Source organism: Microbacterium sp. lyk4-40-TSB-66 (assembly GCF_030209475.1).
GTDB lineage: Bacteria > Actinomycetota > Actinomycetes > Actinomycetales > Microbacteriaceae > Microbacterium.
The window spans coordinates 1-57,671 of sequence record NZ_JARVRW010000015.1; the positions used below are offsets into that span (position 1 = coordinate 1).

The 57,671-nt window shown below is 71.6% G+C and carries 52 protein-coding genes and 1 riboswitch (1 of these 53 running past the window's edge); of the genes, 32 read left to right on the forward strand and 20 right to left on the reverse strand.

Annotated elements, in window-relative coordinates:
- The first annotated feature begins 289 nt into the window (after positions 1–289).
- From QRO03_RS15650 to QRO03_RS15665, 4 genes are all read left to right on the forward strand, one after another.
- Positions 290–955 carry an SDR family oxidoreductase gene (locus QRO03_RS15650; RefSeq protein ID WP_285138422.1) on the forward strand — a complete coding sequence of 222 codons (666 nt, stop codon included), beginning with the start codon at positions 290–292 and terminating at the stop codon, positions 953–955.
- Between the two features lie 246 nt (positions 956–1,201).
- Positions 1,202–1,294: riboswitch (TPP riboswitch) on the forward strand.
- Positions 1,286–2,107 carry a hydroxyethylthiazole kinase gene (thiM, locus tag QRO03_RS15655; RefSeq protein ID WP_285138423.1) on the forward strand — a complete coding sequence of 274 codons (822 nt, stop codon included), beginning with the start codon at positions 1,286–1,288 and terminating at the stop codon, positions 2,105–2,107. It overlaps the preceding riboswitch by 9 nt.
- A complete protein-coding gene (gene thiE, locus QRO03_RS15660; protein ID WP_285138424.1) occupies positions 2,104–2,748 on the forward strand; it encodes a thiamine phosphate synthase in 645 nt (214 codons plus the stop codon). The genes thiM and thiE overlap by 4 nt, the downstream gene beginning before the upstream one ends.
- A complete protein-coding gene (locus QRO03_RS15665) occupies positions 2,745–4,238 on the forward strand; it encodes a bifunctional hydroxymethylpyrimidine kinase/phosphomethylpyrimidine kinase (protein ID WP_285138425.1) in 1,494 nt (497 codons plus the stop codon). The genes thiE and QRO03_RS15665 overlap by 4 nt, the downstream gene beginning before the upstream one ends.
- 73 nt (positions 4,239–4,311) lie before the next feature.
- Here QRO03_RS15665 and QRO03_RS15670 read toward each other — a convergent pair whose 3' ends face one another.
- The 5 genes from QRO03_RS15670 to QRO03_RS15690 form a co-directional block, all read right to left on the reverse strand.
- Positions 4,312–4,494, reverse strand: a complete 183-nt coding sequence (locus QRO03_RS15670) for a DUF5302 domain-containing protein (protein ID WP_285138426.1) — start codon at positions 4,492–4,494, stop codon at positions 4,312–4,314.
- Positions 4,495–4,557: 63 nt separating this feature from the next.
- The gene (locus tag QRO03_RS15675; protein ID WP_285138427.1) at positions 4,558–5,484 is read right to left on the reverse strand and encodes a DnaJ domain-containing protein; all 927 of its coding nucleotides are present in this window, start codon (positions 5,482–5,484) and stop codon (positions 4,558–4,560) included.
- Positions 5,485–5,569: 85 nt separating this feature from the next.
- Positions 5,570–6,142 carry a hypothetical protein gene (locus tag QRO03_RS15680; protein WP_285138428.1) on the reverse strand — a complete coding sequence of 191 codons (573 nt, stop codon included), beginning with the start codon at positions 6,140–6,142 and terminating at the stop codon, positions 5,570–5,572.
- A complete protein-coding gene (locus QRO03_RS15685; protein ID WP_285138429.1) occupies positions 6,139–6,975 on the reverse strand; it encodes an LssY C-terminal domain-containing protein in 837 nt (278 codons plus the stop codon). Before QRO03_RS15685 ends, QRO03_RS15680 begins: the two co-directional genes overlap by 4 nt.
- 7 nt (positions 6,976–6,982) lie before the next feature.
- Entirely contained in the window at positions 6,983–8,047 is a 1,065-nt protein-coding gene (locus tag QRO03_RS15690) for an enoyl-CoA hydratase/isomerase family protein (RefSeq protein WP_285138430.1), read from the reverse strand.
- Between the two features lie 109 nt (positions 8,048–8,156).
- On the opposite strand from QRO03_RS15690, the gene QRO03_RS15695 reads away from it, so the two are divergent.
- From QRO03_RS15695 to QRO03_RS15705, 3 genes are all read left to right on the forward strand, one after another.
- On the forward strand, positions 8,157–9,401 hold the full coding sequence (locus tag QRO03_RS15695; RefSeq protein WP_285138431.1) for an ABC transporter ATP-binding protein: 1,245 nt from the start codon (positions 8,157–8,159) through the stop codon (positions 9,399–9,401).
- On the forward strand, positions 9,398–10,216 hold the full coding sequence (locus QRO03_RS15700; protein ID WP_285138432.1) for an ABC-2 transporter permease: 819 nt from the start codon (positions 9,398–9,400) through the stop codon (positions 10,214–10,216). Before QRO03_RS15695 ends, QRO03_RS15700 begins: the two co-directional genes overlap by 4 nt.
- A 162-nt stretch (positions 10,217–10,378) precedes the next feature.
- Complete coding sequence (locus tag QRO03_RS15705; RefSeq protein WP_285138433.1) at positions 10,379–11,197, forward strand: sulfite exporter TauE/SafE family protein; 819 nt, start codon at positions 10,379–10,381, stop codon at positions 11,195–11,197.
- A gap of 59 nt (positions 11,198–11,256) precedes the next feature.
- Here the strand turns inward: QRO03_RS15705 and QRO03_RS15710 are convergent, their stop codons facing one another.
- Both QRO03_RS15710 and QRO03_RS15715 read right to left on the reverse strand, forming a co-directional pair.
- Positions 11,257–11,646 carry a hypothetical protein gene (locus QRO03_RS15710; protein WP_285138434.1) on the reverse strand — a complete coding sequence of 130 codons (390 nt, stop codon included), beginning with the start codon at positions 11,644–11,646 and terminating at the stop codon, positions 11,257–11,259.
- A 134-nt stretch (positions 11,647–11,780) separates the two neighbouring features.
- Positions 11,781–15,266, reverse strand: a complete 3,486-nt coding sequence (locus tag QRO03_RS15715; RefSeq protein WP_285138435.1) for a family 43 glycosylhydrolase — start codon at positions 15,264–15,266, stop codon at positions 11,781–11,783.
- Positions 15,267–15,513: 247 nt separating this feature from the next.
- On the opposite strand from QRO03_RS15715, the gene cofG reads away from it, so the two are divergent.
- From cofG to cofC, 4 genes are all read left to right on the forward strand, one after another.
- Entirely contained in the window at positions 15,514–18,075 is a 2,562-nt protein-coding gene (gene cofG / locus QRO03_RS15720) for a 7,8-didemethyl-8-hydroxy-5-deazariboflavin synthase CofG (RefSeq protein ID WP_285138436.1), read from the forward strand.
- Positions 18,072–19,649 (forward strand): flavin-containing monooxygenase, encoded by a 1,578-nt coding sequence (locus tag QRO03_RS15725; protein ID WP_285138437.1) that lies wholly within the window; start codon positions 18,072–18,074, stop codon positions 19,647–19,649. Before cofG ends, QRO03_RS15725 begins: the two co-directional genes overlap by 4 nt.
- A 12-nt stretch (positions 19,650–19,661) precedes the next feature.
- Entirely contained in the window at positions 19,662–20,672 is a 1,011-nt protein-coding gene (gene fgd / locus QRO03_RS15730; protein WP_285138438.1) for a glucose-6-phosphate dehydrogenase (coenzyme-F420), read from the forward strand.
- Between the two features lie 281 nt (positions 20,673–20,953).
- A complete protein-coding gene (gene cofC, locus QRO03_RS15735; RefSeq protein WP_285138439.1) occupies positions 20,954–21,589 on the forward strand; it encodes a 2-phospho-L-lactate guanylyltransferase in 636 nt (211 codons plus the stop codon).
- Positions 21,590–21,611: 22 nt separating this feature from the next.
- On the opposite strand, the gene cofD is transcribed toward cofC, so the two are convergent.
- The 6 genes from cofD to hemQ all read right to left on the reverse strand — a co-directional run bounded on the left by cofD (position 21,612) and on the right by hemQ (position 27,685).
- Positions 21,612–22,577: a 2-phospho-L-lactate transferase gene (cofD, locus tag QRO03_RS15740; RefSeq protein ID WP_285138440.1), complete on the reverse strand. Its 966-nt coding sequence runs from the start codon at positions 22,575–22,577 to the stop codon at positions 21,612–21,614.
- A 213-nt stretch (positions 22,578–22,790) separates the two neighbouring features.
- Positions 22,791–24,131 carry a glutamate-1-semialdehyde 2,1-aminomutase gene (hemL, locus tag QRO03_RS15745; protein WP_285138441.1) on the reverse strand — a complete coding sequence of 447 codons (1,341 nt, stop codon included), beginning with the start codon at positions 24,129–24,131 and terminating at the stop codon, positions 22,791–22,793.
- A 98-nt stretch (positions 24,132–24,229) separates the two neighbouring features.
- The gene (gene hemB / locus QRO03_RS15750) at positions 24,230–25,213 is read right to left on the reverse strand and encodes a porphobilinogen synthase (RefSeq protein ID WP_285138442.1); all 984 of its coding nucleotides are present in this window, start codon (positions 25,211–25,213) and stop codon (positions 24,230–24,232) included.
- Complete coding sequence (locus QRO03_RS15755) at positions 25,210–26,022, reverse strand: uroporphyrinogen-III synthase (protein ID WP_285138443.1); 813 nt, start codon at positions 26,020–26,022, stop codon at positions 25,210–25,212. Before QRO03_RS15755 ends, hemB begins: the two co-directional genes overlap by 4 nt.
- The gene (gene hemC, locus QRO03_RS15760; protein ID WP_285138444.1) at positions 26,019–27,017 is read right to left on the reverse strand and encodes a hydroxymethylbilane synthase; all 999 of its coding nucleotides are present in this window, start codon (positions 27,015–27,017) and stop codon (positions 26,019–26,021) included. Before hemC ends, QRO03_RS15755 begins: the two co-directional genes overlap by 4 nt.
- Positions 27,014–27,685: a hydrogen peroxide-dependent heme synthase gene (hemQ, locus tag QRO03_RS15765; protein ID WP_285138445.1), complete on the reverse strand. Its 672-nt coding sequence runs from the start codon at positions 27,683–27,685 to the stop codon at positions 27,014–27,016. The genes hemC and hemQ overlap by 4 nt, the downstream gene beginning before the upstream one ends.
- A gap of 139 nt (positions 27,686–27,824) precedes the next feature.
- Here hemQ and QRO03_RS15770 point away from each other — a divergent pair, with 139 nt between their 5' ends.
- The gene (locus QRO03_RS15770; RefSeq protein WP_285138446.1) at positions 27,825–28,613 is read left to right on the forward strand and encodes a bestrophin-like domain; all 789 of its coding nucleotides are present in this window, start codon (positions 27,825–27,827) and stop codon (positions 28,611–28,613) included.
- 148 nt (positions 28,614–28,761) lie between these two features.
- Positions 28,762–31,539, forward strand: coding sequence for a hypothetical protein (locus QRO03_RS15775; protein ID WP_285138447.1), 2,778 nt, complete (start codon positions 28,762–28,764; stop codon positions 31,537–31,539).
- Positions 31,540–31,764: 225 nt separating this feature from the next.
- Here QRO03_RS15775 and QRO03_RS15780 read toward each other — a convergent pair whose 3' ends face one another.
- The 5 genes from QRO03_RS15780 to hemE all read right to left on the reverse strand — a co-directional run bounded on the left by QRO03_RS15780 (position 31,765) and on the right by hemE (position 35,570).
- Positions 31,765–32,043 (reverse strand): hypothetical protein, encoded by a 279-nt coding sequence (locus QRO03_RS15780; protein ID WP_285138448.1) that lies wholly within the window; start codon positions 32,041–32,043, stop codon positions 31,765–31,767.
- Complete coding sequence (locus tag QRO03_RS15785) at positions 32,033–32,443, reverse strand: phage holin family protein (protein WP_285138449.1); 411 nt, start codon at positions 32,441–32,443, stop codon at positions 32,033–32,035. The genes QRO03_RS15780 and QRO03_RS15785 overlap by 11 nt, the downstream gene beginning before the upstream one ends.
- A gap of 5 nt (positions 32,444–32,448) precedes the next feature.
- Positions 32,449–32,850, reverse strand: a complete 402-nt coding sequence (locus QRO03_RS15790) for a hypothetical protein (RefSeq protein WP_285138450.1) — start codon at positions 32,848–32,850, stop codon at positions 32,449–32,451.
- A gap of 111 nt (positions 32,851–32,961) precedes the next feature.
- Positions 32,962–34,470 carry a protoporphyrinogen oxidase gene (gene hemG, locus QRO03_RS15795; protein ID WP_285138451.1) on the reverse strand — a complete coding sequence of 503 codons (1,509 nt, stop codon included), beginning with the start codon at positions 34,468–34,470 and terminating at the stop codon, positions 32,962–32,964.
- Entirely contained in the window at positions 34,467–35,570 is a 1,104-nt protein-coding gene (hemE, locus tag QRO03_RS15800) for a uroporphyrinogen decarboxylase (RefSeq protein ID WP_285138452.1), read from the reverse strand. The genes hemG and hemE overlap by 4 nt, the downstream gene beginning before the upstream one ends.
- 100 nt (positions 35,571–35,670) lie before the next feature.
- Between hemE and QRO03_RS15805 the strand changes: the two genes are divergently transcribed.
- The 19 genes from QRO03_RS15805 (at position 35,671) to QRO03_RS15895 (ending at position 55,044) form a co-directional block, all read left to right on the forward strand.
- Positions 35,671–37,026, forward strand: a complete 1,356-nt coding sequence (locus tag QRO03_RS15805) for a glutamyl-tRNA reductase (protein ID WP_285138453.1) — start codon at positions 35,671–35,673, stop codon at positions 37,024–37,026.
- Positions 37,027–37,309: 283 nt separating this feature from the next.
- Complete coding sequence (locus tag QRO03_RS15810) at positions 37,310–37,591, forward strand: hypothetical protein (protein WP_285138454.1); 282 nt, start codon at positions 37,310–37,312, stop codon at positions 37,589–37,591.
- A 41-nt stretch (positions 37,592–37,632) separates the two neighbouring features.
- Entirely contained in the window at positions 37,633–38,205 is a 573-nt protein-coding gene (locus QRO03_RS15815) for an HhH-GPD-type base excision DNA repair protein (RefSeq protein WP_285138455.1), read from the forward strand.
- 117 nt (positions 38,206–38,322) lie between these two features.
- Positions 38,323–38,655, forward strand: a complete 333-nt coding sequence (locus QRO03_RS15820; protein WP_055951834.1) for a hypothetical protein — start codon at positions 38,323–38,325, stop codon at positions 38,653–38,655.
- A 20-nt stretch (positions 38,656–38,675) separates the two neighbouring features.
- The gene (locus QRO03_RS15825) at positions 38,676–38,987 is read left to right on the forward strand and encodes a pore-forming ESAT-6 family protein (RefSeq protein ID WP_055951837.1); all 312 of its coding nucleotides are present in this window, start codon (positions 38,676–38,678) and stop codon (positions 38,985–38,987) included.
- Positions 38,988–39,092: 105 nt separating this feature from the next.
- Positions 39,093–39,437: a DUF6507 family protein gene (locus QRO03_RS15830; RefSeq protein ID WP_285138456.1), complete on the forward strand. Its 345-nt coding sequence runs from the start codon at positions 39,093–39,095 to the stop codon at positions 39,435–39,437.
- A complete protein-coding gene (locus QRO03_RS15835) occupies positions 39,437–42,190 on the forward strand; it encodes a hypothetical protein (protein WP_285138457.1) in 2,754 nt (917 codons plus the stop codon). Before QRO03_RS15830 ends, QRO03_RS15835 begins: the two co-directional genes overlap by 1 nt.
- Positions 42,191–42,204: 14 nt before the next feature.
- Positions 42,205–42,672, forward strand: a complete 468-nt coding sequence (locus QRO03_RS15840) for a hypothetical protein (RefSeq protein ID WP_285138458.1) — start codon at positions 42,205–42,207, stop codon at positions 42,670–42,672.
- Between the two features lie 5 nt (positions 42,673–42,677).
- Positions 42,678–43,526: a hypothetical protein gene (locus QRO03_RS15845; RefSeq protein WP_285138459.1), complete on the forward strand. Its 849-nt coding sequence runs from the start codon at positions 42,678–42,680 to the stop codon at positions 43,524–43,526.
- 371 nt (positions 43,527–43,897) lie between these two features.
- Positions 43,898–44,269, forward strand: a complete 372-nt coding sequence (locus QRO03_RS15850) for an Imm61 family immunity protein (protein ID WP_285138460.1) — start codon at positions 43,898–43,900, stop codon at positions 44,267–44,269.
- Entirely contained in the window at positions 44,266–44,757 is a 492-nt protein-coding gene (locus tag QRO03_RS15855; RefSeq protein WP_285138461.1) for a hypothetical protein, read from the forward strand. The genes QRO03_RS15850 and QRO03_RS15855 overlap by 4 nt, the downstream gene beginning before the upstream one ends.
- Before the next feature lie 120 nt (positions 44,758–44,877).
- Positions 44,878–45,648: an FHA domain-containing protein gene (locus QRO03_RS15860; RefSeq protein WP_285138462.1), complete on the forward strand. Its 771-nt coding sequence runs from the start codon at positions 44,878–44,880 to the stop codon at positions 45,646–45,648.
- Positions 45,645–46,718, forward strand: coding sequence for a DUF6177 family protein (locus QRO03_RS15865; RefSeq protein ID WP_285138463.1), 1,074 nt, complete (start codon positions 45,645–45,647; stop codon positions 46,716–46,718). Before QRO03_RS15860 ends, QRO03_RS15865 begins: the two co-directional genes overlap by 4 nt.
- Positions 46,718–46,975 (forward strand): hypothetical protein, encoded by a 258-nt coding sequence (locus QRO03_RS15870; protein ID WP_055951860.1) that lies wholly within the window; start codon positions 46,718–46,720, stop codon positions 46,973–46,975. The genes QRO03_RS15865 and QRO03_RS15870 overlap by 1 nt, the downstream gene beginning before the upstream one ends.
- A complete protein-coding gene (locus QRO03_RS15875; RefSeq protein ID WP_285138464.1) occupies positions 46,972–48,321 on the forward strand; it encodes a ubiquitin family protein in 1,350 nt (449 codons plus the stop codon). Before QRO03_RS15870 ends, QRO03_RS15875 begins: the two co-directional genes overlap by 4 nt.
- Positions 48,318–49,112: a P-loop NTPase family protein gene (locus tag QRO03_RS15880; protein ID WP_285138465.1), complete on the forward strand. Its 795-nt coding sequence runs from the start codon at positions 48,318–48,320 to the stop codon at positions 49,110–49,112. Before QRO03_RS15875 ends, QRO03_RS15880 begins: the two co-directional genes overlap by 4 nt.
- Complete coding sequence (eccCa, locus tag QRO03_RS15885; protein WP_285138466.1) at positions 49,109–53,362, forward strand: type VII secretion protein EccCa; 4,254 nt, start codon at positions 49,109–49,111, stop codon at positions 53,360–53,362. The genes QRO03_RS15880 and eccCa overlap by 4 nt, the downstream gene beginning before the upstream one ends.
- Entirely contained in the window at positions 53,349–53,711 is a 363-nt protein-coding gene (locus QRO03_RS15890; protein ID WP_285138467.1) for a hypothetical protein, read from the forward strand. Before eccCa ends, QRO03_RS15890 begins: the two co-directional genes overlap by 14 nt.
- A 160-nt stretch (positions 53,712–53,871) precedes the next feature.
- Complete coding sequence (locus tag QRO03_RS15895; protein WP_285138468.1) at positions 53,872–55,044, forward strand: Fic family protein; 1,173 nt, start codon at positions 53,872–53,874, stop codon at positions 55,042–55,044.
- 61 nt (positions 55,045–55,105) lie between these two features.
- On the opposite strand, the gene QRO03_RS15900 is transcribed toward QRO03_RS15895, so the two are convergent.
- On the reverse strand, positions 55,106–56,110 hold the full coding sequence (locus tag QRO03_RS15900) for an alpha/beta hydrolase (RefSeq protein WP_285138469.1): 1,005 nt from the start codon (positions 56,108–56,110) through the stop codon (positions 55,106–55,108).
- 254 nt (positions 56,111–56,364) lie between these two features.
- Positions 56,365–57,671, reverse strand: the 3' portion of a protein-coding gene (locus QRO03_RS15905) for a glycine--tRNA ligase (protein WP_055951875.1). It continues 82 nt past the right edge of the window; the window shows 1,307 of its 1,389 coding nt (coding positions 83–1,389); the start codon falls outside the window, past its right edge; its stop codon occupies positions 56,365–56,367.

Consider the following 57,671-nt stretch of genomic DNA (forward strand, 5'->3'; position numbering starts at 1 on the left):
ATCGCGGCATCGCGGCATCGCGGCATCGCGGCATCGCGGCATCGCGGCATCGCGGGATCGAGGAATCCAGGGATCCAGGGACCGCGGGACCGCGGGATCGAGGGATCCAGGGACCGCGGGACCGCGGGATCCAGGGATCCAGGGATCCAGGGATCCAGGGATCCAGGGATCGAGGGATCGCGGGATCGAGGGATCGCGGGCAGAAAAAGGGCTCGCGGCGCGCCTTCCGGGACGAGCACCGTGCTGTCCCAGCGACATGAGACGAGACGCACCCGCGTACCCTCGTCCCATGCCCCTCGCACTCGTCACCGGAGCCGGACGCGCGAACAGCATCGCCGCGGGCATCGTCCCCCGCCTCGAGACGGACGGCTGGGACGTCGTGACCAGCGAGCTCGACTCCGGCGACTACCCGTGCGACCTCGCCGACGCCGCGGCACCGACGGAGCTCATCGAACGCGTCTCGCGCGAGCGCGGGCCCATCCACGCCCTCGTGCTGAGCCACGCGCACGGCGTCGAATCCGGCATCCTCGACACCACCGCCGACAGCTTCGACCGCCACGTCGCGGTCAACGCCCGCGCCACGCTGCTGATGATCGCCGCCTTCGCCCGACAGGTCGACGAGACGGGCGGTGCGATCGTCGCCTTCACGAGCGACCACACCACCGGCAACCTCCCCTACGGCGCGTCGAAGGGCGCGCTCGACCGCATCGTTATCTCGGCCGCGCGCGAGCTCGGTCCCCGGGGCATCTCGGCCAACGTCGTGAACCCCGGCCCGATCGACACCGGGTGGATGGATGCCGAGACCCGCGACGCCCTCGCCGGCTACCACCCCCTCGGCCGATTCGGCACGCCCCGCGACATCGCCGGCATCACCGCCTTCCTGCTCTCGGACGCCGGCCGCTGGGTCAGCGGACAGCTCCTGCACACCGACGGCGGCTTCTCCGCGCGGTTCTGAGCGCCCGCTCCCCTCCTCGCACTCCGGGTCTCCCGCACATCGGCCTTCCGCGCACCGCGGGCGACGTCACACTCTGCGCCCGCCCGCGCGCCTCCCTCCCCGCACTCCGACGTCCCCAGACGACTCCGTCCCTGCACGCCCCCCGCACGCGTCCACTCCACCCGCGCGCGACGGCACCACCCGCGCATGACGGCGCGGGCGAAACGGTCCGCCGGGCGCCACGGCATCCGTCGTGCTAGCGTCGCCGGCAGTGACACGGGGTGCCCGCAAGGGGCTGAGAACACACCCGTTGAACCTGATCTAGCTCGTACTAGCGAAGGGATGTCGCGAATGGTCGTTCGCACGTCGTCGTCTCCGTCCACCTCCACCCCCGCGCGAGAAGCCGACCCCGCCGGGGCGCTCGAACGCCTGCGCGAGGCGTCACCGCTCACGCAGTGCATCACCAACGCGGTGGTGACGAACTTCACCGCGAACGCCTTGCTCGCCCTCGGCGCCGCCCCCGCCATGTGCGACATCCCGGGCGAAGCGGGCATGTTCGCGGGCATCGCCGGCGGCGTGCTCGTCAATCTCGGCACCCCCACCACCGAACAGCGCGACGCGGCCCGCGAAGCCGTCGGCGCGCCGACCCCCTGGGTGCTCGACCCGGTCGCCGTGGGTGCCCTTCCGGTCCGCACCGCCCTCGCCCAGGAGCTGCTGGCCGCGCGCCCGGCGATCATCCGCGGTAACGCCTCGGAGATCCTCGCCCTGGCGGGAGTCGGCGCGGGCGGACGCGGCGTCGACGCGACCGACACGGCCGACGACGCCCTCGACGCCGCCCTCGCGCTCGCCAAGCGCACCGGGGGCACGGTCGCCGTCTCGGGCGCGGTGGACCTGATCGTGGATGCCGAGCGCACGGCCCGCGTGCCCGGCGGGAGCGCGTTGCTGACCAAGGTCACCGGCGGCGGCTGCGCCCTCGGCGCCGCGATGGCGGCGTTCGCCGCGGTCGCCACGCCCTTCGAGGCGGCGATCGCCGCGTCGGCGGTGTGGGCCGTGGCGTCGGAGCGAGCGGCATCCGGATCCCGAGGACCGGGTTCGTTCGCCGTCGCCTTCCTCGACGAACTCGCCGCGGTGCAACCGGAAGACCTCGCGGGACGCGTGGAGATCACGCGATGACCGATCTCTCGCTCCACCTCGTCACCGATCACCGCGTCCCCTTCGACCGCCTGCGCGACATCGTCGATCAGGCCGTGGCCGCGGGCGTCACCGTCGTGCAACTGCGCGACAAGATCGCCACCGGCGCCGAACTCTTCGCCCGCACCCTCGACCTCGCCGACGTCGTCGCCGGGCGCTGCGCGTTCGTCGTCGACGACCGCCTCGACGTCGTCCTCGCCGCACGCGACCGCGGTGCGCGCGTCGACGGCATCCACCTCGGCCAGAGCGACCTCCCGGTCGACGCCGCGCGCGCCCTGCTCGGCGCCGACGCCCTCGTGGGCTGGACGGCGAACACGCCGTCACACCTCGCCGCGGCCGCGGCCCTGCCGAAAGGCACCGTCGACTACCTCGGCGTCGGGGTGATCCGTGCGACGGCGACGAAACCCGATCACCCGCAGCCCCTGGGCGTCGCGGGATTCGCCGAGCTCGCGGCATCCACCGACCTGCCGTGCGTCGCGATCGGAGGGATCGACGTCGACGACGTCACCGCCCTCCGCGCGGCGGGAGCGGCGGGCGTCGCCGTCGTCTCGGCGGTGTGCGCTGCCGACGACCCGGGCGCGGCGGTGGGCGCGCTCACCGCGGCGTGGGGGGCAGGCGCGTGATCCCCCGCGTGCTCAGCATCGCCGGCACCGACCCCACCGGTGGCGCGGGCATCCAGGCCGACCTCAAGTCGATCGCGGCCTTCGGCGGTTACGGCATGGCCGCGGTGACGGCGCTCGTCGCGCAGAACACCCTCGGCGTCCGCGAGGTGCACGTGCCGCCGACGTCGTTCCTCGACGCGCAATTGCGCGCCGTCAGCGACGACGTCGACATCGATGCGGTGAAGATCGGCATGCTCGGCTCGGCCGAGGTCGTCGCCACCGTCGACGCGTGGCTGGCCGCGCTCGGTGACACGCGCCCGCCGATCGTCGTGCTCGATCCGGTGATGATCGCGACGAGCGGCGACCGCCTGCTCGACGCCGATGCCGAGGAGGCCGTCCGCGCCCTCTGTCGCCGCGCCGACCTCGTCACGCCGAACCTGCCCGAGCTCGCCGTCCTGGTCGGCGCCTCCGTCGCCACGCGGTGGGATGACGCCGTCGACCAGGCGCAGACCCTCGCCGCGCGCGCCGACACCGCGGTCCTGCTGAAGGGCGGACACCTCGACGGAGAGCAGAGTCCGGATGCCATCGTCGTCGGCACCGAGGTCCACCCGGTGCCCGGGCGCCGCGTCGCCACGCGCCACACCCACGGCACCGGCTGCTCGCTGTCGTCGGCCATGGCGACCCTGGCGGCGCACGGCGTGCCGTGGCCGGAGGCCCTGACGCGCGCGAAGCAGTGGCTCACCGGCGCCCTCGAGCACGCCGACGCCCTGCGGGTCGGGCACGGCAACGGTCCCATCGACCACCTGCACGAGCTGCGCCCGCACATCACGCTCCGCCCCGGCGCGTCGAACGCCCCGCTCGACGCGGCGGCATCGTGGAGCATCGAGCGGTGGGATGCCGTGGCCCCGGTGAGGGCCGAGGTCGACGCCTGTGCGTTCGTGCGGGGGCTGGCATCCGGAGACCTCGATCGCGACGCCTTCGACTGGTACCTCGGGCAGGACCTTCTCTACCTGCGGCAGTACGCGCGCGTACTCGCCCGCGCCGCGGCGCTGGCACCGAGCGTGGACGAGCAGCGGTTCTGGGCCGCGGCATCGGTCTCGTGCCTCGAGGAGGAGGCGGCACTGCACCAGACGCATGTCGACCCGGCGGGGCTCGAACCCGCGTCATCCACCCTCGATTACACCGACCACCTGCACGCGGCGTCGACCGTGGGCTCGTACGCGGTCCTGGTCGCGGCGATCCTGCCGTGCTTCGTGCTCTACACCGACATCGGCGCCCGCTGGCGCGGAACCTTCGCCGCCGACCACCCCTACGCCGACTGGCTCACCGCCTACGGCGACGAGGTGTTCGCGACGTCGTCGGCTCGGGCGCAGGCGATCGTCGACGCCGCCGCCCGGGCGGCATCCACGTCCGACCGCTCGGCCATGGCCGCGGCTTACGACCGCTCGATGGCCCTCGAGCGGGCGTTCTTCGAGGCCCCTCTCCGTTCCCGTCCTAACAAACCCGCGTGAGTAGCCAAACATCGTCGCTCAAGAGGGCGGTGGAGCGACATATTTTGGCGACTCACGCGGGTGATGGACGGCGTCAGCCGCTCTTGCGGCGGAACTCGCGCTTGGTGACCGCTCCGTGCGTTCCCTGCACGGCGGAGTGGCCGTCGAGGTGCGCCTGACCCGAACGCTTCTGCCCGTTCTTCTTCTCGAGCGCTTCCTTGAACTTGCGTTTCATGTCGTCGGACGCCGAAGCATCCGAGGTCTCGTCGGTACTCATGGCTCCACCCTAGACATCAGCGCGCGGGACCGGACCACCCGTGACAGCACCTGGCGGGCCGTCTCAGACGTGGCGCACGCGCTGCTGCAACCGGGTGCGGATGTCGAAGAGCTCGGTTCCCCCGACCTCTCTCGCCCCCGGGATGCCCCGACGCAGCAGCGTCGTCAAGGCGCTGCGGGTGACGAGGGCCACCGGGGTGCCGCGCATCTTGCCGAGCTCGGTGACGGCCTCCAGCACATCGTCGTCGGGAAGCACGACCATCGCTCCACTGAAGCGCACCCCCGCGGAACGCGCGATGACACGGGCACGCGACACCAGTTCGGTCACGGGCGCGCCGATGACGTTCGGGCCGCTGATCTCGCCGCGGCGAACGCCCACCGGACCGCCGAAGTCCTCGCTGAGGAGGGCGTAGAGCCCACTCGGGCCGAGCACGAGGTGGTCGAGCTTCTGCTCGGGGTCGCGCCCGTCGCGGTCGGCGAACACGTCGTGCCAGACCGTGTATCCCATGCCCAGCTCCGACACGAGCCGCGCGGTCTCCTCCTCGGCGAGCGCGTCGGCGAGGATGTGCCGGATCTCGGGCGGGGCAGAGCGCACGAGCGCGGGGTCGTAGGGGTCGGCGACGTCGACGCCGCGCCCGACCCACTCGCGGATCAGGCCCAGATAGCGTTCGCGACGCCAGCCGCCGGGCTGTCCGTACGACCGCGCGCGGGGGCGCGTGTCGGTCGGACGGGAGGGAGCGGATGCGGTGGACCCACCGCCCCATTCGCCCGCGGTGGATCCGCGGCCGCGGTCGTAGACGCTGCGGGCCTCGGGCGTCCCGACGAGCTCCCACGCGCGCTGCACCTGCACGAACAGGGCGGCGTCGCCGCCGGTGTCGGGGTGCGTCTCGCGCAGGCGTACACGGTAGGCGCGGCGCAGTCCCTCGTCGTCGACGTCGGCCGCGACGCGGAGCACCTCGTATGCCGAGGACGACATGGGGCTGTCGAACACGTGCGTCATCCGTTCTGCCGCCCGGGTGCGCGGCGCCTCTCAGGCTAACCCGCCGCGGCTGTGCACGGCCCGAAGCGACGGCGTCTCACACCGCTTCCGCGGCATCCGCCCCCCGCGGGCGACGCGCGCGACGTTCGCGACGCGGCCTCCGCGCGTACGCGGCAGCGTCCCGGCTCGACAGGGCGAGCAGCACGAGGATGTCGAGGCTCAGGGTGATCAGCGTCGTCCCGACGGTGATCACCTCGCCGTACGCCCACCACCCGACGAAGCTCGCACTGATCGACCCCACCGAGAGCACCATCACGAGTACCCGCGCGAGGTTCCCGCCGAAGAAGATCCGGATGCCGAGGATCACCTGCACCGCGCAGACGACGCCGAGCACGCCCAAGAACACCGCCGTGCCCACGCCGAGGTCGGACACGCTCAGATCGAGCGGCTCGTCGGCGTTCCCGCTCGCGGCTCCCGCGAACGCCCGCAGCCACGGCGGCAGCGAGAACGCCACACTCGCCGCCCACAGCGCTCCCGCCGCGGCGCGCAGCAGCACGAGGACGCTGCCCGTCACGATCGAGGCCGGCCGACGCATCGCCGGATCGGCCGTGGTCGGGTCGACGGGCGGCTCGAACGCCACGCGCTTCTCGGGATGCCGCTCGGCGCTCACGGCACCGTCACCCCCGTCGACGAGGGCGGGCGCACCGCGCCGACATCGATGATCGGCAGATCGCCGTCGGTGCTGATGCTGTCGCCGCCCCCGTTGCGCGAGTGGTAGCCGGTGGCGAAGTCGCGGATGACGTCGACCTCGACGCCCGGCACGTCGCGGACGCTCGCGACGATGTGGTCCCGCTCGATGTCGGTGTCGGCGTCGATGCGGTGCGTCACCTGCAACGTGAACAGCGACAGACCCACCGCACGATCGAACGTGCCGGCGGCGAGCCAGTCGACGCGGCGTCCCCCCGGCAGGAGCCAACCGTCGGGGCACTTCCACAGCCGCACGTGGTGACGCTGGGCGGGAGAGCCCGCGACCTCCTGCTGGTACGCCAGATCCTGCATCCGCCCGAAGAGGAACAGCGGGCTCACGGGCGCGCGCGGGTAGCTCCGCCGACGCAGCGTCGACACGACGATGCGCCACGACGACCGCAGGCTCACCGGGTCGGCCGGGATCCACCCGGCCGCCGCCATCACGGCCTCGACGTTCTCGCGGGACCCCTGCAGGGCGAGGTTCACCGGATCGCCGAGCAGCCCGTCGGAGGTGCGCGTGCGGCCCATGAAGTAATCGGGCACGTAGATGGCGGTGAGGATGCGATGCAACCGCGGCAGCGCCAAGTAGGCGAGCAGCACCCAGAACGCCACGGCCATCAGCACCCCGCCCCACCCGAGCGAGAACGACTGGGTGAGGCTCAGGTAGGCGAGCCAGATCGCGGCGGCACCGGCGAAGACGAAGAAGAACCCGTCGAGGGCCCGACCGATCGACCAGCGACGCCGCGACGGGGTCATGTCGGGGTCACCACAACGCGGGGATGGGCTCGTAGGCGAACGCCTCGGCGACGCGCTCCTCGGGGAGCTCGTCGAGCCGCGCCGGCGACCACGACGGGGAGCGGTCCTTGTCGACGACCTGCGCGCGGATGCCCTCGACGAGGTCGGGCTGCGTGAACGCGAACCACAGTACGAGGCCGTACTCCTGCGCGAGGGCGGCCCGCAGCGACGGCAATTCGCGCGCCCGGCGGACGGCCTCGAGCGTCACGGCGAGCGCCGTCGGCGACGCGGTCGCCAGCGCCTCGGCCGTCTGCCGCGCCTCGTCCTCGGGCCGGGCGCGCAGGCGCTTCAGGATGCCGGGGACGTCGCCGGCCGAGAACGCGTCGTCGATCCACTCCCGCGCGGTCTCGAAGCGCGACGGTTCGGGCGTCTCGTCGAAGAGCAGAACCAGCTCGGTGGGGCTGGAGGGGTCGGCGCGGTACTCCAGCGCTTCGTAGAGCGCCGGGAGGTGCGCGGTGGGCACCATGTGGTCGGCGAAGCCGGCGTAGAGCGCGTCGCTGGCATCCATCGTCCCGCCCGTCAGCGCGAGGTACTCCCCGATCCGGCCGGGCGCTCGGCCCAGCAGCCACGACCCGCCGACGTCGGGCGTGAAACCGATGCGCGTCTCGGGCATCGCCAGACGCGAGCGCTCGGTGACGATGCGGATCGCCGCGTGGCCGGCCAGGCCGATGCCCCCACCCATGCACACGCCGTCGGCGATGGCGACGACCGGCTTCCTCGACGTGGCGATGCGGTGGTCGAGGGCGTACTCCTCGCGGAAGAACGCGTGCACCTCGTCGACCCGGCCGCCCACGACCATCTCGTGGAGGGCCCGCACGTCGCCGCCGGCGCAGAAGCCGCGCTCGCCCGCTCCGTCGAGCAGCACGATGTCGACGTCGGTGTCGCTCTCCCACCTGTCGAGGGTGAGGTGGAGCGCGCGGATCATGCCGAGGTCGAGCGCGTTGATCGCCGCCGGACGGTTGAGCGTGAGGTGGCCCAGACCACCGCGGCCACCGACCAGGACGCTGTCGTTCTCGGTTCGCTCTGCGTGCACGTTGCCACGTTACACAGGCCCGGTGCACCGCCTCCGACGCGGGGAGGATGCGTTTTCCGCCCCGGATCGGGGAAGATAGGCGGAACGTCTGCCGAAGGAAAGGGGCCGCATGCCCGACGGACAGGTGCTCGAACTGGCCGGCCTCACCAAACGGTTCGGGGCGATCTCGGCCGTCGACGGCCTGACCGCCCGCATCGAACCCGGGCAGGTGACGGGTTTCCTCGGCCCCAACGGCGCGGGCAAGACGACCTCGCTGCGGATGCTGCTCGGACTGGTGCGTCCGACCGCGGGCACCGCCCTGATCGGCGGCAAGCCGTACGCCGACCTCGCCTCGCCGTTGCAGAGCGTCGGCGCCGCCCTCGAGGCATCCAGCTTCCACCCCGGTCGCTCGGCCGCGAACCACCTCAAGGTCTACGCGCGCGCCGCCGGACTCCCCACCTCCCGCATCGACGACGTGCTCGGTCTCGTCGGTCTCGCCGACGTCGCGGGACGCCGCGTCGGCGGCTTCTCGCTCGGAATGCGCCAGCGCCTGGGCCTGGCCACCGCGCTCCTCGGCGATCCCGGTGTGCTCGTGCTCGACGAGCCGTCGAACGGGCTCGACCCCGAGGGCATCCGCTGGATGCGCTCTCTGCTGCGCCACCTCGCCGAAGAGGGCCGTACGGTGCTCATCTCCTCGCACCTGCTGGCCGAGGTGCAGCAGACCGTCGACGCGCTGCTCATCATCTCGCGGGGGCGCCTGGTGTTCCAGGGCGGCATCGAAGACCTCGCCGACCCCGACGAGTACGCCACGGTCGTGGACTCCCCCGACCGCGACGCGCTGTCGCGCCTGCTCGACGACCGCGGCATCGAGCACCAGCTGTTGCGCAACGGCTTCACGATCCGCCACCACGAACCGGTCGAGATCGGCGCCCTCGCGGCGGGCGCCGGCATCGCGCTGTCGAACCTGCAGAGCAAGGGCGCGAGCCTCGAGGACATCTTCCTCGAACTCGTCAGCGGCGTGCGCACTCACGCGAGCGCCGGCGCGGCACCGGCCCCGGTCGCCGCCGAGGCTCCCCCAGTGGCGCAGGATCCCCCCGCCGCGGAAGATCCCGGGGAGACTCCGGATGCCCGGGAGGTTCCGGATGCCGGCACCCCGGCGCCCGCGCCGACGACGGCCCCCGTCGCGGCGGCCGACCCCGACGACGAGCCGCGCCCCTCGACGGCCATGGTGGCGGTGGTACCGCCCCCTCGGTCCGCCCGTCCCGCGACGCCGCCGGCCGGTGAAGGCCCTCGCAACTCCTACTCCGTCGCATCCACGGGCGTCATCGACATCGTCCCCTCCGCATCCCCCGATGAGACGGAGGCCCCGCGTTGACCCTCATCGCCGCGACCCGTTCCGAGTACACCAAGCAGTTCACCACCGCCGGGTGGTGGGTGCTCGGCATCGTGCTCGTCGTCTACGTCGCCTTCACGGCCGGCGTCCTTGCGTTCGTGTTCGGCGGGGTGGCGTCCGGTCAGCTGACGGGCTCGCGCGGCCCCGCGCCGTCCACCGACGGCATCCCCGCGCTCGTCTACAGCTCCGCGACCGCGGTCGGCTACGTCTTCCCCCTGCTCGTGGGCACCCTGATGGTCACGACGGAGTTCCGCCACAAGACGCTCACGCCGACCTTCCTCGCCACCCCGCGCCGCGGGTCGGTGCTGGTGGGCAAGTTCGTCGTCGGCATCGTGGTGGGCCTGCTGTACGGCATCCTGGGCTCGATCGCCGCGCTCGGCGCCGGCGCGGGTGTGCTGAGTGTCTTCGGCATCGACACGGCCCTCGGCGCACCCGACACCTGGGAGCTCGTCGGTCGGATGCTGCTCGCCTTCGCCCTGTGGGCCCTCGTCGGCATCGGCGTCGGCACGGTCGTGCGCAACCAGGTGGCCGCGATCGTCATCGTGCTGGCCGTGACGCTGTTCGTCGAGCCGATCGTGCGCACCGCCGGTGGTCTGGTCGAGGGCTTCGCGGGGGTCGTGAAGTGGTTCCCGAGCGCGGCGAGCGACGCGCTCGTCGGGCAGACGATCTTCGGCATCATGGGCGCAGCCGCCGGCGACACCCTGGAGTGGTGGGCGGGCGGGCTCGTGCTGCTCGGCTACGCGGTCGTGCTCGTCGTCATCGGCCTGCTGACGACCTGGCGTCGCGACATCGACTGACACCCTCGCATCCATCGGCGGCTCCGGCGGTTCGGCCACCCGCACGCCGAGGACCCTGAACCCGTCGAAGGGTCAGGCACCCATTCCCCTCGCCCACCGCGAACGACGCTTCGCCGTCGGTCGCTCATTTGGCCGCTCGCCGGTCAGCGGAGAGAATCGACCGTGCTCGATGGACCGGTGATCGCGGAGTGGCTGCCGGTGTCGGTGGCATCCCTGCTCCTGCTGCTGATCGCTGCGGGAGTGGCCGGCTGGGTCGACGCGGTCGTCGGCGGCGGCGGGCTCATCCAGCTCCCCGCCCTCGTCATCGCGGTGCCGAAAGACGTGGCGACGCCGTTCATCCTCGGCACGAACAAGCTGTCGTCGTTCTTCGGCACGCTCTCGGCCAGCTGGGTGTACCTCCGCCGGATCCGGGTGCAGCTCGTGCTGCTCGTCCCCCTCGTCGTCGGGGCCTACGCCGGCTCCACCGTGGGCGCGGCGCTCTCGCGCTACGTGCCCCGAGAGGTGCTGACCCCGATCGTCCTGGTGGCGGTGATCGTGGTGGCGCTCTACACCCTCTTGAAGCCCCGGATGGGCCTCGAGCACGCACCGCGTCACAACAGCACCGCAGCGACCGCCTGGCGGGCGGCGGCGATCGGTCTGCTGGTCGGGTTCTACGACGGCATCCTCGGGCCCGGAACGGGGTCGTTCTTCGTCATCCTGATCGTCGGGGTGCTGGGCTACGGCTTCCTGCAGGCGAGCGCCAACGCCAAGATCGCCAACCTCACCACCAACCTCGCCGCCCTCGCGGTGTACGGCGTGCACGGCGAGATCCTGCTCGTTCTGGGTCTGGCGATGGCCGTGATGAACATCACCGGCGGCTTCATCGGCGCCCACATGGCCACGCGCCGGGGCAGTGGCTTCGTGCGGATCGTGTTCCTGGTGACCCTGTCGATCCTCATCGTCAAGCTCGCGTGGGACACGGTGGTTCAGTTCACGGCCTGAGCACCCTCGTCGGGCGGGCCCCGGCACCCCGGGCGACCGCCCGGCGCGGCGCGCGACGCTCAGGCGACGATGTCGGCGACGTTCTCGGGTTCGGATGCCACGTCGAGACGCAGGGCCTGCAGCAGTGCCACCCCGTGCTTGGTGGTCAGAACGAGGCGTTCGAACTCGTCGTGACCGGTGAGGTCGACGACGACGCTGGGCTTGCGGCCGCGGATGACGACGAAGTCGTTGCCGCCCGCCGACTTCCACGTGCCCATGCCGACCGCGACGGGAAGGTTGATGCCGGGATTGGGGACACCGCGCAACCACGTCCAGGCGTCGTCGGTCAGCTGCACGCGCTCGATGTGCTCGCGCGGCACGACGATGTTGGATCTCCGGAACGACATCGCCCGCTCGGTCGCCGAGAGCACGACCTCGAGCTGCGTCGAATCGAGCAGCAGGGTCACCATGGCACCCATCCTGCCAGCGCGAGCGGGTGCCCACCGGCGCGGCACCTCACGAGAGCGCAACGATCCACCGCGCACGACGAAGCCGCGCCCGGGATCGTTCCGGACGCGGCTCCGTCGAGTGGACGGTCGAGCGGTCAGCCGCAGCGGGCCTCGGTGAAGGGCAACGAGACCGTGTCGGTCACCGTCTTGCCGTTCACCGTCGCCGTGGCATCCACCGTCACCGTTCCGGCGGGAATGGTCGTCTGACGCGTGGTGAAGGCGGCCGACGAACTCTTGCCCGCGGCGAGGGAGCCGAACGCCTTCGTTCCATACGGGCCCTTCGCCGTGACCGTCACCGGGAAGCCCTCGGCGTTTCGCACCGTGACCGTCTGGGTGACCTTGCCCGCGATGCAGCGGGAGCTCACGGCCCCGGTGACCTCGAGCCCGGTCGGCGCGGTGACGACGACGGTGGCCGTGACGCGACGGTTGTCGGGTGCGACCTCCTCGGCGCTCTCCATGTCGAAGATCGGCAGGCCGTCCGCGGCGAAGTGCACCCGGCGCACGAACATGTCGCGACCGCTGAGGTTGTTGTTGTCGGTGCGGGCGTGGAAGACGTACAGCAGGTTGTCGTCCTCGTCCTGCGACCACATGCCGTGACCGGTGCCGAGCTGCCAGGAGCCGTTGAAGACGCCGGACTTCTGGATCGGGTAGTTGAGCTTGCTCCACGCGCTCGGCGAGGTCAGGTCGACGTTCTTCCCGGCCGTGGCCAGGGCGAGGCCGGTCGTGTACGTGTCGCCGACGGTCGAGCCGGAGTAGATCAGGTACAGCTTGCCGTCGCGCGCGTAGACGTTCGGTCCCTCGGCGATGACGTTGTCCCAGGCGTACTCGGGGGCGAGGATGCGCACCGGCTCCGAGGTCAGACGGGTCGGGTTGGCCGGGTCCATCTTGGCGATGAACAGAGCGCCCAGCTGCTGCCATACGTAGTACGACTGACCCGAGTCCTCGACGTAGGTCATGTCGAGCGAGATGGTCTGGACGGGGTTCAGGATGCCGCCGTTCGACCGGAGCACCTTCTGCGCCTTCGTCCAGTTGGCCGGCACGGCGGGATCGAGGTCGCGCCCCTGCGCGTCCTTCTTGAGCTGGATGATGCTGGCCTGGCCGGTGAACATGTCGGGGCGACCGTTCGCACCGTCGTAGCAGGGCATGAACAGGATCGAGAGCTTGCCGCCGATGACGTGGTACTCGGGAGCCCAGAAGCATCCGGTCATCGCCCGACCCTCGGCGTCGGTGTCACCGCGACGCAGGAGGTCGATCTCGACGTTGCGTCCGGCGCGGATGGCCTCGTCGGACAGGTCCTCGATCGAGTTCGCGATGCGGATCGGCATGTGCGCCCCGCCCTGCGGGTCGATGTTGCCGCCGTAGATGTCCTCGGTCGCGATCATGAGGAACTTCTGCTGCCCGTTCAGGTCGTAACGGAACACCGAGGGGTCGGCGCGCTCGTCGGCGAACGGCGTCGCGTACTCCGGCTGCTTGACCGTGCCGCTGACCTCGTAGGTACCGGGCTTCGAGGTGTCGACGGCGCCGATGGAGGCGGCATCCCAGGTCACCGGGCGGGTGGCTTTCGAACCGTCCGAGTACGACAGCTCGACGCGCTTCGCGAGGGCGGCCGCGTCGAGGGAGCTCCCCTGCGCGATCTCGAGCGGAGCCGGGGCGGTGACGCCGGTGTTGGCGACGCGCCCGAAGCGCACCTCGAGCGCCGCCAGGGTGTCGGCGTCGACCGGGACGGTGTTGCCGGAGTCGAAGTTCGCGACCGCGGCCTCGTCGACGCCGGCGGTCGCGGCGACCGCTCCGCGGCGCACCTCGCCGCGGGTGGAGACGTCGCCCAGGTCGGCGAAGGAGGTGTACATCGCAGCTCCGGCGTCCGAGGTCCACGAGACCACGTAGCGGTCGGCGGCGGAGTCGTAGACGGCGGCGGGGTCGTTGACCCCCGACGTCACCCCGAGGTTCAGCATGCCCACCTCGTCGTAGCTGCGCAGATCGGCGCTGCGGGCGAAGAGCACGCTCGAGGTCTGGGTCCCGTCGGCTCCCCCGCCGCGGGCTGTGCGGGTGGCGACGACGCCGTAACCGCCGTCTTCGAGAGTGAACAGGTGCGGGTCGCGGAGGCTCCGGATGTCGCTGTCGCGCGGACCGTTCGCGGGCACCGGGACGGCGGTCTTCGGGAAGAAGATGCCGTAGTTCTCGTTCAGCGGACGCCAGGCGTCGTCGTCGCCGACGGCGAGGTGCATGCTGAGCGCGACGTCGGCGTTGTTCGCCTCGGTGACCAGCGTGGGCACGCGGTTGTAGGCCAGCAGCTGCTCGGTCGAGTCGGCCGGGAGCACCGTGACGGCGAAGGTACGGTCGGCGGTCGCGCCCGTCGCAGCGTCCGTCACGCGCACGGTGATCGATCCGTCGGCGCCGGAGACGACGCCATCGGTCACGACGACACCGCCGTCGGTCGATCGCACGGCGACGGTCGTCCCCTCGGGGGCGGCGGGAAGCGTCGAGCCCGATTCGAGGACGCTGGGGATGACGAACCGACCGGCCAGACGGGCCGCGCGCTGTTCGGCGGTCTCGGTCGAGGCGGTCACGGTCACCGTGATGGTGCGGGTGGCCGTCACGCCGCGGACGGCGGCGGTGGCCGTCAGCTGGGCGGTGCCGCCGGGCTGACCGGCCACGGGGGCGGTCACCGTTCCATCGGGAGCCACGAGCGCGGGGTTGCTCGACGTCCAGGTCACGCGGCCGCCGGAGGTCGGCAGATCGATGTCGGTCGAGGTCGAGATGTCTTTCAGCGCCAGGGCGTCGAGGATCGCCTGAGCCTGCGCGCGCAGTTCGGTCGCGTGGGTCTCGGCGTCGGTCTGAGCCGTGGCCGCGACCTCGGTCGCCGACAGGGCGCGGTCGTAGACGCGGAACGCCGAGATCGCTCCCTGGAAGAGCGGGTCGGGCCAGGGGGCGCGCCCGATGGTGTTCAGCGACTGGTCGCGCACGTCGGCGGGGGTGCGGTCGATCGCGGCGTCGGCGACGCGGATGCCGTCGAGGTAGAGCGACGCGCGCCCCGTGGTGCCGTCGACGACCGAGGCCACGTTGATCCACTGGTTCGCGGTCACGCCGCAGGACGACGCTCCCACGAGCCGCTCGACGCCGGCGGACTTCACGCCGAGGAGCGGGGTGCGGCCGGAGCCGCAGTTCAGGGAGGCGAAGAAGTACTCGGTCGCGGCCGACTCGTTGCCCACGTTCCAGAGGAAGTGGAACGAGTTCAGCATGGCCTGCGACGCCTTCACCTCGGCGACCACCGTCGCCGATCGGTCGCCCGCCAGGATGTCGTCGGGCAGCTCGACCCAGTTCCCCGTCGAGGTCTTGGCTCCGCCGCGCATGGTCAGGCCACTCGCGGTCCAGTCGGAGCTCTGAACGTTGCGGACGGTCGCGGCCCCGAGCGACGATCCGGTCGCGGTGTTGGGGACCGTCGCGCCGGAGGGCTGACGGAAGTCATAGGCGGCGACGAGGCCGTCGGTGGGTGCGGCGGCGACCGCGGGCTGGGCGGTCGCGAAGGTCGCCGCCCCGACCGCGAGTGCGGTGAGGAAGGCGAGGCGTCGTCGGGTTCTCACGTGTTCCGGCTCCTTTGCTCGGTGATCGTGCACCCGGCGACTCGTCGAGTCGGCGTCACCGACCGCGTCGAAGGGTGCCCGTGGTCGAATGTTAGCGGCAACATTCGGCGTACGTCGATAGTGATTGCGCAAGACGGCCACGACACCGCCCCCTCGACCACCTCGGCCATTCGGAGCGCGCGCCGCTCCGGGAAGACGCCGACTCCGCTCCGGCCCCGATGTCGGGGGCGGGGGATAGCCTGGAGCGATGAGTACGGGCAGCGCTGCGCCGCGAGTCGCACCGGCCCGAGGCACCTCGATCGGCGACCTCCTTCCGCGCGTCGCGGCGGGTCACCGCCCCGACGTCGACGAGACCGAGGCGCTGCTGCATGCGGCCCTCGAGGCCCTGCTGCCCGTGGCATCCGCTCTCCGCGACGAGGGGCTCGCCCGCGCCGGCCGTCCCGGCGTCATCACCTATTCGCGCAAGGTCTTCGTCCCGCTCACGACCCTGTGCCGCGATCGGTGCCACTACTGCGTGTTCGTCGACACGCCCGGCCAGCTCAACCTGCTGCGAAAGCCCGCCTACATGAGCCCCGAGCAGGTGTTGACGGTGGTGCGCCAAGGGCAGGCCCTCGGCTGCAAGGAGGCGCTGCTCACCCTCGGTGATCGCCCCGAAGAGCGCTGGCCCGAGGCCCGCGCCTGGCTCGACGCCCACGGCTTCGCCTCGACCATCGACTACGTCGCCCACATCGCCCGCCTCATCACCGCCGAGACCGGCATGCTCGTGCACGCCAACCCCGGCGTGATGCACCGCGACGACCTCGCGGCGCTCCGCCCCGTCTCGCCGTCGATGGGCATGATGCTCGAGACGACCTCGCGGCGCCTCTACGAAGAGCCCGGCCAGGTGCACTTCGGCTCGCCCGACAAAGACCCCGCGCTGCGCCTGCGCGTCATCGATGACGCCGGGGCCGCCGGCGTCCCGTTCACCACCGGCATCCTGGTCGGGATCGGCGAGACCGTGCGCGACCGCGCCGAGTCGCTCGTCGCCCTGCGCGAGCTCGACGACCGCCACGGGCACGTGCAAGAGGTGATCGTGCAGAACTTCCGCGCCAAGCCCCGCACCGCCATGCAGGGCGCACCGGACGCCGACATGCACGACTACCTCGCAGCGGTCGCCGTCGCGCGGCTCGTATTCGGCCCCGACATGCGCATCCAGGTGCCGCCCAATCTCTCCGACCCGCGCGAGCTCGGCCTGCTCATCGAGGCCGGCGCCGACGACTGGGGAGGGGTGTCGCCGCTCACCGCCGACCACGTCAATCCCGAGCGTCCCTGGCCGCAGATCGACGACCTCGCCAGGCACACCGCCGCGAGCGGCTTCGCGCTGCGGGAGCGCCTCACCGCCCACCCCGAGTTCGTGGACGACGCCGGCCGCTGGATCGACCCGGCGCTGCACGCGCCCGTGCGGGCGTTGGCGGATGCCGAGGGGCTCGCCGCCGACGTGACTCCCGTCGGCGCGGGCGCTGTCGCCCGCGCAGCGGCCCCGGCTTCCGCGACGGGAGGAGAATCCGCCGCGGGAGGACGCACGGCCCCCGCCGCATCCTCCGCCGCCGGAATCTCCTCCGTTCCCGGAACCGATGCCGGGGGTACGCGCCCCGGCACCGCCGCCGGCGAGACGCGTCTCGCGGCCGCCGCCCCGCCTCACGGCACCCGGACCGCTGCGGCGCGACCGGGCGGCGACCCGGGCCTGCGCCGGCTCGCCGAACGCGCGGCATCCGATCCCCGCACCCTCGACGACGCCGACTGGGTGCGTCTGCTGCACGCGACCGGCGCCGAGCTCGACGAGCTGACCTCCGTCGCCGACGACGCGCGGCGCTACACCGTCGGTGAGCCGATCACCCTCGTGCAGAACCGCAACCTCACCTCGACGGGCTTCCGCCGCACCGGACGCACCGGCCCGGGCGAGTTCGACCTCGACGACGCCACCTCCCTCGCCGCGGATGCCGCGGACCTCGGCGCCACCGAGGTCTGCGTGCAGGGCGCGCTCCGCCCCGACGAAGACCCCGTCGGATACCTCGACATCGTGCGGGCCGTGAAGCGCGGGGCTCCCGGCATCCACGTGCACGCCTACCGTCCGCTCGACGTGCGAGATCTCGCCGACCGGGGCGGCCTCGGGCTCGACGGCGCTCTGACGGCGATGCGCGAGGCGGGCGTCGACACCGTTCCCGGTACGGGCGTCAAGGTCCTGAGCGAGCGGGTGCGCGCACTCGTCGCACCGGGCGACCTCGAGATCGATCAGTGGGTCGAGACCATCACGGCGGCTCACCGCGCCGGTTTCCGATCGACCTCGGTGCTCTTCTACGGCCACGTCGAGACCGCCGAAGAGCGCATCGCGCACCTTCGGCGCCTGCGCGAGATCCAGACCGACACCCGCGGCTTCGCCGAGTTCGTCCCGATCCCCCTGCCCGGAGGCGACGTGCCGCTCGTCGCGGTCCGCTCGCCGATCGACGAGCATCGGGCGATGGTCGCGGTGTCGCGACTGCTGCTGTCGGGCAGCATCCCGCACGTGCAGATCCCGTGGACCCGCGTGGGCACAGAGACGGCGGCCGTGCTGCTGCGCTCGGGCGGCGACGACCTCGGCGGCACCCTCTACGACGGCCGGGTCCTGCCCGACGCGGGCATCGAACAGGGACTCGAGCTGCCGGTCCCCGCGGCCGAACGCATCGCCCGGAGCCTCATGCGGCCCTTCCGCCTCCGCACCACCGACTATCAGGTGGCGCAGGCGCACGCGGGTGCGGGCCCCTCCTCCCCCGCCGATCGGCCACGGCCGTGAGGCTCATCGACGTCGCGATCGTCGGCGCCGGCTTCGCCGGGCTCGCGATGGCCGGAGCCCTGCGCCGGGCCGGACGCGACGACATCGTCGTGCTCGAACGCGCCGACGACGTCGGGGGCACGTGGCGCGACAACACCTATCCCGGCGTCGCGTGCGACGTGCCCGCGCACCTCTACAGCCTCGCCGCCCACCCGCACGCCGGCTGGTCGCGCACGTTCGCGCCCGGTCGTGAGATCCAGACCTATCTGCAGGGCGTCGCCGCCCGCGAGGGTCTCGGCGATCGACTGCGTCTTCGCACCCCTCTCCTCGGGGCGCGATGGGATGCCGCCGACGCGGTCTGGCGGCTCGACACGGGCGCCGAACCCGTCGTGGCCCGCTCGCTCGTACTGGCGTGCGGCCGCCTCACCGAGCCGCACGTCCCCGCCATCCCCGGACTCGAATCCTTCGACGGCCCGATCTTCCACACCGCGCGGTGGGATCACGACGTCGACCTCGTCGGCACGCGCGTCGCGGTCGTGGGCACGGGCGCGAGCGCCGTGCAGCTGGTGCCCGAGCTCGCCCGTCACGGCGCCCGAGTGACGCTGTTCCAGCGCACACCCGCATGGATCGTGCCCCGCGGAGGCGGCGACGTCTCTGCGGCCGACCGCGCGCACCTCGCAGCCCACCCCGGCGATCTCGCTCGACTTCGCGCCGACCTCTACGCGGAGGGCGAGCAGCGCTACGCGTCGCGCTCGGGTGACGCCGAGGCGTCCGCCGCCGCCCGCGGCGCCGCTCTCGCCCACCTGCACGCGCAGGTCGCCGACCCGGCGCTGCGTGCCGCCTTGACCCCCGACTACGCCTTCGGATGCAAGCGCGTGCTGCTCTCCGACGCGTTCTACCCCGCCGTGGCCTCGGATGCCGTGACCCTCGAGCCCACGGCCCTCGCCGCCGTCGACGGCCCGACGCTGACGGCCGGGAGCGGTGAGCGCTACGAGGCCGATGTGCTCGTGCTGGCGACCGGCTTCGCCTCCACCCGGCAGCCCTACGCCGATCTCGTGCGCGGTGAGGAGGGCACGCTCGCGGCGCACTGGGCCGAGGGCATGACCTCGTTCGGCTCGACGGTGGTCGCGGGCTTCCCCAACCTCTTCGTGCTGAACGGCCCCAACGCCAGCCTCGGTCACAACTCGGCCGTCCTCGTGGCCGAGGAGCAGGCGTCCTACGTCGTGCGCGCGCTCTGCGAGCGCGACCGCCGCCCCGAACGGGTCCTTCGGGTGCGCCCCGACGCCGAAGCGGCCTACACCGACGAGATCGCCGCCGCCGCGGCATCCACTCCCTGGCTGACCGGCGGATGCCGCAACTGGTACGTCGACGATCGCTCGGGCCGGCTGACCCTGCTGTGGCCGGGCACGGTGCAGGCGTTCCGCGAGCGCCTCGCCGGAACCGACGGGTCGGAGTTCGTCGCCGCGCCCGGCGTCGCCCCCGCCGAGACCTCCCCCCGGACGGAAGCCGACCCCACCTCGGCCCCCGCGCCGGCCCCCGGGGCCGCGACCGGCGACCCCATCCCCACCCGTCCGCACGTCCATCCGCACGCCTAGGAGACACAGTTCATGAGCGTTCCGCTGAGATTCGGTTACAAGGCCTCGAGCGAGCAGTTCGGCCCCAACGAGCTGCTCGAGTTCGGCGTGATGGCGGAGCAGGTGGGCTTCGACTCCGTCTTCCTCTCCGACCACCTGCAGCCGTGGATGCACGACGGCGGCCATGCCCCCAACGCCCTGCCCTGGCTCGGCGCCCTCGGCGCGCGCACCGAACGCGTCATCATCGGCACGAGCGTGCTCACCCCCACCTTCCGGTACCACCCGGGGGTCATCGCCCAGGTCTTCGCCACCCTCGGCGTGATGTACCCGGGCCGCGTCGTGCTCGGCGTCGGCACCGGCGAGGCGCTGAACGAGGTCACCCTCGGGTTGGAGTGGCCCGAGCCGCCCGAGCGCTTCCAGCGCTTGAAAGAAGCGATCACGATCATCAACGAGCTGTGGGCCGGCGAGCGGGTCACCTACGAGGGCACGTACTACTCGGTGAAGGACGCCACCATCTACGACCGCCCCGACCAGAAGGTGCCCATCTACATCGGCGCCTCGGGTCCCGCGGCCACGCGCCTGGCCGGCCGCATCGCCGAGGGGTACATCACGACGAGCGGCAAGGATGCCGAGCTGTACACCGACAAGCTCCTCCCCGCCCTCGACGACGGGCTGAGCAAGGCCGGGCGCACGCGCGACGACGTCGACACGCTCATGGAGGTCAAGGTCTCGTACCACCCCGACCACGACACCGCGCTCGAGAAGACGCGCTTCTGGGCCCCGCTCGCCCTCAGCGGCGAAGAGAAGATGAGCGTGCACGATCCCCTGGAGATGCAGCGGCTCGCGAACGAGCTGCCGATCGAGCGCGCCGCATCGCGGTTCATCGTGTCGACCGACCCCGACGAGCACGTGGAGCGCATCGCGCGCTACGTCGACCTCGGCTTCCGCCACCTGGTGTTCCACGACCCCGGCCACGACCAGAGGGAGTTCCTGACGATGTACGGCGAGGAGATCCTGCCCCGCCTGCGTAAGCGCTTCGCCTGACGCGGGGCGCCGACGCCGTCGAGATCGCGCGGGGCGCCGACGCCGTCGAGATCGCGCGGGGCGCCGACGCCGTCGGGATCGCGCGCGGTGCCGACGCCGTCGAGATCGCGCGCGGCCGCCGCCGTCGAGATCACGCGCGTCCGCGAGACGACCGGCGATTCCGCGTGGACGCGGGTCATCTCGGCGATCGCGGGTCATTCCGGCGCCCGCCGATGCACGATCGTGGACGCGCCCGCCACCCCCACCCGTGAATGTCGGGGGTTCGACGCACAATGGACGGGATGGACATCCCTGACACCTCCGGCTGGACGATCGTCGTCCCGGTGAAACCCGCCGCCGTCGGCAAGTCGCGTCTGACCGACGTCGGCACCGACCGCGAGGCCCTCGCGCGCGCCATCGCGCTCGACACCATCGCCGCCGCCGCGGCCGCGACCCGCGTCGCCCGGGTCATCGTGGTCAGCGACGATGCCGGCCTCCGCGCCGCGCTGCGCCGCTCGCGCCGCGTGGAGGTCGTGCCCGAGGGCGACACCCGCGGCCTCGACGCCGCCATCGCGCTCGGCGCCGCCGCCGCCGGTCAGAGCACCCCTCGCGCCGCCCTCCTCGGCGACTTGCCCGCCCTGCGCGCCGCCGATCTCGACGCCGCGCTCGAACTCGCGGCATCCGTCGAACGGGGTCTGGTTCCGGATGCCGAGACCACCGGCTCCACCCTCGTCACCGCCCGCGCGGGAGCGGTGTGGGTCTCGGCCTTCGGCCAGGACTCCGCCGCCCGTCACCGCCTGCTCGGCTGCACCGACCTCGCCGTCGAGCGCGACTCGACCCTCCGCCGCGACGTCGACACCGCCGAGCAGCTGACCCAGGCCGTCGCACTCGGGGTGGGCCCGCAGACCTCGGCGGTCCTGGCGGCTGCGGCGGCCTGACGCACGGGGCCGCGGGCCCGCCTCACGCCTCCAGTGCCGCCTCGGCGATCGCGGCCGAGGCGTCTTCGTCGCTCATCCACAGCGGTCGCACGGCGGCGCGGATCCCCGCCGCCTCCACCTCCGCCGCGGCGTCCGCATCCTCTTCGGCCAGCAGCCACGCATCGAGCACGCCGCCCGCCGACCGGGCACCGTAGTGCCGCGCGACCGCGGCCGCGGACGTCTCGACCCCGATCGCCGTCAGGCACACGTCGGCCATCCCCCGCACGACGCGCCCGCCGATGATCGGCGAGACCCCGACGACCTTCGCCGACGTCGACCGCACGGCATCCCGGATGCCGGGCACCGCGAGGATCGGCCCGATCGAGACGACGGGGTTCGACGGGGCGAGCAGCACCACATCGGCTCCCGCGATCGCCTCCACGACGCCGGGAGCCGGAACGGCATCCGTGATTCCGGGATTCTCGAACGAGCGGGGCGCGAGCTTCGCGCGGTGCCGCGTCCACCACTCCTGGAAGTGCAGGCGCCCGCCGTCCTCCAGCAGCACGTGAGTGTCGACCTCGCTGTCGGTCATGGGCAGAAGACGGATGCCGAGGGGCCACCGCTCCGCCATGCGTGCGAGAACGCGGGTCGGGGTGAGCCCCTCCCGCAGCCACCCGGTGCGCGCGAGGTGCGTGCCGAGATCGAGGTCGCCCAGGGTGAACCAGGGCCAGCCGGCGCCCCACGCCTGCAGCTCCTCGTTGACGCGTTCCGTATCGCCCGCGCGACCCCAGCCGCGCACCGTGTCGTTCTGCCCCGCGAGCGCGTACGTGATCGAGTCGACGTCGGGCTGCAACCGCACCCCCGAGAGCCAGAGGTCGTCGCCCGTGTTGACCACGACGGTGGCCTCGGGAGCGCCGACCCGCCGGAGCGCCGCGCGCACGCCGAGGGTGAACTTCGCCCCTCCGACTCCACCAGCGAGCACGACGACACGGGACTGAGGAATGTGCATCCGTCCAGTCTTCCACCGCGCCCGCAGCGCCCCGGCGCCGGGCTACTCGCCGAGCCGTGCACAACTCCGGAAATACTCGCACCCGAGCTGGCGCGGGTCACGGGATGCCGCGGGCCGAGCCAGACCTCGCCGCAACTTTTCAGGAGTTGTGCACGGCCCGAACGTGCGCCCCGCGCCCGCGCCGCGCCTGCGCCCGAATCCCCGGAAGCGGCCCTACTGCGCCAGCAGGGTCGGGTCCAACGCCTCGGCCGCCGCCTTGGCCGCGGCCGGCAGCGCGCCGAGCACGTGCTCGAGGGCGACGTCGTCGTGGGCGGCGGTGAGGAACCACGCCTCGAACACGCTCGGGGGCAGGGAGACACCGGCATCCAGCATCGCGTGGAAGAACGCGGCGTACCGGTACGACTGCTGCGTCAGCGCCGTGGCGTAGTCGAGGGGGACCTCGGGCAGGAAGGCGACGCCGAAAAGCGAACCGGCGCGCGGCACGACGTGCACCACGCCCTCCGCCGTCAGCGCGGCATCGAGCGCGTCGGCGACCCGATCGGCTGCGGCGTCGACCGCGGCGTACACCTCGGGTGTCGCCAGGCGCAGGGTCGCCAGGCCCGCGGCGACCGACAGCGGGTTCCCCGACAGGGTTCCGGCCTGGTACACCGGCCCGAGGGGAGCCAGGTGGTCCATGATCTCGGCGCGGCCGGCGAGGGCGGCCAGGGGCATCCCTCCGCCGACGACCTTGCCGTACGTGAGGATGTCGGGCAGGTACCGCTCGCCCCGCGAGGCCTGTAGGCCCCAGAAACCGGCGGGGTGCACGCGGAAGCCGGTGAGCACCTCGTCGACGATCAGCAGTGCCCCGTGGCTGTGCGCGATGTCGGCGAGGGCGGCGTTGAAGCCGGGCAGCGGCGGAACGACGCCCATGTTGGCCGAGGCCGCCTCGACGATGATCGCGGCGATGTTCTCGCCGTGCACCTCGAACACCTCGCGCACCGCGTCGAGGTCGTTGTAGGGCAGCACCAGCGTCTGCGCGGCGATCGGCGCGGGCACACCCGCCGACCCGGGCAGGGCCAGGGTCGCGACGCCGGAGCCCGCGGCGGCCAGCAGCCCGTCGGAGTGGCCGTGGTAGTGCCCGGCGAACTTGATGAGCAGGTCGCGTCCCGTCACACCTCGGGCGAGGCGGATCGCCGTCATCGTCGCCTCGGTGCCGGTCGAGACCAGGCGCACCTTCTCGATCGGCTTGAGGTCGCCCACCTGCACGCGGTGGGCGATGAGGTCGGCCAGCTCGACCTCGGCCCCGGTCGGGGCACCGAACGACAGACCACGGGATGCCGCGGACTGCACGGCCCCGACGACCTCGGGATGCGCGTGGCCGAGGAGCGCCGGACCCCAGGATGCGACCAGGTCGACGTACTCGCGGCCGGCGGCGTCGGTGATGCGGGGCCCGGATGCCGACTGCACGAACCGCGGCGTCCCACCCACCGAGCCATACGCGCGTACGGGCGAGTTCACACCACCCGGAATGACGTCCTTGGCGCGGGCGAACCACTGGTCGTTGAGATCGGTCATATGTCTATTCTCCCCAGTGCAATCACGTGAGTCGCCGAGATCTGTCGCTTCCGCGGACACCGAAGCGACAAATCTTGGCGACTCACGCGAAAGAATGCCTACAGCTCGGCGCGCAGCCAGCGAGCGGCCTCGACGGCCCAGTACGTCAGGATCGCGTCGGCGCCGGCACGTCGGATGCCGAGCAGGCTCTCCATGATCGCGCCCCGGCGGTCGATCCAGCCGTGGGCCGCAGCGGCCTCGACCATCGCGTACTCGCCCGACACCTGATAGGCCCACACCGGCACGTCGACCGACGCCTTCACGTCGGCGAGCACGTCGAGGTACGGCAGCGCCGGCTTGACCATGACGACGTCGGCGCCCTCTTCGACATCGAGCAGCGCCTCGCGCACGCCCTCGCGCCCGTTGCCGGGATCGAGCTGGTACGAGCGGCGGTCACCTGTGAGCTGCGAGTCGACGGCCTCGCGGAACGGGCCGTAGAACGCTCCGGCGTACTTCGCGGAGTACGCCAGGATCAGCGTGTCGGTGAAGCCCTCGGCATCCAGGGCCTCGCGCACCGCGCCGACCTGGCCGTCCATCATCCCCGACAGCCCCAGCATCGCCGAGCCCGCGCGCGCCTGCGCGAGACCCATCGCGGTGTAGCGCTCGAGGGTGGCGTCGTTGTCGACGGCACCGTCGTCGCGCAGGACGCCGCAGTGCCCGTGGTCGGTGAACTCGTCGAGGCAGAGGTCGGTCTGCACCACCAGCGCGTCGCCCACCTCGGCGACGACCGCCTCGGTCGCGCGGTTCAGGATGCCGGCCGGGTCGTCGGCGCCCGAGCCGACGGCGTCGCGCACCTCGGGCACGCCGAACAGCATGACGCCGCCGATGCGCTGCTCCGCGGCGTCGGCGACCGCACGGCGGAGCGAATCGACGGAGTGCTGGACGGTACCGGGCATGGAGCCGATCGGGCTCGGCTCGGCGATGCCCTCACGTACGAACAGGGGCAGCACGAGCTGAGAGGGCACGAGGTGCGTCTCGCGGGCGAGGCGACGGACGGCGGGGGTGCGGCGCAGGCGCCGCGGGCGGTGCTCGGGGAAGCTCATGGGGTCGATTCGGTGGGGACGGGGAAACGGGCGACCGCCTCGATGAGCGCGTCGACCGTCTGGCGTTCGGCGACGACGTCGACGCTGAGGCCGGCGCGCTTGGCGTCTTTCGCGGTGCGCGGTCCGATGGCGGCGATGACGGTGGATGCCGGGATGTCGGGGAACTGCTCGACCACCTGTTCGGCGACCGAGCCGCTCGTGACGAGGATCGCGTTGATCCGGCCGGAGTGCACGTCGCCGGCGATCTTGTCGGAGACGGGGACCCCGACGGTGCGGTACGCCACGACGCTGCGCACGTCGTGTCCGGCTTCGATGAGCAGGCGCGTGAGCACCGGCTTGGCGATCTCGCTGCGCAGGGTGAGCACCTTGCGGGGCTCGGACTCGAGGTCGATCATCTGCTCGGCCATGCCCTGGGCGGAGTTGTCACGCTCGGGGACCAGATCGACGCGATACCCGACCGCCTGCATGGCGGCGGCGGTCGTCTCGCCCACGACCGCGACGCGGGTCTGCGCGGGGATGACCGCCTTGTAGGCGTAGAGCACGTCGACGGTCGTCGCGCTGGTGAGTGTGAGCCAGTCGAAGGCACCGGAGGCGAGATCGGCCAGGGCTTCGTCGAGGGTGGCCTGGTCGTTCGTCGGCGCGAAGTTGATCAGCGGTGCGATGACCGGGACGGCACCGAGCTGCCGGAGTCGCGCAGCGACGCCGTCGCCCCAGGGTCCGCCGCGCGGCACGAGGACGCGCCGCCCGGCAAGCGGCTTGGGCACGCTGCCCGTCGAGGGGTTCGGCGTGTGCCAGTGGCCTTCATTCATGTGGTCGACTCTCGTGGTACCAGGTCGGCCGCCCCGCGTTCGAGCAACCGACGCGCGGCTTCTTGGCCCGCACGCGTCGCACGCGCAATGGGTCCCCCGTCGTCGGCAGCATCCGCATCATTGCCACTGCCAGGTTCCCGAGCATACCCCGTGTCGAGACGCACCGTCCGATCGATGCCGATCCGGCGGGAGCCGTCGAGGGCGTAGACGATGGCGCGCAGCCGCAGGTCACCGTCGGCGATCGCCGCGTGCGTGCCCACGGGCGCGCTGCATCCGGCGTCCAGAGCCGAGAGCACCGTGCGCTCCGCCGTGATCGCGGTGCGGGTGTGCGCGTCGTCGAGCCGGGCGAGGGCGTCGTGGATCTCGGGGTCGATGTCGGTGCGGGTCTCGACGGCGAGCGACCCCTGTCCGGGGGCGGTCGGCCACTCCCCGAGGCCCAGTTCCTCCGCGTGCAGTCCGCCGAGGTCACCGCCGAGGCGCGAGATGCCCGCGGCCGCGAGGATGACGGCATCCAACTCTCCGTCGCGCACCCGCGCGAGCCGCGAGTCGACGTTGCCGCGGATGTCGCGGATGTCGATCCGCGGGTTGTGCCGCAGGGCCTGCGCGACACGGCGAGGGGAACCGGTGCCGACCCGGGCACCCGCCGGGAGCGAGCCGAGCGGGGTGCCGTCGCGGGTAACGACGACGTCGCGGGCGTCCTCTCGTGCGGGCGTGGCCGCGATGACCAGCCCCTCGGGCTGCAGCGTGGGCAGGTCTTTCAGCGAGTGCACCAGGAAGTCGCAGCGGTCGGCCGCGAGCGCCTCGCGCAGACCGTTCGCGAACACCCCGCGCCCGCCCAGCTGCGACAGGGAGGCGCGGTTGACGTCTCCCTCCGACACGATCGGCACCAGTTCGACGACACGACCCGACACCGCGGCCACGGCGTCGGCGACGGTCTGCGACTGCGTCATCGCGAGGGCGCTGCGACGCGTGCCGAGACGCAGGACTTCGCTCACTGCAGGATCTCGGGGATCTCGTCGAGGGTGACGAGGCGACCCGTGTAGAACGGCACCTCCTCGCGCACGTGCCGGCGGGCCTCGGTGTAACGCAGGTCGCGCATCATGTCGACGAGGTCGGTGAGCACGTCGGCCTCCATCGGCAGGAGCCACTCGTAGTCGCCGAGGGCGAAGGATGCCACCGTGTTGGCGATGACGCCGCGGTACTGCGACCCCTTCTTGCCGTGCTCGATGAGCATCTCACGGCGCTCCTCCTCGGGAAGGAGGTACCACTCGTAGCTGCGCACGAAGGGATAGAGGCAGAGCCACTGCTGCGCCTCGATGCCACGGAGGAACCCGGGAACGTGCGACCGGTTGAACTCCGCGTCGCGGTGCACGCCCATGGCGTTCCACGTCGGCAGGAGGTTCTTCAGCAGCTCCGTGCGACGGAGGCGGCGCAGGTCGCGCTGGAGTGCCTGGGGGTCCTCGCCGTGCAGCCACACCATGAGGTCGGCGTCGGCGCGGAGGCCGCTGACGTCGTAGAAGCCTCGGACGGTGACGCCGTCGGCCTCGACGAGCGAGACGAGGTCGGCGAGCTCGGTCGCATCGACGGCGGTGACGGGGTTCTCGGGATCGCGGCGGAAGACCGCCCACAGCGTGTACACGGAAGAGGAGCTGTCGTGGGACATGCGTCCTAGTCTCGTCTCGCCGCGGCGGCGGGCCAAACCGGTTGACTCACCGGTGGAAGACCGACAGGTGCGGCGCGCCGCCCCTGATTGGTACTGTGCGACGACGGCGTCGGGGGACGCCGCCGCGAAGGGGTGCCGGATGTGGCTCTACGACCTGCCGATGTCCGTGGGACTGCCGGTGTTCATCGTGCTCGTGGTCGGCGGCTCGTGCGCGATTCTGCTCATCCTGCGCAAGTGGGTCTTCCGGGTCGCTCCCCAGGGTGAGGAGTGGGATCGCGTCCTCAGCTACGCGGTCGGCGCCTACGGCGTCTTCTACGGCGTGACCCTGGCGCTGATCGCCGCGGCCGCCTACGGCAACTTCACCGAGGTCGACGGGGTGGTGCTCGAGGAGTCCTCGACGCTCGCGGCGCTGTACCGCACCGCAGCGCTCCTGCCGGAACCGGAGTCGACGCAGCTGCAGCAGCAGATCAATCAGTACACGCGCGACGTCATCGAGCTCGACTGGCCCGAGCAGCGGCGGTTGCAGATCCCGGCGGAGACGGATGCCAGCATCACGGCGATGCAGCAGGCCATCGCCGCCGTGCAACCGACCTCTCCCGCCGAGATCCTCTACGTGCAGCAGTCGCTCGATCAGTTCCACGCGCTCGTGGAGAGCCGCCGGGAGCGCATCGCGCTCACCCACCTGGCGCTCCCGAGCGTCCTGTGGATCGTGCTGGCCGTGGGCGCCGTTCTGAACGCCATCCTCATCGGCCTCATCGAGGTTCGCAACCTCCGCGTCCACCTGCTGATGTCGGGGATGCTCGCTCTGTTCGTCGCGCTGCTGCTCTACGCCATCGCCGGGTTCGACCACGCGTACGCCGGCCCGATCGCGGTGACGCCGGAGTACTTCGAGGATCTGCTGCAGGGGTTGTTCGCCGCCGAGCCCTAGGCCGGAGCCGATCCCTGAAGGTCGAGGGGGCATACGGCCGTCAAGGCAGGTCGACTCGCCGCCGCTCACGTACAGGTGGCGCCGCCCTCCCGCACCTGCCACAGTGAACTGCGCCGCCGCGCGAAGACCCGAACCGATTCGAGGCCCCATGCTCCGCTCGCGCACCGCCGCACGGTCCCGCCGCTACCTGAAATACCCGGCCGCCGTCCTGGCGGGAGCGGTCATCGTCGCCGGCAACGTCGTCGCCGCCCCCGCGCCGGCGCAGGCCGCGTGGGAGGACGACGCGCAGAGCTGGATCACCAGCATGCAGACCGGACTCGGATGGGCCGAGGGGCTGTTCGGTCTCAAGACCGGGCCTTGGAACACCGCTCTCTCGATCGCCTCCCCCTTGATCTCGGCGATCTTCGGCGGCTCGTCCGCTCCGTCGATCGGCGATGTACTGGAACGCCTGAAGCAGCTCGACGACATCGAGCACAAGATCGATCAGGTGCAGAACTCGCTCGTGACGATCGAGGCGGAGATCGCCACGGTCGGTCAGGACGTTCTCACCGGCACCTGCGCCGTGCAGGCCAGCCGACCGCGCGACTATCTCGCCAAGCTGGCTGCCGCGAACGACGCCTACGCGAACGTCGTCGACAAGATCGATGAGGTGCGCGTGGGCACCGCCGGCGAGGACGACCTCAAGGTCGCGATCAACTCCTTCATCGCGTACACGACCGGCGAGAGCGAAGCCATCCTCCCCGACCACAGCGCCTTCGCGGAGTCCCTCCGCAGCGTGCATGCGGACATGGGCACCACAGGAGGCGTCGCGGGCATCATCCAGAGCTGCGGGCGTGCCTACCTCAACGACTGGAAGATCGAGAACACCTCCGCAGCGGCGTTGAGCGGGATGCCGGCGAACGATCACGGCGCGTGGCTCGATGATCGCGACTACTACGACCCCTTGCAAAAGCTCGTCTCGTTCTGGCAGACCGCCGTCGCGCAGGGCACCTACCTCCACCAGCAGGCATCGCTCATGCGGGTCAGCAGGGAATACGTCACCGCCCACGGCCCCCTCAGCGTCGAGGATTCCGCGAGGGTGTGCGCCCTGGCGAAGACCAACGGCCCGGCCATGGCGAGAGCCACGTGCGAGGGCGGCCTCATTTTCGCGAAGACCGTCTACAGCGGCTTCGCCGCCGAGTGGCGCGAGGTCGGGGTGCCGATCAGCGACGCGAACGTCGTGATGAACATGGGTACTGACGTGCACGGACTGTCGTATCAACCCACGACACCCCGGGCAGCCGGGACTCCAGCCGAAGATCCCCTCCCCTCAGCCGGAGCACCGGTGGGGGTGGCATCCCGAGTGTGGGCGAGGGATCCCGCCACCTTCCCCGCGGCGTGGACGACCGGGACCTGGTCGACGACGGCCGGCGCGGTCTTGGCCTACGGAATCGATGGGTTCGTCCCGGCGGGTTCCTCGCAGTGGTCCGACTTGAGCAACGGCTACCGTGCGACGCACCCGACGGTGCAGACGACGACGCGGGCGGAGGCGATGCAGTGGCGGTCGAGCACCGGGTGGCAGAGCTCCGGCGTAGATCCCTTCGCTCCACTGGACATCCTCACGGTCATGAAGGATTCCGTCGCACCGGCGGCGACCGGCACCGATCCCGCGCACGCGTTCACCGTCAAGGCCGACACGACCGTGTGGATGCCGAACGAGGCCGCTAGTCACGACTTCCCGATGTGGCGGAGTCCGATACCCGAGTGGTCCCGCGGCACGGGCCTGTCGTTCCCGCACTCGCGATTGTGGCTGAAGTTCGACTTCCCGCCGCGCGTTCTGGACGACGCCAAGATGAGCGTCAAATGTTTCGTCGCAACCGAGGACGGCATCGTGTGTCATGAGTCGGTGGCGTCCTGGTGGGTCAACCGACTCTCGATCGAGCCGAGCCTGTCGGTGCAGAACCTGAACCGCATCACTCCGCTCAACCCCGAGGTCGACAGCATGGTGATGCTCGACAAGGAGCGCGAGTGCCGCGGGGAGCCCCACTTCGACCAGGAATGCGCGACCATCATCGACCAGATGTTCACCACCCGCGGCGAGTCGTTCGCCCAGAGTGGTCCGTCGTGGCTCGCCCCGATCGACGCGGCCAACGGGCAGCACTACGAGGGCGACCCCGCTGCCGCCGGCACGCTCTGGCCGAGCGCCCCCGTTCCCGACTGCGCCCTCACCACCTGGGGTGCGAAAACCCGGTGCGGGCCAGCCCTGGAAGCGTGGATCACGTCTCACGTGCCCAACCCGAGCCTCAGCGGACCCGTCGCCACCACAGATGTCACCGTCGACCGCGCCGCCGACGGAACCGCCGTGTGCATCGCCCCCGCCTGGAACACGAGCTCGGTCATGCAGTACGGCGATGTGGCGTGGACGGCGTGGTCGCGTACGGGGAAGCCCTTCACCAAGGTCGTCCCGTTCGGCTCGCATCTCGACCTGCTGGCCCTGGTGACGGACGCCGGCTGGAACACGGGCGGCGCGGCCGGGGAGTCGGGGCGGATCACCCTCCGATGTTCTTTCACCGCGCGCACCGCCGAGGTGGCGAACGAGACGGAGGTGCGTAGCGCCACCGTCGCCGCAGTTCGCGTCGACGATCACTACGACTTCCCCAGCGTCGGCGTGGGGACGCCGGGCGATCCGGGGGCCACCCCGGGTGCGGGCGTCACCCCGGATCCGACCGACGCGACTCCGGTCGGCACCGCGGAATCGTCGGCGTCGGGTGCCTCCGCGCACGACATGGCGGCGCGATCGGTCGACGCGTCCGGTCGGAAGGTCCTTGCGAGCTCGGGGATCGGTGGGGAGCCCTGGCCAGCGGCCGCGGGAGCCCTCGTCCTGCTCGTCTTCGGCGCGTCTCTGATGGTCTGCGTCCGGACCCGACGAGCGAGACGGAGCGCGTAGCACCCTTCGCACCCGCGTCCATCCGGACCCGTACCCGACCGGTCGAGGCGGGCGCCCACCCCGTTGGAAGACGGATCGGGCCCGGCCCGGACCCGCTGCAGCCTCGAGCCGGACCGGGAGGGCCTGAGCGGCATAGATCGCATAGCGCTCGACGCAGAAACGGGGAGGCCGCCCTGTGCGGGCGACCTCCCCGCAGGGAGTTCTTGAATTGCCGGGCGCGGATCGTCAGCGCGTGTACGCGCGGACGATCCCCCACACGGCGAGGCCGACGGCGATCGCGACACCCCCCACGGCGGCGGCGGCCGCGGCGGGGTTCGCCTGCGCCTTGGCACGCACATCGTGGACCGTACGGTCGACGGCGTCGCTCGCGCGACGCGGGACGTTCGCCTTGACCTCGATAGCCGCCAACGCGGCCTTCAGCTCGGCACGGGCCGCCTCGACGGGGTCGGAGATCCCGAGCGGCACGGCGGTGCGGGGCACGGGGACGGGACGATCAATACTCATCGCGGGCCTCCTTCACGATGCGGACGTCTTCGGCGATGGCCCTGCCCGGGTTCTCGCGGTTCGACAGCTTCTTGAATCGCAGGTAGCCCAGCAACGCCAGGATTGCAGTGATGACGACCATCACGCCGAAGACCACGAGGGCCGACAGCCACACGGGCCACCACGACGACAGACCGGCGATGACGAAGGCGAAGAACACCGGAACGGCCCAGAACAGCACGACCAGCGCTCCGACGAACCAGCCGGCGCCGATCCCGGCGTCCTTCGCCGTGCGCTGCGCCCACGCCTTCGCACCGTTGATCTCGGCGACGACGAGGTTGCGCACCAGTTCGGGGATGTCGCCGATGAGGGTGAACAGACCGTCATCGGAACGGTCGCGGAATCCGCGAGGAGTCGTCATGCGCGTCAGCTTCCCGACGCGTCGGAGCCGCTCTGGGCCGCCTTGGCCCGCGCGGTGGCCGTCTTCTCGGCCTTCTTCGCGTCATCCACGGAGTCCTCGACCACGTCGGCGACCTCATGGGCCGACTTCTTGGCCGCACGTCCGGCGCGCTCGGCGCGCTCCTGGACCGTGCCCGAGCCCGACGCCGCGTTGGTGACCGACTTCGCGCCCTTCCACACCACACCGGGGACGGACTTGAGGGCGGAGACGCCGAGCGCCTTCACCTTCTCGACCTGTCCCTGTACGGCGGGCTGGTCCCAGACCTTCTCGGCCTGCTCCTTGATCTGCTCGTAACGCTGGCGGCCGGCGCGTGCTCCGAGCACGTAGCCCGCCACGAGTCCGACGACGAGTGCTGCTTTGCCCCTCATGGGGTCTCCTCACGCTCGATCGAGTGCTGGTCGAGTCTCACAGTAGCGATGTATGCCGGTCCCGGCATCCGCCCTTGACACGGGAGCCCGTATGGTCGATCGCCACGACGCTCAGTTGCGCCAGAGCGCCGCACTGCGCACGCGATCGGCCTCTTCACGCGCGTCCGGGATCACTTGCGCGAGTCCCGTGCCCGAGATCCACGCCCCGGTCGCGCCGAGACCGGGGACGGCCCGCACCGCTCCGCGCGCCGCGGCGGTCACGGCCGCCCTCCCGATCGTGGCGGCGGGCTGGGACTGCACCCAGCGAGAGCGGTGCGCGGCCACGAGAACGGATGCCGGCAGCTCGACGCCGAGCAGAGCCGCCGCCTCCGACAGAGCGAGGCGGGCCGCGGCATCGTCGTCGAGCGCCGCGGTGGCGGGCTCTTCGCCCTGCGCCCCGAACGACACCCGGACGACGTGGACGCCGGGCTCAGCGGCATCCCGGACCCAGTCCCACTTCGCGCTCGAGTGGGTGAGGGCCTTGGCGGTGTGGCTGCCGGGCACCGTCAGCACGCCGGTGCCGCGGGGAGCGCGATCGAGCACCGGGGCGTTCACCACCAGAGTCACCACCTCGACCACCGGGGCGATCGGCTCGCTCACCTCGAGTCCGGGGACCACCGGCGCCAGCAGGGCGCGCGCCGGCCCCTCGGGCAGCGCCACGATCACGGCGCGGGCGGTGAGGGGCTCGTCGCCGGGCGAGGTGCCGATCGCCCACCCGTCGCCCGCGGGGGCGAGGGTCGTGGCGGCCACTCCCGTGCGAAGGTCGACGCCGCTCTCGCGCAGTCCCTCCACCAGGGCGTCGATGAGGCGCGACATGCCTCCCCGCAGCCCTTCGACCGCGCCGCCGGGCGCGGGGGCGGCCTTGGCCGGCGCGGAGGGGACGGGCACGTCGGATGCCGGGGCGTCGGCGGGCCGCGCACCCGACCGGCGCGCGCGGAGCTCCGCGACGGCACCCGTGAGCGAGCCCGTGCGGGTGAGGGCGGCGTTGAGACCGGGAGCGGCCAGATCGACGTCGATGTCGTCGGGGCGCGCGGAGTAGACCCCGCTGGTCACGGGGGCGACGAGACGCTCCAGCACCCGCGCGCCCAGGCGCGAGCGCACGAGCTTCCCGAGGCTGTGGGCGTGTCCGATGGTCAGCGGCGGACGCACCCGATCGAGGTACGCGCGCCACGCGCCCGACCAGCCGATGATGCGGCGCACGTCGGGAGCGAAGGGATTGTCGGGGATGCCGAGCACCCCTCCCTTCGGCAGCGGCGCGGCCCCGACGCCGGGCACACCCGCCACCCACGCCCCCGCCGAATTGGGCGACACGACGGCGTCACCGAGGTCGAGTTCGGCGAGCAGCTCGCGGACGACCCCGCCCCGGGTGGCGTAGCTCTCGGCCCCCACGTCGAGGGTCATTCCCGCGACCTCCGCGGAACGCAGGACGCCGCCGAAGGCGTCTGACGCCTCGATCACGGTGACCTGCAGCCCGACCTTGGCGCACTCGCGCGCGGCGACGAGGCCCGAGACACCACCGCCGACGACCACCACGCGCGTCTCGTGCGCGTGCTTCACCAGGCGGTCGAGGGCCTCGCTCACGCGGCGTTCCCGTGCGCGCTCTCGCCGGCCGTGTCGCTTCCCGGGGCGATAGCGACGCCCGCGTCCACGTCGTGACCGTGCGCGTGCGCGACGATGCGCGTCAGCACCTCGGGATCGGTGTCGGGCGGCACCCCGTGGCCGAGGTTCAGCACGTGCGCGCGCGCCGCGCGACCGCGAGCCAGCACGTCGTCGACGTGGGCGGCGAGCACCGGCCAGGGGGCGCCGAGCAGCGCCGGATCGATGTTGCCCTGCAGGGTGACGTCGGGGCCGACGAGGACTGCGGCCTCGTCGAGCGGCATCCTCCAGTCGACGCCGACCGCGTCGGCGAGGCCGCCCAGGCGCATGTCGTCGAGGAACGCGCCTGTTCCGACACCGAAGTGGATGCGGGGGACCTCGATGCCCTCGAGCGCCTCGTGAGAGTGCGGGGCGATGAACTCGCGGAAGGTCGACGGCGACATCGAACCGGCCCACGAGTCGAAGAGCTGCACCGCCTGGGCGCCGCCCTCGATCTGCGCGTCGAGGAACGCGCGCGACACCTTCGCGAGCCAGCCGGCCAGGCGGTGCCACGAGGAGGGGTCGGCGTGCATCATGCCGCGAGCGCGCAGGTGCTCCTTCGACGGGCCACCCTCGACCAGGTACGCGGCGAGCGTGAACGGCGCTCCCGCGAAGCCGATGAGGGGCACGGCGTCGCTCAGCTCGGCGACGACCCGGCGGGCGGCCTCGCGCACGGGTTCCGCGGCCGCGGCGACATCGGCCGGGTCGATCGCGGTGATGCGCGCGACATCGTCGGCGGTCCGCACCGGATCGGCGAAGACCGGGCCGCGGCCGGGCTCGATGACCACGTCGACACCGGCGAGGCGCAACGGCACGACGATGTCGCTGAAGAAGATGGCGGCATCCACGTCATGGCGACGGATCGGCTGCAGCGTGATCTCGGCCGCGAGGTCGGGCGTCAGACACGCATCGAGCATGCGGGTTCCCACGCGCAGCTCCCGATACTCCGGCAGCGAGCGTCCCGCCTGCCGCATGAACCACACCGGCTGCCGCTCGGGGCGGTCGCCACGGAGGGCGCGGAGGAGGGGTGCATCGAGGGAGGCCATGGCATCCATCCTCCCACCCGCCCTCTGGGCGCGAAGGGGATGCCTTGACGTCGAGACGCCGTCCGGAACACCTCGCGATACCCGGGCGTAGAATGATGAGGTGTTGTTGTGCGTCAGCGCGAGTCACAAGACCGCGTCCTTCGAGCTCCTCGAGCGGCTCAGCGTACCCCGCACACCCGTCGCCCCGTTGATCGCCGCGCACGACGAGTGCGTGCAGGGCGCCGTCGTCGTGGCGACGTGCAACCGCTTCGAGGCCTACGTCGACATGGACGAGCCGGTCACCGCGGCCGTCGCACTCGGCATCGAGGCCACCCTCGCCGCGATCGAAGCCGCCACCGGCGTGCCCGCCAGCGAGCTCGAGGGCGGCTACACCGTGCTGGGCGGCAGCGAGGTCGCCGAGCACCTGTTCTCGGTGGCATCCGGTCTCGAATCCGTCGTCGTCGGTGAGGGCGAGATCGCGGGCCAGGTGCGCCGCGCCCTCACCGAATCACGCAAGCTCGGCACCACCTCCGCCGAACTGGAGCGGCTGTTCCAGCGCGCGTCCGAGGCGCAGCGCGGTGTGAAGAACTCCACCGCCATCGGCCGCGCGGGTCGATCGCTCGTGCGCCTCGGCCTCGAGCTCGCCGACAGCCGCATCGCCGACTGGTCGACGCAGCGCGTGCTCCTCGTGGGCACGGGCGCCTACGCCGCCGCCACGGTCGCAGCCCTCCGCGACCAGGGCGCCGAAGACATCTCGGTGCACTCCCCCTCGGGTCGCGCGGCGAAGTTCGCCCTCAAGCACGGCCTCCGCGCGGTGTCGGCCGAGACCTTCCCGAGCGCGGTCGCCCACGCCGACCTCGTTATCACGTGCACGACCGCCGAGCACTACGTGCTGAGCGCGGCCACGTTCGCCGCGGGTCGGGGCGCGTACGAGACCGCCGTCGCCGCGGGCAGCTGCCCGGTCGACCACACGTCGCGGCGTCTCGTGATCGACCTGGGCCTCCCCCGCAACGTCGACCCCGACGTCGCCACCGTCGCCGGCATCGATCTGCTCGATCTCGAGACCATCCGCCTGCACGCCCCGCTCGACGAACTGCAGGCGACGGATGCCGCCCGCGACCTCGTGCGCGACGCCGCGCGCCGCTTCACCTCGGTCGGCGAGCGCAAGAACATCACCCCGGCCGTCGTCGCCCTGCGCGCCCACGTCTTCGGTGTCCTCGACGCCGAGGTCGCGCGCGTGCGCGCCCGCGGCGACGAGGGGGGACAGACCGAGCAGGCCCTCCGCCACCTCGTGGGCGTGCTGCTGCACACCCCTACCACGCGCGCGCACGAGCTGGCCGAGACCGGCCGCGCCGACGAGTACGTCGATGCGCTCTCCGCGCTGTTCGGCATCGAGGTCACCGACCCCGCCTCCCTCGGCCCCGCCGCCCTCGACCCCGCCGTCCTCGACCAGCGCGGCATCGCCGACGCGGGCTGACCCGCTGCGCCGCGGGCGTGCGACTGCGAGCGCAGGAGAACCCGCGAACGGAGGATTAAGGCCACGGCATCCGTCCTCCCTTGCCCGGATCACCTCCCGTCCCGGGCCGTCCGCGAGGCCGCTCGAATCCACCCACGCACCGACAAGCGGAGGAGAACCCGCGGGCGGAGGAGTACCCGCGAGCGGAGGACCGAAGCCGCGGCATCCGTCCTCCCTTACCCGGATCACCTCCCGCGGGGTCTCGCCGCACGGGAGCGGGGTCGGCTCGGGCAGGATGGATGCCGTGAACACACCGGCATCCGAGGTCTACGCCGTCGCCGGTGAGGACCGCGCGCGCAACGGGATGCGCTGGGCCGCCACCGTCGTGCTCGGACTCCTCGACGCCGGCCGCGACGCGCCGTCGGTGAGCGAGGTCGTGATCCGTCGCGTCGACGGGTCGATGGTCAGGCGACTGCCGGTGGGCGACGTGGGCGACTTCACCGACCAGCTGAACGAGATCACCCGCGACCTCGCGACGATGGACGTCGTGCCCTTCGCCGAGAAGTGGATCGCCGACCGCGGCTGACCGGCGACGCCCGATGCGGGCAGCGGCGGGAGAATGGGGGCATGAGCCTGCGCATCACCGACGACCCCGCCGCCGACGACCTGCTGTCGAGCAACCCGCTCGCGCTGCTGATCGGGATGCTGCTCGACCAGCAGGTCGCGATGGAGACGGCGTTCGCGGGACCCCTGAAGATCCAGGAGCGCACCGGGTCGATGGATGCCGCCACCATCGCCCACGACGACCCCGACGACTTCGCCGCCGCGTTCTCGCAGTCGCCGGCGGTGCACCGTTTCCCGGGCTCGATGGCCAAGCGCGTCCAGTCGCTGTGTGCCGCGATCGAGGAGGACTGGGACGGGGACGCCGCGAACATCTGGACCCGCGACGACCCCGACGGCGCGACCGTGTTGAAGCGTCTGAAGGCACTGCCCGGGTTCGGCGAGCAGAAGGCGAAGATCTTCCTCGCCCTGCTCGGCAAGCAGCGCGGATACGACGGCACCGGCTGGCGGGAGGCGTCCGACCCGTACGGCGAGGAGGGGTCCTTCCGCTCCGTCGCCGACATCGTCAGCCCCGAGTCGCTGACCAAGGTGCGCGAACACAAGCGCGCTGCGAAGGCCGCCGCGAAAGCGGGCGACTGACCCCTCCTCCCCCGGCCGCGAAAAAGGAGAGTTCTCTCATATTCGCTTCGTCGTCCGGAAGCGCTGGTTAGAGTCGTCGAGTTCGCTGCAAGTTGTTCACGATCGAAGGGTGGGCTCGTGAAGTTCGCAATGGGTTCCGACACTCTGGGTGTGCTGACGAAGGCGACCTCGGGGTCGAGTGATGAGCTGTCCCTGCTGGTGCGCCAACTGTTCGAGGCGGCGGAGCCGCTCGAGGGGCAGTTCCAGGGCGCGGGTCGCGCCGCGTTCGACCGTTTCAAGTCGCGTACCGACGCGATCTCCTCCGAGCTGAAGCTCGCCCTCGACGGCGTGCTCGGCGGCATCTCGAGCATGGACCGCTCCTTCCAGGAGGGCGAGTCGTCCATGGTCGACCAGACCACCGGCCTGGAAGCAGGTTCGTCGTTCGACGCCGCCCGCTTCGGCGCCCGTTGAGAATCGGAGAGGACTGACTCATGGTGAACCAGGGAGATCGTCGCGACTACTCGATCGCGGCCTCGCAGAACGCCCAAGACAACTTCAACCGCGTCGCCGCATTGCTGGAGTCGCTCATCGACCAGCGCGACCGCGACGTGCAGGCGGCCATGGCCGACTACTCCGCCGACGGGGTGTCGGAGGACTACCGCGCCAAGGAGCTTCGCTGGAAGAACGCCGCCGCCGAGGTTCGCGGCATCATCCAGACGCTGCGTTCCTCGCTGGAGCGCAATGACGAGTCGGCCCAGACCGCGCTGAGCAAGGCTCGCGCGGCGGTGGAGTCGATCGGCTGACACGGGCCGCACGATGCCGGGCGCCGTCGCGCGCCCGGCATCGCCGGTGCGCGGCGTCCGGGGTGAGCGACGCGCGCGCAGAAGAGAAGTGAAGGGGATCGGGCGATGACAGCGTGGCGAATTCAGCCGTCGGGCGTCGTATCCGTGCTGCAGGACGTCAACGTCGACGCCGAGGCACTCGGCACGGCGCTGAACGCGCTGAGCCCGGCTCTCGAGGGAGCGGTGACGGCGACGCAGTCGGGTGCGATCTCCGAGGCGGTGCAGGCGTACTTCGAGCAAGAGGAGGGCCCGCGCATCCAGGGGATGAGCACGCGCATCGGCGCGGCGGCCCAGGGTGTCGTGTCCGCCACCGAGGCGTACGTCGCCGGCGACATGGAGATGGCCGCCACCGCGCAATCCGCCGCCGTCGCCGCGGTGTACCCGCCGGCTCTTCCGAACGGGGTGATGTGATGCCCAGCCCCATCGATTACGAGAAGATCCCGGGCGCCGACATCCAGCCGGATGCCATCGAAGAGAACGCGCTCACGGTCGGCACCATTTCGGGCCAGGTGACGGAGCACGGCTCGAACGTGAACTTCACGTGGCAGGGCATGGCGGCGGTCTACGAAGCGCCCGAGTCGCCCACGCTGCTCGGGCTCATGGCCCCCGTGAGTTCGCAGGCGACGCAGGCCGGCGACAACCTCGCCGAGGTGTCGGCGGCGCTCGTCGCCTTCGCCGCCGACGTCCGTCCGATCAAGGCCGAGCTCGACGCATTGCGCGCCGACGCGAAGACGTTCGTGGACTCCATCCAGGGTGGTGTCCAGGTGCGCGAGATCAACCCGGCGTGGACGGCGGCGCAGTCGCCCTACGGCGGGGCGAGCGCCATGCCGACCTACCAGGGATCGTGGGGGTCGTCGACGACGACGCAAGCGGCCCCCGAGCAGTACCGCACGGTCACGAAGGAGTGGCACGAGTCGCAGGAGCACGTCGACCGCAACAACGAACTGCTCGCCGCCGTCAACGCGCAGCAGGTCAAGCTGTGGGAGGCCGAGCGCGCGTGCGCGAACCGCATCCGGGCGCTGTACGGCGCCGCCCCGCTGCGGGCCGCGCAGTCCGAAGACGACTCCCTCGGCTACGGCATCTCGGAGATCCCCGAGGGCACCGAGATGCCCTGGGGTGCCGAGGTCGAGCGCACCGAAGGCTGCGGCGAGGCGACCGTCAACTTCGTCTTCAAGGACTTCCTGTGGGAGGGCATCGCCGTCGGCGGCATCTGGGGCACGGTCGAGGGCCTCGGCACTCTCGTGCTCGGCTACAACCCGGCCACGGGTGACTTCTTCTCGGGCGAGGCGTACGGCGCCGCCTGGGGCAACCTCGGCATGCTGCTCTTCGCGGGCGCCGCGAACACCGGCATCCTCGCCCCCATCTTCCAGTCGGACTCCCTCATGCAGTCCATGGGGATGGACGGCTTCCTGCCCCAAGAGGTGCGCGACTTCAAGGCGCAGGCCGACGAGGCGGCGATCAACACCGGCAAGGCCCTCATCGCCTGGGACAAATGGCAGGACGACCCCGGCACCGCTCTCGGCGAGTCGGTCTTCAACGTCGGCACCGCGCTCATCCCCGTCGGCGGCGCGGCCGTCGCCGGTGTCAAGACCGCCTCGACCGCGGCATCCGTCGTGTCGAAGATGGCGCGGGTCGTCGACTTCGTCGATCCCGCCGCGCTCGCGATGAACGGCGCCATGCGGCTCGGTGGCGCGGGGCTGCACAGCCTCGACGGTCTCATCGGCCGGCTCGGCTCCGACGCCACCGACGGTTTCCACCTGAACACCCCCGACATGCCCTTCGTCGCCGACGACGCGTCCTCGGCGCTGAACGCGCTCGACACCGCCGGTGTCGACATGGGCACCGTCACGGCGCGCATCGACGACGGTGTGCCGGTGTACGAGTTCCCGCCGACCGCCGAGATCCCCTCGGGCCGTATCGAGATGCCCGCCGGTTCGTTCGACGGCGTCCGCGGCGGCGACGTGCCGGTGCGCGCAGAAGTCCCCGTCCGCACCGACGGCGGAGTGGATGCCACCGTCCCGGCGCCCGTGCGCGAGCCCGAACTCGTCACCGCCGGTGGCGTGCGCGGCGAGACCGGCCCCGGCCCGGTGAACTCGATCGTGGAGCATTCCCCCGTCCGTGCCGAGCCGGCCAGCTCGGGCGACGCGACGGTCGTGCGTAACCCCTCGACCGAGGCCGATCACCGAAGCGGCCACGATGGCGGGCAGCGAGGTTCGGAGACCGGGAGCGGCGGCGACGCAGGCCGCGGCGACGACGGTGCGGCCCGCGGCGGCCGCGGCGACGATAACGTGAGCAATAGCGGGTCCACCACCGGTGTCGGCGGCGACTCGGGGCGCGGCGACGAAGCGGTTGGGCCCGCGAACCGTGAGGATGGTTCGTCCAATGGCGGTGGCCAGCCGCCGGTGGACGACGTGCCGCGGATGCCCAACGGCGATCCTTTCCAGCCGCGCATGTCGCACGACCAGGTCGCGCAACTCCCGAGTGCTCAGTCCCCCTTGGACTCCGGCGCTGCGCGGCACGGCATGACCCCCGATGAACTCCACGACCTCATCCACGGTCGCCCGCTCGATTCGCTGACCCCGGAGCAGGCGCGGACCGTCCTCGACGTCCGCGAGGGCATTCCGCAGCCGCAGCCCGGCGAGATCATGCAGAAAATCCTCGGGCAGCAGGATGTCGACAATCTCCTCAACCGCGTCTACGGCGACACCGACACCGTGGGCGGGTTCATTGCGCGCGCGGCGGATGCCATGGACCTCTCGACGCCCGACGAGATCGCGCGGGGCTTCGGATTGGACTACGGTCCGGGCCGCACCGTCCCCGCCCAGTTCACGGCTCCGACGGGCGACACCTACGCGGTGCGCTTTACACTCCCCGACGACGTCGACCTGCGGGTGCCCTCGCTGGATGCCGGGGAACGGGCGGGGTATCTCTTCGACAACACCGGGCAGCCGTACTACCGCCCCGGCCGGATGGATCCGCTCGGCCCGGAGAACCCGTTTCTGGGCCACGGCTTCGTCGGCGACGGTGGCGTGCAGATCATTCCCGAGTACCACCTGCCGAGCCGCATCGAGATTGGTCCCGGTAGCGAGGTCTACAAGATCGCGCCCGCGGGTGAGGAGATTCCGTTCGCGGTGCTGACCAAACAGGGCTGGGTGAGCTTTTGACCGGACACTCGCTCGTGCGCGTCAGCGGAACCTGGGTCGAGACGGGGGACGGTTGGTTCGCCGCAACCCATCAGATCCGAGACGGCGAGACGGATCCGGAGATCTTCGTCTACGACCACGAGGGCACCCGGCATCGGCAGGTCTCCCCCGCGGACGTCCGCCGCATCCAAAGGGTCGACTCCGAGGGTCTCTACCAGGGGCATTGGATCCCGCTGGTGTCCACCTGGACAGCCGAGATGGGCCGCGTACGGATGTTCCTCGACCGCAACGACGACCGCTACCTCGCGATGCTGTTCTTCGACAGCGGACTCGAGCGCGACGCGATCGCCGCCCTCCCCCGAGCCGAGGTGCACGACGACCGTACGAGCAATGGAGGCATCTCTCTCCTCGTGCCCTTCGCGGAGCTCGCGGACTACCGCGAGGTGATGACCCCGATCGACGTACCCGGCCGTGTTCCCCGGCGCGACTCCTCGACAGAATGAATGCCATGGACATCTTCCAGAAGATCGTGACCCCGGGGCGTCTGCGCCTGTGGACTCAGGGCGACGAGCTACTGACCGGCTTCGTGGCGCGCCGGGCCGACACCGCGTGGGCGCAGACACCGTCCGAGATCCGCGACGCGCACGGCTATGCGACGTCCGACCCCTCGTTCGCGGGCAGCCCGTTCGTCGACGTCCTCCGCTTCGCGAGCGCCGACTCGCTGACCTTCGTCGCCGCGACGGGCGTGGGCGGGGAAGGGTTCATCGAGCCCGCCCCCTTCACCGGAACGGGATTCGTACCGACGGATAAGGGGATCGTGCCCCTGTGGTGGGTCGAGCCGACACGCGTCCCCCCAGGTTCGGAGTTGTGGCGTATCCATCCGGACGGTCGCGAGGAGTTCCTCTCCCTCTATGCGAACGTCGCCTCGGGCTGGCAGCCCGGGCATGGCCGGGCACTGCCATCCGACGTGTGCGGGCGATTCGCCCGGTGGAACGGCGGGGCGGTACTCGCGGACGTGTTGGAGAACGGACGCGTCGTGCTGGCGTCGTACGCCCGCACCGAGGATGCGAAGCTCACCGAGCGGGGCCTCTGGGCGTGGGTCGTCGACGCCACGCAGATCGAACAGCCCTACACGCTGAGGCTCACCGCTCGGTACAAAGATCTCCCGTTTCAGGTAGTGCGGCGATGGAACGACGGAGACCGCGTGGTCGCCCGTCTCGTCTATCTGGGGCGAGACGCCACCCGGGCCGGGCAGGCAGGCCTGGAACGGACAGACGCCGGTGTCTACGAGGTCACGGCCGCCCTGGAAGAACTCACCGACGTCCGCGGCGAGGAACTCGCACCGAGCCGGGTGTGAACGCGCCGATTTCCGTGGCACTGGCTCGACGGGAACGGCAGGTGAAAGGCGATTGGTCGGTGTCCAACCAGGCTCGGCTAGCGGGCTCTCCGAAGATCAGACGGCGTAGGAAGTCGAATGGGCTTATCGCGTTTCTCATCACGACTTCGTCTATCTGCAGGAGGTTGACGGTGGCTGGATCGCTGTCCGCTCGTTCAATGGACCAACTGGCGCGAGATCGTGTCTTGGAACTGCGTCGCCGCGGCGATGCTCTCATCATCCCGAAGCGAGGTCGAAGATGATCGAAGAGGTTGGTGCGCGCGAGATCGTTTGCGAAGCGCTCCGCGGGGCCGAGGAGCACGGCATGCCCCGTCGATGAGGTGACCCCGAGAGTGAGTTTCGACATTTCGGGCTGGCGCGTGGACAAGAGCTGGCGGGGGGTCGACCGTGAGCTCGTGTTGAAGGCGAACAACGACGCCGATGTCGCCCGGTACGTCCCTGCTCTCTTCGGGAATGACATCCGACGGGCTCACGGCCTCGGTCGCGCAGTCCGCAAGGTCGTGCTCTCAGACGACGGCGTCGCCCAGCCCGGCGGGGGTTTCTCCCTCACCGAGAAGAGCGGCGACGGATATCGCCTGTCCCGCGGCCGAGACGGTGCTCAGTGGTTCTTCGCGAGCGACCTCGGGGCCGCACGCTTCAGCACCGTCGCCGATATCCCTCTCGCGCACATCCGCGACGCGATCAGAGGAACGACCAGACCATGACGACCGATCCGATCCTGTCCGCTGCCATCACCGCCTACCTCGGATGGCCGAAGGCTCACACGCCGACTGCCGACCGGCGGGCGGTCCTCGAGGTGGCGAAGGGGGTGGCGACGGACGCGGCGAGACTCGTCGCCGATGTCGAGGGCGTCATCGCGGCATCCGATGGTCTCCCCGTCACCGACCTGACCGATCAGCCGGACGGCGGCGCGGCGGCGTGCAAGGGCGACTCGGCGGCGTGCGCCCGGATCTTTCACCGGATGCCATCCACGCTTTGGCCTCGCGCTGGTTCTTCCATCTGCGGTGGCTCGTCGACGACGGACGAGGTGCTCGTCGATGTCGACGAGTGGGTCGCCGACACCCGTGGAGTGCTTGATCGCGCGATCCGCTTCCCGCTGGAGTCCGACCTCGAGGAGATCTCGCAGGATGCCGCCCATGACGTCTTCCAGATGGCGGCGACGCGCACCTCCGCACCGCTGCGTCGTCGGTGAGCGCAGAGACGTGCTGATGAGTGAGCGATTCTGCCGCTCGGCGCGTTATCCACGCAAGGGATGCCGCAACTCGGCGGCTTCGGGGCGACCCGCATAGGGTGGAAGGCTGAGGAGGCGCCGATGACGAACGTGCAGGAAAACCCACGTCTTGCCGACGTGGACCCCTTCGTCTCCTCCGAGCGCGCCCTGCCGGGCAAGATCGCCGGAGCCGTGGCCCTCGACGTGGTCATGCCCCTGGCTCTCCTCGCCGCCGGAGTCGTCGTCATCTCGATGCGACAGCCCGCGCTCGGATGGTTCGTCATCGTCATCGCGGTCGGGCTCCTCGCCGTTGCAGGCTGGCTGCTCGGCCGCACCGGGCGCACCCTCGGCGCGTCGACGGTCGACGCGCGGATCGTCCACCGTGCGACCGGGGCAGCCGCGGGTGGCTCGGCGCTGTGGGCCCTGGCATCCGGCAAGCTCGCGATGTTCGATCTGCGGCGCGGACGCGACCCCTTCGCGCCGGCGATCGCGCCCTTCCGGTTCCCCGATGCCGCCCCCGCCGCACCGGGCCGGTCACGGCGCGGGACCGCGCCGACGCTGCTGCTCGACTCCGGCGAACGCCTGCCCCTCGACACCGCCCTCATCCTGGGGCGCGCTCCCTCGGCCCCGGCCGATGCGCCCGCCGAGGTGTACCGCTGGGCCGACATGTCGCGCACGCTGTCGAAGTCGCACGTGCGCCTGGAGTGGGACGGCCGGCAGGTGTGGGTCATCGACCTGGGCTCGACCAACGGCACGTTCGTCCGCGGCGACGGATCGTCCACTCCGCTCCTCCCCCACCAACGCACCCCTGTGCCCACCGGTGTCGTCCTCGAGATCGGCGACCGTACCCTGACCGTTCGGGATGCCGCATGACCACTGTCGACCACCCCCTCGTCGATGCCGCCGGCCCCGGTTGGGCCGGCACCGAGACGCGCGTGCCGATCATCGCCCTCACCACCGCGATGAGCGACTGGCTGCACAAGACGGCCACCCAGGGCCTGCGCCCGGTCATCGTCTCGGGCGAGCACGCGCGTATGACGCAACCGCTGGCCCAGGTGCTCTCGGCGGTGCAGGGTCACTGGGTCGTCCGCGCCCGCGACGACGGCTTCTACGACGCCCGCACGGGCGTGCGCCTCGACGCTCCGGCCGACGCCCTCACCGCCGGGACCCCGACGCCCGAGAACGTGCACCCCCTGTTCGTGCGGGCGCAGGTGGCATCCACTCTCCAGGTCGTGGCGACGGTGTCGACACGCCACCGCGTGACCCGCCCGGTGCGGTTGGGCGGGGTCGCCGAGGCGGCCGTCGCGCTGTTCACCGACGCGGAACCGGCCGCGTGGGGTGCCGTCGAACCCCTGCTCGCGCCCTGGGACCGCGACGACCTCACCGAGCGATCCCGACGCCGTGTCCCGCTCGACAGCCACTGGACGGCCGTCGGCGGCGGCGAGCGCGCCGTCATCGCGACGATGCAGACCGCCCGCACCGGTCAGGGGCTCGAAGAGACCACGCGCGTGTGGGCCGCGGTGCCGGGCGTCGGGCGCGAAGCGGGGACGGCGGCCACCGCCGAGGCGCGGGAACTGCTGGCGCGGGCGGCGACTGTGGGCCTGCCCCTCATCGGCGTGGCCTTCGCCGCCATCGGCGCCCCCGATCTCGCTCGTCGCGCGACCGCGGCCCCGCATCCAGAGCCCCTCGCGCTCCTGATCGGCCCGGTGGGCGTGCGGGCGCTGGGGATCGACGCGAAGCGCTGGATCGACGACGTCGGCGGCACGATCGTCGGCAGCCCCCGGCTGCCGGGGGTGCTGCTGCCGCTCGGGTCCGTCGACGGCGGCGGTTGGACGCGCCTCGACGAGGTGCTGGCAACGGTGGATCCCACGCGGCTCGCCGACCTTCTCGATCTCGCTCCCCACGTGCGCGCGCAGCTCGTCGCGCGGGAAGGAGCCCGCTGATGCCCGACCAGCGCGACACGGTGCTCATCGAGCAGGCCAAGATCCAGCGGATGCGCTTGGGCGCCGCCCTCGTCTACGGCCACATCGGCGAGCGGCGCACCGTCAACGACCACATGAAGCGGCTGATGGGATCCATCGTGGTCGCCGCGATCGCGTGCGCCGCGTGCGTGGGCGTCTCCTTCGTGTCGCAGCTGCTCACCGAGCGCGCGCAGACGAGCACCTCGATCCAGACCCCGACCGGAGCCGTCACCCCGTGAGCATCTACACCCGCCTGACCGTCTCCGGCTCGGAGCGTCGAGCCGAGGTCGTCGTCCCCAGCGGCGAGCCCGTCGGCGCCGCGCTGCCGCGCCTGCTCGACCTGCTCGGCGAGACCGCCGGCACCGTCGAGCGGCCACTCGCCGTCATCGCGCCCGACGGCGAGCAGATCGACATCGCCCTGACGCCCCACCAGCTGGATCTCGTCGACGGCACCCTCGTGCGCCTCGTGCGCCTGGACGCCGCGCCGCCCCCGCCCGTGGTGATCGACGTGACCGACGCCGCGGCCGATGCGCACGACGCCCGTCCCGACCGGTGGGACGACCGGGCTCGAACCGTCGCGGGGGGAACGGGGATCGCCGTGGCCTTCGCCGTCGCGGGCCTGTTGTCGCCGTGGCCGTCGCCGACCGTCGCCGCGTTCGCCTCGCTCGTCGCGGCCGTCGTGCTGGTGGCCGTGTCCACCGGCGTCGGTCTCGGCGGGCTCCACCGTCTGTCGACGTGCGTGTCGGCCGCGGCAGCCGGTCTCGCGCTGCCCGCGGGAACCGCGACGACGTCGGCACTGACCTCCCACGGGTTCATCGGGGCCGCCCCCCTCGTGGGAGGGATCGCCGCGGCCCTCGCGACGGGGTTCACCGTCGCCCTCCTCGGTGCCGGCGTCGCGCACCGCCGTCGCGGCGCAGCATCCGGCGGAGCGCTGGGCGCGGTGCTGTCGTCCGTGCTGCTCGGGCTCGTCCTCGGCGGGGTGGATGCCGTTGCGGCCGCGGCCGTCACGGGCGTCATCGCCGCATTCGCCACCGGTCCGCTGCCCTGGATCGCCCTGTCGGCCGCCGGGCTCACCGACCTCGACCAGCGCGCCGCAGACGGCGCCCCGCCGGCCCGCCCCCGCGCCTTCGCCGCGATCGACGAGGCCTATGCCGCGCTCACGTGGAGCGTGGGGGCCGTGGCATCCGTCCTCGGGGTCACCGGCGTCGTGCTCGCGTTCTCGGGCACGGTCTGGACCGAATTGCTCGCGCTGGCGTTCTTCCTCGTCGCCGCACTCCGCACGCGCGCGTTCCCCCTGCGTCGGCAGGGCTGGCTGCTGTGGACGGCCGCGGGCGCGATCGCCGCAGCGGGTCTGACGGTGCTGCTCTCGGGCGACCTCGGTTGGGTCGGCGCGGGTGCGGCGATCGTCTTGGCCGCCCTCATCGCGACGATGGTGCTGGTCCGACCCCGTCCGCACGTGCGGGCGCGGTTGCGCGGCCTGGGCAATGTCGTCGAGACCCTCGCCGTCGTCTCGCTGGTGCCGCTGCTCGTGGGGGCGCTCGGGGTGTACGCCGATCTGCTCGGCATGTTCGGCGGACGTTCGTGAGCGTGCTCGACCTGCGCGCGGTGTCGACCGCCGTGTTCGGCAGCGGTGCCGACGGCCGCGTCCGGCTGACGCAGTGGGATGCCGCGATCCGCGGTGGCCTGTCGACGACGCGCCGGGTGGGCGTCGTGTCGCTGTCACCGGGCGCCGGCACCAGCACCGTCGCCCACCAGCTCACGCTCGCGATCGCGGGGCGCCGCAGCGAGCCGGTGCTCGCCGTCGACGTCTCGACCGGGGCCGCGGGTCTCGCCGGGCGCCTGGGTGCGAGCCCGGTCGCCCCCGATGAGACGCGAGCCGCCGCGCGCACCACCGCGGAGGCCCTCAGCGGTCTCGCCGAGCGCGATGGCGTCGTGGCGCTCCGACCTCGCGACACCGCAGACGCGGTGGGCGCGTGGCTCGGCGAAGCGGCGCCCATCGCCCGCTTCTTCGACGTCGCGGTCACCGATTTCGGAACGCGGCATCCGGTGGTCGATCTCGCCGCGTGCGCGGCGCTGTGCGACGTCGTCTGCCTCGTGAGCGACGCTCGTCGAGCTTCGGCGGAGCATGCCCGGTCGGTCGTCGACGCCGTGCGCGCTCTGCCCGAATCGCCGGTGGTCGCCCTCGCGCTGGTCGATCACGCACGCGAGGGCGACGGCGTCGCCCGGGCGATCGCCACCGGAACCGACCACGCCGTGCTGCCGCTCCCGTTCGATGCCGGACTCGCAGCGGGCGGGCGGGCGCGCCGCTCGGCCACGCACCTCGCGATCCTCCGCCTCGCGGCCGCCGTGGTGGGGGCGACGGGGAGGCCCTCGTGACCGTCCGCATCGTCCATCGCCCGGCCCGCATCAGCGAGGCCCTCGAGCCCGCCCCCGACGTCGTCCTCGCCCCGCCGCCGCCGATCGGCGAGGGCAATACCGGGTTCCCGCTCCAGTCGCTTCTTCCGATCGTCGGCAGCCTGTCGTCGATCACGATGATCGTGCTGCTGCGCAACAACCCGATCATGGTCGTGGTCGGCGCCGTCATCCTCGTGGTCGCGCTCGTCGGCGGCCTCGGCATGGCGCTCACCCAGCGCGGGAACGCCGCCCGCCAGCGCCGCGTACAACGCGAGCGCTACCTCGACTACCTCGAGGAGACACGCGAAGACGTACGCCGCACCGCCGACGCCCAGCGCCGCAGAGCCCTTGCGCTGCACCCCGCCCCCGGCACGCTCGTCGAGATCGCAGCCGACCCGGCCCGCCGCTGGGAGCGACGTCCGGGCGACGCCGACTTCCTGCGCGCGCGAATCGGCACCGGCGACCTGCGGGCCGTCGACGTCGCGCTCCCGCCCGAGCAGAATCCCGTGCAACCCTTCGACCCCGTGATGCGCGAGTCGGCCGAGCGGATGGTGCGCCTGGCGGGCGTCTCCCAGGGGATGCCGGCGACGGTCGACCTCGAACGCGGCGGACAGGTCTCGCTCGTCGGCGCGCGCAGCGACACCCTTCCCATCGCCCGCGCCCTCGCCGCGCAGATCGCCGCGTTCCACTCCCCCGACGACGTCCACGTCGCCCTCGCCGTGGCTCCCGCGCAGCGCGACGACTGGCACGGGTTCGACCTCCTCCCCCACGTGACGGGCGACACACCCCCCGCCGGAGCCGTCACGGCCCGGCGGATCGCACCGAGCCTCGACGAGCTGCTGTCGCTGCTGCGCGACGAGCTCCGCGACCGCGTCGCCACCGCCGCCGCCTCCCGGCGCGCGGGTCGGCGCACCAAACCCGGCCGCCTCGTGGTCTTCGTCGACGAGGCCGACCATGCGGCGTCCCCCGTCCCCCGCCTCGACGCCGCCCTGGATCTCACCGCGCTCGGCGTCACGGTGGTGCACCTCGTCGACGACCGACTCAAGGAGCCGACCACGGTCGCCGCCCGCGTCACCGTCGACGACGGTGTCGCCACCATCGAGACGCCCGGGTCGGGGGAGGCAGCCGTCGGCGGCATCCGGATCGATGCGTTCACCCCCGCCGCCCTCGAGATCGTCGCTCGTCCCCTCGCGGGGCTGCGCCTTCGCCGCACGTCGGCCGAAGACACCGGCACCGCCCTCGCCCCCGACGTGACGCAGCTGATCGGCGTGGCCGACGTGGACGCCATCGACACCGCCGCCGCCTGGCGCACCCGGAGCGCTGCGGAGTTCCTCCGCGTGCCGATCGGCGTCGACGACCGCGGCGGGCCGGTGCTGCTCGACCTGAAGGAATCGGCGCAGCTCGGCATGGGTCCTCACGGCATCTGCATCGGCGCGACCGGCTCGGGCAAGAGCGAGCTGCTGCGCACGCTCATCCTGGGTCTCGCGCTGACGCACGCGCCCGACGACCTCAGCATGATCCTCGTCGATTACAAGGGCGGCGCAGCGTTCGCCCCGTTCGCGCGACTCCCGCACGTCGCCGGCATCATCGACAACCTCGCCGACGATCCGCAGCTCACCGAGCGCGCCCGCGCCAGCATCCAGGGCGAGGTCGTCCGTCGACAGCGCCTGCTGAAGGATGCCGGCAACGCGGCATCCATCGGTCACTACCGGCAGCTGCGGCGTGACCGCCCGGAACTGCCTGCCCTGCCGCACCTGTTCCTCGTCATCGACGAGTTCGGCGAGCTGCTCACCGCCGAGCCCGACTTCGTCGAACTCCTGCTCACCATCGGGCGCATCGGCCGCTCGATCGGGGTGCACCTGCTGCTGTCGAGCCAGCGCATCGAGGCCGGACGACTGCGCGGGCTCGACACGTACCTCTCCTACCGCATCGGTCTCCGCACGTTCTCGGAATCGGAGTCGGCCGTCGTCCTCGACACCCCCGACGCGTTCCACCTCCCTGCGATCCCCGGCTTCGGCTACCTCAAGGTCGACACGTCGGTCTACACGCGGTTCCGCGCCGGCTACGTCTCGGGCCCCGTCCCCGACCCCGTCGAGTCGGGCCCCCGCCATGACGACGCGCCTCCCGTGCTCCCCCTGGGCGCCTACGACCTCCCCGACGAGACCCCCGACGACGAACACCTCGACAGCTCCCAACCCGAGACGCCGACCACCGGTCGTACCCTCGTGCAGGCGGCGACCTCGCAGCTGGCGCGCGGAATCTCCCGCACCCGGCCGGTGTGGCTGCCCCCATTGCCGCCCGTGCTGACGCTCGGCGGAGTGCTGCCGCAGGCCGACGGCGCCGGCACTCTGCGCGCGCCGATGGGCCTGCTCGACGATCCGTCGACGCAGACGCAGGGGCCGTGGATGCTCGACCTCACGCGCTCGGGCGGACACGTCTCGATCACCGGCGCCCCCCAGTCGGGGCGCTCGATGTTCTTGCGCACCCTCGCCGCATCACTGGCCTTCACGCACTCGCCGCGTCAGGTCAGCATCTACGGAATGGACCTCACCGGCGGCGGACTCGCGCGCATCGAGCCGTTCCCGCACGTGGGAGGTGTCGCCACCCGGGGCAACCGGGAGCGGCTCACGCGCCTGCTCGAAGAGCTCACGGGCATGCTCGCCGTGCGAGAGCGCGTGTTCCGCGACCACGGCCTCGACTCCCTCGCCGACATGCGCCGCCAGCACGCGGCCGGGCGCCTCCCCGACCTTCCGAGCGCCGATGTCGTGCTGCTCGTCGACGGCCTCGGGGCGCTGCGGCAGGACTTCGAAGACCTCGAGACGCCGCTCGGCCAGCTGCTCGAGCGCGGCGGGAGCTTCGGCATCCACGTCGTCGTCGCCCTGTCGCGCTGGAACGAACTGCGCATGAACCTGCAGGGACTCATCGGCACGCGTCTCGAACTCAAGCTCAACGACCCGGCCGACTCGCAGATCGCCCGGAAGCTCTCCACGACGCTTCGCGCCGACGAGCCGGGCCGTGTGCTGACCGATGCGAAACTGTTCGCCCAGGTCGCGCTGCCCCTGCTCGAAGAGGTGGATGACGGCGACACCGGAGAAGCCCTCGAGCAGCTCGCCCGTGAGAGCGCGGCGCGATGGGGCGGTCAGGGGGCGGCGCCGATCCGTCTGCTGCCCGAGGTGCTGGATCCGACCGACCTGCCCGACGCGATCGACGAACCGGATGCCGTACCCCTCGGCCTCCGGCAGGACACGATGCAGCCCGTCACCCTCGACATCGCCACGCGCGACCCGCACCTGCTCGTGCTCGGCGACAGCCGGTGCGGCAAGACGACGGTGCTCCGGGGCATCGTGCAGGGAGCGATCGATCGGCACTCGCCGGAAGACCTCGTCGTCGCCCTCATGGACGCCCGCGGTGACCTGGCATCCGAGATCCCCGACGCCTACCTCGGCGGGCACGCCACCTCCGGCCGGCAGGCGCGGCTGCTGGCGGAGTCGATCGCGGTCGAGCTCGAGAAGCGGCAGAGCGACCGCGACTCGGGCCCGCGCATCCTCGTGGTCGCCGACGACTTCGACATCCTCGCCGCGGGCGGCACGGAGCCGCTTCGGCCCCTGCTGCCCTACCTGGCGTCGGCGCGCGATCTGCGGCTGAACGTGGTCGTGAGCCGCCCGGTGGCCGGTGCCTCGCGGGCGATGTTCGATCTGGCGCTCCAGGGCATCCGCGACACCGGCGGCACGACCCTCATCATGTCGGGCGACCGCTCCGAAGGGGCGCTGCTGCCGAAGCTGTATGCGGAGCCGATGATCGCCGGCCGTGGTCGGCTCGCCCGCCGCGGCGACCGGCCGACACTGGTGCAGGTCGCGAACTTCGCCGCCGGCGAGGTGGAAGGCGACCTGCCGGCCGACCGGGGCGCCGCGTCGATGGATGCCACGGCCCCGGCAGTCGATACCACCGCGCTCGGCATCCCCACCCCGGGCTTCGACACCACCGCGCCCGGCATCACTGCCCCGCCCCGCGACACCACCTCCCCCGGCATCCCCACCCCGGTTGTCGACACCACCGCGCCCGGCAACACGACCCCGCCCCGCGACACCACCTCCCCCGGCATCCCCACCCCGGTTGTCGACACCGCCGCGCCCGGCAACACGACCCCGCCCGGCCACCCCACCGCGCCCTCGACGATCGACGGCGAGCAGCCGCCCCTGACCCGACGACGGAGGAACCGTGCCCCGCAGTAGTGTCGCGTTCACGCGCGAGCCCATCGACATCGCGGCGCTGGCGGAGGCCGTGTCGGCGGTGCTCACGCCCGAGGAGCTGGCGGCGACGCCCATCGAGGTGCGCCCGCTCGACGACGGCGCGGCCGCGCAGGTCGTGATGCTCGACCGGGTCGTGCTCACGGTGCTGCGTCCGCGGCTCCTGCCGTCACCGGCGGAGGTCGCCCGCGTCTACGGTGCCGTCGAGCGACCGGCCGATGCGGGTTGGTCGACCGACTGCTACACGACGTGGGAGCCCGAGGGCGTCATCGGTGTGCGCCTGGTCGAGGCCGCGGCCGCCGCCCGGGGCGGCACGGCGGTGCACCTGGGCTGACCACCGTCTCTCGAACCGCTCGCGCCCCTGCCGGTGACGTGAAATGAACGCTCCCACGCAACGGTGTCTTCGTAGGAAGGTTGGCGTCACGCTCCAACCGGAATGGTGTCCTCCCTCCCACGCTCCAAGTCCAAAGCCTCTTCTGTTGTAGTTTTGATACGTGGATGCCAATCGGTTTGCAGAGTCGGTGTTCGGACGAGCGACGCGAGAGCCGGGCAAGAAGGACGCTTTCGTCTACTACTTGCCGAATCCCCTCCCTCGCCAGCTCGACTTGACGAGCACCGTCGTCGCATCTCTATCGGAGGCGGATGCGGCGCTCGGACACCTGCAAGGCCTCGGCATGCTCATCACCGATCCGACCCTGTTGATTGGTCCCTACCTGCGCCGCGAAGCCCTCGCCAGCTCCCGCATAGAAGGCACGCAAGCGTCGCTCTCGGACGTCTTTCAAGCGGAGGTGGACGCCGACGCTCGCAATGACGACACCGCCGAAGTTCATCGGTACCTACAGGCGACGAAGCAGGCGTATGAGCTGGCCACCACCCTCCCCCTCACGCAGCGGCTCATCCTGCAGGTACACGAGACCCTCCTGACCGGAGTGCGAGGCGAGGAGAAGTCGCCGGGAGAGTTTCGCCGTTCTCCGGTGTGGGTGGGACGCGCGGGAGCGACGCCGGACAGTGCCACCTTCGTTCCTCCCTTACCCCAGCACCTCGGGGAGCTCCTCGCCGACTGGGAGCGATTCGTCAACGACGACGGCCGCGCACTACCAGCGCTCATCCAGGCGGCGCTCATGCACTACCAGTTCGAGACGATCCACCCGTTCCTGGACGGCAACGGTCGGATCGGGCGTCTTCTCATCAACCTCCTCCTGATGGATCGAAAGCGTCTCCCCCTTCCCCTCCTGTATCTCTCGAACTACTTCGAGACTCATCGCGAGGAGTACTACGAACGACTGCACGCAGTGCGCGAGGAGGCGGACATCGAGGGGTGGTTTGTTTTCTTCCTCGATGCGGTGAGGGCGCAGGCAGACGACGCCGTCGCACGCTCTCGCCGTCTCATCTCCATCCGCGAGGCCTACCATGCGGACGCAATCAAGGAGCGCTCAAGCTTGCCGCGACTCGTCGACATCATCGTCCGCAACCCCTTCGTCACAGTCAAGTCCGTCCAGGACGGCCTGGACCTCACGAACCAAGGAGCTCGCAACCTCATCAAGAACGCGGAGACTCGAGGCTGGCTCCGCTCTCTCGGCACCCACGGTCGCGGAGGGCGCGAGCGATGGTATGCGCCCGCGATCTTCGAGGTGATCGAGATGCCGATGCGCTACGACGACAAGTGACCGGATGCCACGGTCGCCAGGCCGCGGCATCCAGTCGTGAAGACTCGGCTCAGACCCCGCTCTATACCGTGAGCGGCGCCACCTTCGCCAGGAACGTCAACGTCTCGGCCAACGCCTGCTGCGCCTCGGGACGGTCGAGGTGGAACTGGTACTCGTGCGGCAGCGCGGGGGTGTGATCCGCCGGCCAGAACAGCGTGGTCACGTCGACGTCGAGCTGCCGGAGCCGTTGCGCCATCGGGATCCCCTGCAACCAGGTCAGCCCGTCTCCGTTCCCGCCGCTGATGTAGGTCGGAGGGAATCCGGATGCCACGAACTCGATGGTCGACATCGTCGCGCCGGCACTCTCGACCGACCAGTCCTTGGTGCCGGTGTACGCCCACAGCGACGACGAGAACCCCCACCCGATCAGCCCGTTGAGGTCGTCCATCGACCGGAGGTCGTAGATGCCGCAGTTCAGCACGACCCCGACGATCTGCCGCGCCGAGAGCGCCGGTGTCAGGTCGAGCAGGTCGGCGTACTCGCTGTCGGTGGTGAGCGCGGCCACCTGGCTGGCGAGCTGCGCCCCCGCCGAGTCCCCCGCCAGGACGATCCGATCCGGGTCGACGGACAGGTCGTCGGCGTGCGCGTCGATGTAGGTCAGGGCGTCGTTGATCTGGCGCACCGCCGTCGGATAGACCTGCTCGGGGCCGAGGCTGTAGTTCAGCCCGATCGCGGTATAGCCGTGGGAGGCGAGGATGCGCAGGTAGGGGTCGACGTTCGCAGACGAGCCCGACACCCAGGCTCCCCCGTGGATCCAGATGACGACCGGGCGCCGCTCCCCCTCGTCGGCCGTGGTGAACAGGTCGAGAGTCGTGTCGTCGGCCCCCGCACCGTCCTGCGCGTCGCCGTAGGACACGCCGAGCTCGGTGCGCAGCGGCGTGTCGGGGACGTACCGCTGCATCTCGGCGACGGTCTCGGCACCGTTCTTCTCGAAGACCGCCCGCACGATCATCGCCGACGGCCACGGGGTGAGGGCGAAGACCGCGGAGACCACGAGCGCGACGCCCACGATGATCGCCGCGGACACGGCGAGACGCGGTCGCCTCCGCCGCCTCGTCGGGTGCTCGGCATCCCGCTGCGGCGTCATCGCTGCTCCCATGGCTCTCCCCCCGGCTCAGTGTGGCAGGCGCGGCGGGACGCCGCGCGTTCCGCCGCCCGCCGACCACGGGAACGACGGATGCGGCAGGCGCGGTGGCGACGCCGTGGGCCCGCACCCCGCCGCCCGCGGGAACGACGGATGCCGCCACCCTCGGGCGACGGCATCCGGTCGTTGGTGGGCGGTCAGGCTCCGCGCAGGCGCTCCGCGAGGTAGCCGTGCAGGGCGTCGAGCCCGATGCGCTCCTGGCCCATCGTGTCGCGATCGCGGACGGTCACGGCATTGTCGTCGAGGGAGTCGAAGTCGACGGTGACGCAGAACGGGGTGCCGATCTCGTCCTGACGACGGTACCGACGGCCGATGGCGCCGGCGTCGTCGAAGTCGATGTTCCACCCCGCCGCGCGGAGCGTGTCGGCGACCTCGCGCGCCAACGGAGAAAGGCGCTCGTTGCGCGACAGCGGCAGCACGGCGACCTTTACGGGCGCGAGACGCGGGTCGAGCTTGAGCACGGTGCGGGTGTCGGTGCCGCCCTTGGCGTTGGGCACCTCTTCTTCGCGGTAGGCGTCGACGAGGAAGGCCATCATCGCGCGGGTCAGACCGAACGAGGGCTCGATGACGTAGGGCGTGTACTTCTCACCCGACGCCTGATCGAAGAACGTGAGCGACTGGCCGGATGCCTCGGAGTGGCTCTTGAGGTCGTAATCGGTGCGGTTGGCGACGCCCATGAGCTCGCCCCACTCCTTGCCCGGGAAGCCGAAACGGTACTCCACGTCGATGGTGCCGGCGGAGTAGTGCGCGCGGTCGTCCTCGGGCACGTCGAAGCGCTTCATGTTGTCGGCGTCGATGCCGAGTTCGATGAACCAGTTCCAGCACGCCTCGACCCAGTGCTCGAACCACTCGTTCGCCTCGGCGGGCGGGGTGAAGTACTCGATCTCCATCTGCTCGAACTCGCGCGTGCGGAAGATGAAGTTTCCGGGCGTGATCTCGTTGCGGAACGCCTTGCCGACCTGGCCCACGCCGAATGGGGGCTTGCGACGGGATGCCGTGAGCACGTTCGAGAAGTTCACGAAGATGCCCTGCGCGGTCTCGGGGCGCAGGAAGTGCAGGCCCGACTCGTCGTCGACGACGCCGAGGTAGGTCTTGACCAGGCCCGAGAAGGACTTGGGCTCGGTGTACTGGCCCTTGGTCCCGCAGTTGGGGCAGGGTACGTCGGCGAGACCGTTCTCGGCCTTCCGGTTCTTCCGCGCCTCGAAGTCCTCGATGAGGTTGTCGGCGCGGAAACGCTTGTGGCAGCTGAGGCACTCCACGAGCGGGTCGGTGAAGGTGGCGACGTGACCCGAGGCCTCCCACACGCGCTTGGGAAGGATGATGCTCGAGTCGAGGCCGACCATGTCGCCGCGACCACGGACGAACGTCTGCCACCACTGGCGGCGGATGTTCTCTTTCAGCTCCGTGCCGAGGGGGCCGTAGTCCCATGCCGAGCGCGAACCGC

Coding starts and splice junctions, on each gene's coding strand:
- QRO03_RS15650 (WP_285138422.1), top strand. CDS start 290: ATGCCCCTCGCACTCGTCACCGGAGCCGGACGCGCGAACAGCATCGCC.
- thiM (WP_285138423.1), top strand. CDS start 1,286: ATGGTCGTTCGCACGTCGTCGTCTCCGTCCACCTCCACCCCCGCGCGA.
- thiE (WP_285138424.1), top strand. CDS start 2,104: ATGACCGATCTCTCGCTCCACCTCGTCACCGATCACCGCGTCCCCTTC.
- QRO03_RS15670 (WP_285138426.1), bottom strand. CDS start 4,494: ATGAGTACCGACGAGACCTCGGATGCTTCGGCGTCCGACGACATGAAA.
- QRO03_RS15685 (WP_285138429.1), bottom strand. CDS start 6,975: ATGACCCCGTCGCGGCGTCGCTGGTCGATCGGTCGGGCCCTCGACGGG.
- QRO03_RS15695 (WP_285138431.1), top strand. CDS start 8,157: ATGCCCGACGGACAGGTGCTCGAACTGGCCGGCCTCACCAAACGGTTC.
- QRO03_RS15710 (WP_285138434.1), bottom strand. CDS start 11,646: ATGGTGACCCTGCTGCTCGATTCGACGCAGCTCGAGGTCGTGCTCTCG.
- cofG (WP_285138436.1), top strand. CDS start 15,514: ATGAGTACGGGCAGCGCTGCGCCGCGAGTCGCACCGGCCCGAGGCACC.
- fgd (WP_285138438.1), top strand. CDS start 19,662: ATGAGCGTTCCGCTGAGATTCGGTTACAAGGCCTCGAGCGAGCAGTTC.
- cofC (WP_285138439.1), top strand. CDS start 20,954: ATGGACATCCCTGACACCTCCGGCTGGACGATCGTCGTCCCGGTGAAA.
- cofD (WP_285138440.1), bottom strand. CDS start 22,577: ATGCACATTCCTCAGTCCCGTGTCGTCGTGCTCGCTGGTGGAGTCGGA.
- hemL (WP_285138441.1), bottom strand. CDS start 24,131: ATGACCGATCTCAACGACCAGTGGTTCGCCCGCGCCAAGGACGTCATT.
- hemB (WP_285138442.1), bottom strand. CDS start 25,213: ATGAGCTTCCCCGAGCACCGCCCGCGGCGCCTGCGCCGCACCCCCGCC.
- QRO03_RS15755 (WP_285138443.1), bottom strand. CDS start 26,022: ATGAATGAAGGCCACTGGCACACGCCGAACCCCTCGACGGGCAGCGTG.
- hemQ (WP_285138445.1), bottom strand. CDS start 27,685: ATGTCCCACGACAGCTCCTCTTCCGTGTACACGCTGTGGGCGGTCTTC.
- QRO03_RS15770 (WP_285138446.1), top strand. CDS start 27,825: ATGTGGCTCTACGACCTGCCGATGTCCGTGGGACTGCCGGTGTTCATC.
- QRO03_RS15775 (WP_285138447.1), top strand. CDS start 28,762: ATGCTCCGCTCGCGCACCGCCGCACGGTCCCGCCGCTACCTGAAATAC.
- QRO03_RS15780 (WP_285138448.1), bottom strand. CDS start 32,043: ATGAGTATTGATCGTCCCGTCCCCGTGCCCCGCACCGCCGTGCCGCTC.
- QRO03_RS15785 (WP_285138449.1), bottom strand. CDS start 32,443: ATGACGACTCCTCGCGGATTCCGCGACCGTTCCGATGACGGTCTGTTC.
- QRO03_RS15790 (WP_285138450.1), bottom strand. CDS start 32,850: ATGAGGGGCAAAGCAGCACTCGTCGTCGGACTCGTGGCGGGCTACGTG.
- hemE (WP_285138452.1), bottom strand. CDS start 35,570: ATGGCCTCCCTCGATGCACCCCTCCTCCGCGCCCTCCGTGGCGACCGC.
- QRO03_RS15815 (WP_285138455.1), top strand. CDS start 37,633: ATGAGCCTGCGCATCACCGACGACCCCGCCGCCGACGACCTGCTGTCG.
- QRO03_RS15825 (WP_055951837.1), top strand. CDS start 38,676: ATGGTGAACCAGGGAGATCGTCGCGACTACTCGATCGCGGCCTCGCAG.
- QRO03_RS15830 (WP_285138456.1), top strand. CDS start 39,093: ATGACAGCGTGGCGAATTCAGCCGTCGGGCGTCGTATCCGTGCTGCAG.
- QRO03_RS15835 (WP_285138457.1), top strand. CDS start 39,437: ATGCCCAGCCCCATCGATTACGAGAAGATCCCGGGCGCCGACATCCAG.
- QRO03_RS15845 (WP_285138459.1), top strand. CDS start 42,678: ATGGACATCTTCCAGAAGATCGTGACCCCGGGGCGTCTGCGCCTGTGG.
- QRO03_RS15855 (WP_285138461.1), top strand. CDS start 44,266: ATGACGACCGATCCGATCCTGTCCGCTGCCATCACCGCCTACCTCGGA.
- QRO03_RS15860 (WP_285138462.1), top strand. CDS start 44,878: ATGACGAACGTGCAGGAAAACCCACGTCTTGCCGACGTGGACCCCTTC.
- QRO03_RS15865 (WP_285138463.1), top strand. CDS start 45,645: ATGACCACTGTCGACCACCCCCTCGTCGATGCCGCCGGCCCCGGTTGG.
- QRO03_RS15870 (WP_055951860.1), top strand. CDS start 46,718: ATGCCCGACCAGCGCGACACGGTGCTCATCGAGCAGGCCAAGATCCAG.